The organism is Allobosea sp. 05T433 (genome assembly GCF_056396065.1).
The window spans coordinates 338,644-394,724 of the sequence record NZ_JBFTKS010000001.1; the positions used below are offsets into that span (position 1 = coordinate 338,644).

Consider the following 56,081-nt stretch of genomic DNA (forward strand, 5'->3'; position numbering starts at 1 on the left):
AATGCAACTCCTCCGCCACCGCGATGAAGCATCGCAGTTGCCGAACATCCATGACGATCGTCTGCTCCCCTCTGGCGTATCGCTTTTTGCGATATCTTCCAGCCTTCGCGGTTATGGCCTTTAGCGGCTGGTGCCGTGAAAGCGACCGTAGAGCAATTCATAATTTTTTGGCAACAAAGCCGTGGACCTAGCCGAGGCTTTCCTTGGGATGAGGGCCCTTGCGGCGCCGGAAGAGCCGTCCGTCGATCAGGGCGAGGCCGAGGAAGATCGCTGCCATGCCGAGGAAATGCCGTGGCAGCAGCGCTTCCCCGAGCAGCCCGACGCCAAGCAGGATGGCGCTGACCGGCACGAGGAAGGTCACCAGCATGGCGTTGCTGCCGCCGGCGCGCCGCATGATCTGGAAGAAGATGACATAGGCGAGCGCGGTCGAGAGCAGGGCGAGTCCGACCAACGCACCGATCGCGGCCTTGGATGGGAACGGGAGGAGCCATGGCGGGGCGAGGAGCAGGACCAGTGGCAGGGTCATGACCGTCGTGGCGCTGAGCTGGCCCGTTGCCGTCACCAATGGCGGGAGCTCGCGGAACCGGCGGCCATAGAGACCGGCAAAGCCATAAGAGAGAGCCGCCGCCAGGCAGGCGAGCTGCGGAAGCAGTGCATTGCCGAGCCCACTGATCACATCCGGGCCCATCAGGATGGCGACGCCGACGACACCGGCCAGCACGCCGGTGATCTTCAGTGGTGTGGCCTTCTCGTTGCTTCCGAAAAGATGAGCGACGACCACGCCGAAGACCGGGGTCGTCGCATTCAGGATCGCGGCGAGGCCAGCGCCGATCTGCGTCTGCCCCCAGAAGATCAGGCCGAAGGGGATGAGGTTGTTCAGCAGGCCCATGCCGAAGAAGGCGAGCCACATCCGGCCGCCCACTGCCATCGTCAGGCCAAGCGCGCGCACGGCGACATGGAGCACGGCTGCCGCAAGCGCGACCCGCGCCAGCACCACGGCGAGCGGCGGCCACTCCGTCACCGCGATCTTGGCGAAGAAGAAAGAGCCGCCCCAGAGCAGCGAAAGCACGAGCAGCAGGAGCCACTCGCGCGTGCCCATCGCGGGAGGCGGGGAGGCGGGAGAGGAGCCCATGGGGTCGGTCCTTGACGCGATCCTGAAACGCAGTTGCAGGATCGCTAGGGTGAAGTCAGGCGGGCCGCCACCCGCTTTCTGATCAGGCGGCTTCGGCGTCCCGTGCCTCCCACATCGCCTTGAAGGCAGGGCGGCCCTGGCAGACTTCGAGCCAGGCCTTCACATGCGGGACGGCGGCAAACAGCTCGGGCGCGCCGGTCTGGGCATAGCGAATGACTTCGGAGACATTGATGTCGACGACGGTGAAGCGACCGCCGACGAGATAGCCGTCCCTGGCGAGGGCATCGTTGAGCACCGCCAGAGGCGCGCGCAGGGCCTCTGCCGCGGCGTCGGCCAGTTTGGCGTCGCGCTCCGCCGGCGGCTTGGCAATGCGGTGATAGAGCGTGTTGAGCGCGTTGATCTCGCATTCGGTCGCGGCCCAGAGCGTCCACATCGCAGCAAGTCCCTCTTCCTGGACGTCTTTCGGCGCCAGCGGCCCGCCATGCTTGCGGGCGAGATAGAGGTTGATCGCGAGCGATTCGTGCAGGACGAAGCCGTCATCGTCGATCGACGGAATATGCCCGTTGGGGTTCACCTTCAGGAATTCGGCGCTGCGGGTATGAACCGGTGCGTCAGCCGCTTTGGGATCAGGCACCCGGCCGGCCTGGATCACAGGCACGTGCCTGAAGGAGAGGCCAAGCTCGTTGGCGAGCCAGATATTGCGCGTCGCGCGCGAACGATAGCACCCGTAGATCGTCAGGGTCATGAGGCAGGCTTTCAGGTTGGGGGTGGTCAGACGGTCTGGCGCAAGGTCTCGCGGGCGATGATCAGGCGCTGGATCTCGGAGGTGCCCTCATAGATGCGGGTGATGCGGGCATCGCGGGCATAGCGTTCGACGGGGAAGTCGCGGCAATAGCCGGCGCCGCCATGAATCTGGATTGCCGTGTCGGTGCAGCGATGCGCCGCTTCCGAGGCGAAGAGCTTGGCCATCGAGGCTTCCCGGGCGAAAGGCTCGCCGCGATCCTTCCGGGCGGCGGCGTCGAGGATCAGCAGCCGCGAAGCATGCAGGTCGAGCTCGCGGTCGGCGATCATCCATTGCAGGCCCTGGAAGTCGCTGAGCGCCTGGCCGAATTGCTGCCGCTCCTTGGCGTAGGATTTCGCGGCCTCCATGGCCGCGCGGGCGATGCCGAGCGAAACGGCGGCGACGCCGATGCGCCCGCCGGCCAGCTCGCCGACCGCAACCCGGAAGCCGTCATTCTCCCGACCCATCAGGTTCGAGGCCGGGATGCGTGCGCCCTCGAAATGGATGGTATTCGTGGCCGAGCCGGTCTGCCCCATCTTCTTCTCGGCCTTGCCGACGCTGACGCCCGGCGTGTCGGCCGGAACCAGGAAGACCGAGATGCCCTTGCCTTTCGGTGCGTCGGGGTCGGTCACGGCCCAAACGACGAAGAGGCCGGCATATTCGCCGCTGGTGATGAAGATCTTCTGGCCGTCGAGCACATAGCTGTCGCCGTCGCGGCGCGCCCGCATCCGCATGCCCGCGGGGTCCGAGCCCGCTCCGGCTTCGGTCAGGCAGAAGGCGCCGGCCGCATAGGTGCCGTCAGCGAGCTTCGGCAGATAGGCGGTCTTGTGCGCGGCCGAGCCGACCGCCTGGATGACCTCTCCGACCATATTGGTCACCGAGGTCGTGACCGCGGTCGAGGCGCAGGCGGCCGCGAGTTCCTCCAGTGTCAGCGCGAAGGCGACCGTGCCGGCCTCGCTGCCGCCGAACTCGCCGCGGACATTGAGCGCCATGAAGCCGTTTTCGGCGAGGGTCTTCAGATTGGCCAGGAATTCGCTGCGACCCTCGCCGCGATCGAGAGCCTCGGCCAGCGGCGCCAGCCGGTCGGACGCGATTTTCCGGGCGGCTTCGCGGATCAGTCCTTCCTCGTCGCTCAGCGCGAATTCCATGCTGCCCTCGTCGTTTCGTGCACCGACCTTAGAGGGCCGGCACTGAACCGCCAACCGGCGTGATCGGCTCGTTCCTGCGAAGATGGACGCGCGTTCCCGCACATGCGCTCCGGTCACGGAGATGGGGGTTGACGCGATGAGCCTTCGGGTGCATCTCGGCCTCGCTGCAAGCCTTCCGGCGGCAGTTTCACAGGAACCCCGACCCAATGCCAACCGACAGTCCCAGTCGACAGTCGATGCCGTCTGACGCCGCTTCGCGCGCCTGACCGGGGAAACCGGCTCGCCTGCGATCGGCCATGACGGCCGATCAAAGGATACGAGCTATGAATGCCGTTGCCACCGCACCGGAGCGGGATCTTCTCGCTGCAACCCTCGCCCAGACGCTGGCGCGGGACCATATCGCCGACATTGTCGAAACCCTGAACGACCAGGACGTCGAAACGGTTGCCGCCGTGCTCCTTGCCTTGCCGTTCGAACGGGCCGTCGAGGTCCTGGACCAGCATGAACTGACGGCGGCCTCCGAAGCGCTCGGCTTGATGCCGGAAGCGCGCGCGGCGCAGTTCCTGTCCGCCATGTCGGCGGACCGCGTCGCCGACGTGGTCCCGGAATTCGACGAGCCGTTGCGCCTGCGCCTGCTCGGCCGTGTCGACCACGACACGCGCGCGACGCTGAATCGCCTGCTCGCCTATCCCGAGCAAAGCGCGGGCTCGATCATGACGACGGAATTCGTCAGCGTCCCGGCCGACTGGACCGTCGCGCGCACGCTCGATTACATCCGGCATGTCGAGCGTACGCGCGAAACGATCTATGCGATCTATGTCCTCGATCCCGCGACCGGGAAGCTGGTCCGCGCCGTTTCGCTGCGCCGGCTGATCAGCGGCGATCCGCAGGCGCTCGTCGCCTCTGTCGTGCCCGAGATGAAGCCGATCAGCGTGACGCCGGAGGTCGACCGGGAAGATGTCGCGCGGCTGTTCACGAAATACGACCTCCTTGCCGTTCCCGTCATCGATGCTGGCGAGCGCGTCATCGGCATCGTCACGGTCGACGACGTCATCGATGCGATGATCGCGGAGACGACGGAGGACGTGCAGAAACTGGGCGGCATGGAGGCGCTCGACGAGCCCTACAACGAGATCAGCTTCGGCCGGATGATCCGCAAGCGCGCCGGCTGGCTCAGCATCCTGCTCATCGGCGAGATGCTGACTGCCTCGGTGATGCAGCACTATGAAGGTCAACTCGAGAAGGCGATCGTGCTGACCCTGTTCATCCCGCTCATCATGAGCTCGGGTGGCAATTCCGGGTCGCAGGCCACCTCGCTGCTGATCCGGGCGCTGGCGTTGCGCGAGATCAAGCTGAGCGACTGGTGGCGGGTGGCGCTGCGTGAGATTCCGACCGGCCTCACGCTTGGCGCCATCCTCGGCGCCATCGGTGTCGTGCGCGTCATCGCCTGGCAGAAGCTCGGTCTGTACGATTATGGCGAGCACTGGGCCCTGATCGCGGCAACCGTCGGCGTGGCTCTGCTCGGTATCGTCACCTTCGGTTCGCTCACCGGCTCGATGCTGCCCTTCATCCTCAAGCGCCTGGGTTTCGACCCGGCGAGTGCTTCGGCTCCCTTTGTCGCGACCCTGGTCGATGTCACCGGCCTGATGATCTATTTCGGGGTGGCCGCGATGATCTTGAGCGGCACCTTGCTTTGAACGCCCGCTGCAGGACGGGCACGGCTCCATCATCGGACCGGATCTCGTATCCGCTCCGATGATGTAAGCCTTCCGTGCTCGCATCGGCCTTCCCCGAAAACCGCAATCCCCGTCCCGGGGCGATGCCTTAGCCGGCGCGTCCGTTCTGCACCGCGACCGTGGTGGCGGGCCCGGGCTGCCTGAGCTTCTCGATCTGGCGTTGGTGGTCCTTGAACTCGCTCAGTGCCGTGCCGCCCAGGCTGTGATTGCTCGGCAGCTTGACCTTCATCGGATCGACGAAGTGGCTGTTGATCGTCACCTCATAATGGACGTGAGGTCCGGTCGAGAGGCCCGTCGTGCCGACGGTGCCGATGATCTCGCCCATGCGGACAGTGGCTCCGGGTTTGATCTGCGAGCCGATATTGGCCATGTGGTTGTAAGCGGTGGCGTAGCCGTTCGCGTGCTCGATCTCGACGCGGTTGCCGTAGCCGGCATGCGGGCCGGCGGCGACCACCTTCCCGTCACCTGCAGCCATGATCGGCGTGCCGCGGGGCGAGGCCCAGTCGACGCCGCTGTGAAGGCGTGAATAGCGCAGGATCGGGTGACGGCGCATACCGAACGGTGAGCTGATGCGTCCGATCTGGACCGGCCGGCGCAGCAGGAGCTTTCGCAGCGAAAGCCCTTCTTCGTCGAGATAGTCGACATCCCCGGTCTCGGGCGAAGCGTAGCGATAGACGCGGTGGGTCTCTCCCTCCGCCGTCAGGGCGGCATAGAGCAGCTCACGGCGGCCGGTCGAGGCGGCCTCGTCGTCGCTGAAGATCATCTCGAGGCGATCGCCGACATTCGTTCGCTGCTTGAGATCGAGATTCGATGCGAAGATGCCGACGAACTCGTCGATGAGTTCACGCGGTACCTGACTCTTGACCGCGCTGGCATAGACGCTCTGGAAGAGGGTGGCGCGCTCGCCGCTTTCCTCGTCGTCGTCATCGCTGCTGTCGTCAGCTGGATTGTGGTGCGCGTCATTCTTGGCCACCGCGACGAACCGGCCGCCATCATCTGCCGCAGCGATCTCTTCCGGGCCGGTTTCGTCGAAGAGAATGACGCGCTGGATGGTTTGGCCGCTGCCCTCCGGTGCGATCAGGAGGCGCAGATGCTGGCCTTCCGGGAGCTCCGCCTTCGCGCGCTTTCCGAGTGCGGCGACGATGGCCGCGACCCGCCGGTCGTCTGCGCCATTGTTCTGGAGGATGGAGGCCAGGGTGTCGCCATGGCCGAGCATGATGTCGCGCTCTTCGAACGGTCCCGGAGAGCCGGTGCGCACAGGAATATTGGTGACGTTCTCCGGGATGATTCTGACATCCAGAGAGCCGAATGCCGGTGAGCCGAGGGGAGCCGCCTGCTCCGTTTCGGTTTCCCCGGCCAAGCGAAGGGTGCGCGAGAGAATGCGCTGGTTCGAATACTCCAGCGGCAGTTGCGGTTCCGATCCGGAGAGGCGGAGCAACTCGGCAACCTGCTCGGCGGCGGCAGTATCGGAGAGGCCGGGCTCGGTGCCTGTCGCCGCCTGATCGGATAGATCGCGCCTCACGACCGACACATCGGCATCAGCGGGATCGACTGCCGCCTGCGGAGCAGCCTCTCGACCGGCGCTGGGCGGAGAGCTGAGCGATTCGAGGTCGGGCATGTTGGGAGCAGCTATCGCGAGCGGCGAGAGTTCCGCGGCGACATGGACGAGCGCATGGACCTTGGTGATTTCGCGCGCGCCGACCGTTTCGGTGAGCGGCGCACGGAAATGACGCGCCGTGCCGATCGAGAACCCGCGCTGCACAAGCAGGTCGCCCTTGCGGGCCGAACCGTTTGCACTGGTGCCGCGCGGCAAGGCCGTGACGGCCCGTTCCGGGCTTCGCGTGGCGGGGCTATCGGCCTCGGAAACCAGCAATGACGAGGTCAGCAATCCGGCTCCGACCAGCCCCAGAAGCAGGCTGGCCGAAAGCCACCGTCCCGAGAAGGCGGCGTGATCGCGCAGCGGCATGGGGCTCGGGCGAGGCGCAAAGGGATCGGTCAGCGCATCGGCGTTTTCGTCGTAGAACGGGCGCAACACCACTCCGTCGGTCGGAACTCTTCGCGACTCTGCCTGCGAGAACGGGGTGCCTCCCTATGTGCGGCGGGAAGGGGCGAAACTATGACGGCAGAAACTTTTCACCCGCGGCCCGTCAGCGCATGCGCGTTCGAGGCTGTTCGAGGATCGTCGTGAACCGGTGACGTTCCGCTGGTCGTCATCCCCGGCCGGGATGGCGATGAGCCCGAATCAGGACGTCTCTCGGTCTTCCTCGACACGGTTGCGCCCCGCGGCCTTGGCGACATAAAGCGCGCGATCGGCGGCTGTGACGAGCGCAGGCCAGCCTCCGTCCTGGTTTTCTCTTCGGGCGACGCCGAAACTCGCGGTCACCTCGATGCTTTGCCCCGTTTCCAGCGTGAAGGGGGAGGCCTGCAGAATCGTCCGGAGCCGCTCTGCGACGTCGACCGGCGATTCGACGTGTGGATCCATCAGGAGGATGGCGAACTCCTCGCCGCCAAAGCGGGCAATGACGTCGTCGCGCCGCAGCGCCGAGCGCAGGCGCTGGGCGGCTTCCTTGAGGATCGCGTCTCCCGCGGCATGGCCGAATCGGTCGTTGACGTCCTTGAAGTAGTCGATGTCGAGCAGGATCAGACCGATACCCGTCGGGTCGGCTTCCCCGTCATGGAGGTGAGCGACCAGCCGCTCCAGGGCGCCCCGGTTCAGCACGCCGGTCAAGCCATCGGTGTCGGCCCGTTTCCTCAGCTTTTCCGTCAGTGCCGCGCGTTCGTTGTCCAACGTGTTGCGCTCGATCAGCCGCCGGCGAAGCGTATCGAGCGCCAGGAAGAGGCTGCGCATCTCGCCCCGCATGCCCCGACCGTCGATGGGCTCCTGCACGGCTCCGTCGGCGAGGGCAAGGACGTGGCTGCGGGCGCGCAGCAAGGGCCGGAACAGCAGGTTCTGGCTGGCGACGAGCAGCGCGAGTTCGATGATGAGCGCAAGGCAGGTCGCGGCCACGACGGCGATGAGGGACCGCAGAGCGACGTTGCGCTCCATCTGCAGATGCTCGACGGTGACATCGAGATAGGCGTCGCGAAGCTGCTCCAGCGGTGCGAATGTCGGCACGATCAGATGGGTGAAGCTGGTCGGGGTGACGCCAAAATCGCCGGATTGGCCTGCTTTGAGCGTTCGCTCGAGCAGCGCCATCCCGTTCCCAAAGAAGCGCTCGACGACCGCCTGGTGCGCAGCGGCGACTCGCGCATCGTCGCTCGCCCCGGTCTGTTGCCCGGCGAGATCCCACAAGGCGAGCACCCGCCCCCGGCTCAGCTCGAACGCGCCCCTGCGGTCGAGATCGATCTGCAGGCCGCTGGCCATCGGGATGACCAGATGGGAGCCGAGCCGCCCGGCATATTCGCGCAGCTCGCTCAGCATGCGCGCGACCATGGCGTGGCCGACGAGATCGGTCTCGCCAGCCAGGAGGCCGGTCATGACCATGGACAGCATCGGCTGGGCCGCATCGAAGACGCCGAACATGGTCTCGACCGCCTGCTCGATCTCGGCATTGCTGCGCCCTGACAGCGGGCGGCTGGCGAGAGCGTCGACTTGCTGCCGGGCCGAGGCGAGCGTCTGGACCAGGGCATCCAGCGATGGCTTGAGTTGCGCGGTCTCGGAAATCCGCGCCAGCGCGGCGTCGGTCTCGGCGCGAAACGCGATCAGCCGCTGGCGGGAAGGGCTGTCGAGCGACGGCTCCTCGCCCAAGACGCTGTTCGTCGGCCCCCGTTCAGCAGTCAGCCGATTGGCCGCGTCCAGGGCGAACCGGAAGGCCTGCAGCTTGGAGAGATTGTCGCGACTGGCGTCCAGATCGCTGTAATAGCTGGCGATGAGTGTCAGGCCGAGGGCCAGTGAACAGGCCATGACCAGGATGATCGCGGCCCAGAACCGGTAGCTCAGATTGGGATGCTCTGAGCCAGGGCGGTCTGCGGCATTTCTTCCAGCGGGAACCATGGCAGACAGAATTTACTCGCATCACCCATGGGAAACTGCCCAGGGGGCGGATATTCCGCTCAGAATATCGCCGCAAGAGGAAAGTCCAGGCGGACCGATCCGGGGCCGGTGCCTTCGGAGGCAGAGTTGCTCCGAACGTCAGAGCTTAGGCGCGCAAGACGACATCAAAGTAAAGGGCATGCGGGGCAGCTTCCGCTGCGACAAGGCGGCGCGCCCCGAGATGTAAACCGAAGGCGCGCGGGCCTCAGCCCGCCAGGACGCGCTGCGGCGGGAAGGTGATCTCGACCAGCGTGCCTTCCTTCTTGACGCTGGTGATGGTCATCGCCGCGCGGTTGGCTTCGACCAGCGCCTTGGTCAGCGGCAGGCCCAGGCCCGTGCCTCCGGCGCGTCGCGTCGTTGGCACCTGGCGGAACGGCTCCAGCGCCATTGCGATTTCGCTGTCGTCCATGCCGATGCCGGTATCGCGGACCCGCAGGATCGCCTCGCCCTGATCGCCGAGGGCCGTCGAGACGATGACCTGCCCGCCGGCATCGGTGAACTTCACCGCATTGGAGAGCAGGTTGATCACGATCTGACGGATCGAACGCTGATCGGCCACGACCGGCGGCAGCTTGGGCGAGAGCCCGGAGCGCAGCACCACGCGCCCACGTTGAGCCTCCGGCTGCAGCAGATTGACGACGGACAGCGCGATCTCGTTCAGATTGACGCTGACGAAGTCGAGATCGAGCTTGCCCGCCTCGATCTTGGCGAGGTCAAGCAAGTCATTGACCAGGCTGATGACGTAGCCGCCCGACTGGTGGATGTCGCGCAGGTATTCCTTGTAGCGTTCATTGGCGATGGGCCCGAAGCGCTCCTCGGCCATGACCTCGGCGAAGCCGATGATCGCGTTCAGCGGCGTGCGGATCTCATGGCTGATCTTGGCAAGCACGTCCGATTTCTGGGCGCTGGCCTTCTCGGCCGCCTTGCGGGCCTCGACCAATTCGCCTTCGGTCTTCTTCCAGGCGGTGATGTCGCGCAGCACGGCACAGAAGCGTCGCTCTGCGCCGTCGGCGATCTGGCCCATGGTCATGAACAGCGGAATGCGGCCGCCCTGACGCACGCGCGCCATGACCTCGCGCCCGTCATTCATCACCGAGGCGACGCCGCCGCCCTTGAGGCCTTCGAGGTAATCGAGGGCAGGAGCGTGGCTCTCCGGAGCGAAGAGCAACGTGAACAATTCGCCTGAGACCTCCCGCTGGTCGTAACCGAACAGGGCCTCCGCGGTCTTGTTGAGCGAGAGAATGCGGCCGCGCTCGTCGACGGTGACGACGCCGTCGGTCGCGGTATCAAGCACCGCGATCATCTCGCTGATCCGGGCTTCACGGGCGTCGATGTCGAGCCGCAACGCGTCGACGCGCGCCGCAATCTCGGCCTCCTCGGCCTCGAACTCGGCTGCGAGTTCCGCTTCCTCAGTCTCTTCCTCGGTCAGGACCTTGACCTCGCCGCCGCCATCGGGATGACGGAAGGCCATCAGCGTCGCGGGCTCGCCTTGCCATGAGACGCTCGACAGGCGGGCATCGACACTGACGAGATGGCCCGTCCGATCGACCAGGATCATGGTGCCGCCATCGGAGCGGGCCGCTCCCTTGATCATGCGGCTGATGCCGCCGCCGGACGTCAGGTCGGCGAGATCGGCGTAGTCGAGCAGATCGAGAAGCGTGCGATTGGCATAGAGCGGTTCGTCACCGCGGTTGACCAGGACTGCAACGGGCAGGCGGTCGAGCACATCGGCATGCGAATTCGGCAGGCGTTGCCGCGCCGCAGCTGCGGAGGGGGCGTCGACCGACGGCACCGGCTCGGAAACGAAGGACGCTTCCGCCGCAGCGGGCTTCGATTCCGCTGCCGCCGTGTCGACCGGCTCCGTCGGCTCGGGTGCCGGCTGGCCAGGGCGGTCGGCTTCTTCGTTCAGGCGCAACGGGACCGCCGGTGGCAGCCGGGGCTCGCCTTCGTCGTCTCCGGCGATGCGGGCGCCGAGCGCCTTGGCGATCTCGCGGAAAGCATTGCGCTCAGCGGAGGTCAGCAGCGCCTTCGAAGGTTCGAGCAGCGGTCTGACCGTCGTGAGATGACCGTTGCGAAGCGGCACGACATTGGCGCCGGCCTCGTTCGGAGGCGGAGTTTCGGTGCGAGCCGCCGGTGTCGGCTCCGTGGCCGGAACGTCGATGCTCATCTCCGGGGCTTTGCCTTCGTCGGCGCTGTCGGCGGACACCGCGACGAGCGGCGCGGGACCAGGCTCATCGGAGGCTGGGGCAGGGGGGGGCGGCGCTGAAGCGGGCACGGGGCTGTCCGACGCATCGGTGGGCAGCGGGAATGGTTCGCGCTCGATCATGCGGGCGAGACCAAAACCACGGAAACCTGCAAGATCACGCTTCGCATCGAGGACGGGCACACCGGAAAGCTCGACCCGAACCCCTTCGGCGAGGCCGGCAGTCCGCCACAGGACCGGGTGTCCGCTCCAGGTGGTGGCGGAGGCCAGCCGCTGGATCAGACTGCCCTCGCGGTCGAGCAGATCGCGGTCGATCAGCTCGAGCCAGCTACGACCGATCAGGCCTGCGGCGGCATCGGTCCCGACGATCTCGGCAATATCGGGCGAAAGACTCGTGAAGCGGCCGTCAACGTCGCTTTGCCAGACGAAACGCACGGTCGCGCGCTTCGGTGCAGCAATTGCCGGCGCCGGAGCGGGAGAAGCGACGGTTGCGCCCGGGGCAGATGGCGCCACGACACGTGGAGCCGGCGGAACCGTAATGCCGAGTCGGCGCAGCTCCGACGGAGCGATGGCGATCACGAGGATCTGTTGACCCTCTGGTCCCGTCAGCAACTTGCAGCCGCATGTCACCAGCGTGGCAGTGAAGCCGGGCGTCAGCCGGAGGCGTTCAAGGCGCAAATGATCCCGCGGAGCGAGCCCGCCGGCGAGCAGTGCCAGCCTGTTGCGCGTTGGTGTGGGCAATGATGTGCCATCGGCGTGCTGGCCGAGCAGTGCTTCGGCGCCCGCGTTGACAAAGCCGACCCGGGAAGTCTTCTGGTCCCAGAGCATCAAGGCGCCGTCCGCAATGAAGGGCGCCAGCGCTGCGTCTTTCGCTGCGTCTGTTCCCTGCATCGCCCAATCCTGCCCGGGTTCGCTCATTCCCATCCGCTCGTTCGGTCTGCGCCGATATGGCTAACAAAGCCTTAATAGCGGGCAAATGACTGCAAATCCATGGAACTGATGAAGGCTCTCCCGCGTCTGATCGAAACAGCGTTAACGTAGCGGGGTCACGCGATTGTCATTGCGCCGCAATAATGATATTGCAGTGCACAATCGAGTGGTAAACCAAGCCATCCACAGCCAGGAGGATAACCCATGACCGGCAAGACGCCTTATGAAGTGCCGACCGAGATGCGCGAGTTCGCCGAGCGCAGTGTCGAGCAGGCCCGCAAGGCCTTCGATGGCTTCATCGGCGCGGCCCACAAGGCAGTGGACGGTGCGCATGGTTCGGCCGAATCCGCACGCGTCAACGCTCAGGACGTGACCCGCAAGGCCATGACCTATGCCGAGAGCAACGTCGCCGCCGCCTTCGATCTCGCCCAGAAGCTGGTCAAGTCGAAGGACCTGACAGAGGTCCTGCAGCATCAGTCCGAATTCTTGAAGTCGCAGGTTGCGGCTCTCCAGGGCCAGCTCAAGGATCTGGGCGTTGCCGCCCAGGAGGTTGCGGCCAAGGCCGCCGAGACCGCCGCCAAGGCGACCAAGATGAAGTGAGTCGCCAGCGGCGCAGTACTGCGCCGCTCCACGCGACAAGGTCATTGGCGCCGGGCCAGGGCTCGGCGCCACCCGTTCGCTCGCTGAAGGAGGAATGACGATGGCTAAGCCTGCTCCGCCAAAGATCGGATCAAAGGCTCCGATCAGTCTCGCTTCCGTCAAGGCCCTCTCGGGCGACGCGCCGACTGAGTCGAAGGCCGCGCCAGCAATCCCGGCCGCGACCGGTCCGGTCGTCGGTGCGCCGCCTGCTGCTTTCGCTGCTGCAGTGGCCCCAACTCCAGTTTCCGCCCCTGCCAATCCTGCTCCAGCGCCTGCGGAGCCCGTCGCGGTTGCGCCGGTCAAGCCGGCTCCCGCGCCCGTCGTCGCCAAGCCGGCAGGTCCCTTTGCCGCCGTATCGCCGGCAGCTGCTGTCGTGGCCAAGCCGGTTGAGCCGCTGAAGGACGCCACCAAGCCTCCGGTCGCGCCGGTCCAGGCCGCGAGCGCTGTGCCGCCCGCCAAGGTCGCCGCTGTCCCGGCCTCCGCCGCGCCGTCTGCGGCCGTGAGCAAGCCGGTCGAGCCGCTGAAGAGCGCCGTCAAGCCTCCGGTTGCGCCAGTCCAGGCCGCCAGCGCTGTGCCGCCCGCCAAGGTCGCCGCTGTCCCGGCCTCCGCCGTGCCGTCTGCGGCCGTGAGCAAGCCGGTTGAGCCGCTGAAGAGCGCCGTCAAGCCTCCGGTTGCGCCAGTCCAGGCCGCCAGCGCTGTGCCGCCCGCCAAGGTCGCCGCTGCCCCCGTCTCGGCGCCAGTCGCGCCCGCTGCCAAGTCCGGGGTTGCGCGCCAGCCCGTAGCGGCTGCGGCCAAGGCCAAGCCGTCGACCAAGGTTCGTGTCGCAAAGCAGGTGACCAGAAAGCCGGCTGCCGCTGCCAAGGCAGTTTCGACTGCGGCCACCAGCCAGCCGGCCGCTATCCTCAAATCGGCCGCAGAAGTCGGTGCCGCCGCCGTAAAGACCGGCACGGAAGTCGTGAAGAAGGCGACGGCGACCGTCTCCGCAGACGTTCGGAAGCTTGCCAGCGCGGCCCCACCGGTTGCGGCCGCTGTATCGCCGCTTTCGCGCCCACCGGAATTTGCGACGCTGTCAGCTTCGACCTGGCTGGCTCAGATGCTCGCCGCTGCACGCGTGGTCGGCGCGCTGCAGGCAAAGGTTCTCGACCATGCCTGTACCGAGCTGAAAGCAGCATTGAGCGAGGCGGAGACGCTCGCCAGGACGGACAATCCCGCCGATGCGGTGGTGATTCACGCCAAGGCGTTGCGCCGTGGCTACGAGGCCTATTCCGCCCATGTGACGGATCTGGCACGCACCGCGCAGGCCGTTTTGCGGCGGGATTGAAGGGGCAAACGACGGCGCGCTGGATTTCGTGTGGTGCGGTGCATTTCGGCGGTTGCAATCGCGCCGCGACGGCACTAGGTTCCGCGCCGCCGGCCAGTTCGCATCCTTGCGCGGTCTGGCAGGGCGCCCGAAGGGCGCCGAGAGTGCCGTGCAGCCATAGCTCAGTTGGTTAGAGCGCTAGATTGTGGATCTAGAGGTCCCCCGTTCAAGCCGGGGTGGCTGTACCATTCCCCCCCGTTGAAAATCATCGATCGTGTCGGAGGCGTGTCCGGTTGGACTGGCCTCGCCTGTCGGGGCTCCGCGCGGATTTGAGCGACCCGACGCGTGGGCTCCCGGGCTCCCTTTCGAAGTCGCCGCGATTCGGGGCAGTGCCGTCCAGATGAAGCGGCCATGTGCGGCACATCCATCGCGGGATGGGATGTCAGCGCCCCAGTGGCCCTGATCAGCGGCCGGTGCGGGCCTTCAGGCGTTTTGGTGCTATCAACGTCCGCGCGCTTGTGGTGGGGCTCGGCACGGGCGCGTGGCGGGGCAGGGTGTCGGTGTCTGCCAAAGGCGTCGACATGCTGCGGCATCGGGCGAGGCCGATCCGCCGTCAACGCCCCCGCGTGATCTGCGCCGCAGCCGCCGTCAGCATCGGCTATCCCCCTGGTGCGCCGCGCGTCAAATAGACCGGCGACGCGCATTTCGATGGTGGCTCACAGGCGCCACATTCCGGACGCGCGAATCCCATTTTCGAATCGGGTGTCGGTGGTGTCGGTGATGTCATCGGTCCTTCCGTCGAAGTAGATGTGATGTTATCCTCCCCAGCGCTTGTTATCTTCAAAGTCCCGGGGACCTGAAATGACAAAAGTTAAACTTGCGATTTTCACAATGGCGACGGTCGGAATCGCCTTCACCGGTCTTGCCGCGACAACGGCTCCCGCAAATGCTGTCATTTATTGCAGCTATATCGGTTATCCCGCCGGGTGCGTCGCGCGGCCCGGCGTTCGTCTCGTAGCTCGGCCCGTTGGGGTCGGTGCCGTGACAGCGCCTCGTCCGGGGAATCGCAATGGTGGGGTCAACAGGGTCGGCGTCCGTCGCTAGCGCCTGATTCTGTTATCACGAGCCATCAGAGCCTTCGCTGATCGTTCAGCAACCGCCGGGCGTTTTTGAACGTCCTCCGGTTCCTCAACGATCGGCAGAGGGCGTGTTCGTGCGCCGCCGCGGCAGACCCCCGAGCGGCGCGTCATTCGTGGCGACGTCCGGAGCTCCGCTTAGAGTTTCTCCCTCGATTCCAGATTGAAATGGCATAGCCCGAGATTGGATGTCCGGCTCTCGGATAGCGGACTTGAAGTTCGCTTCGCTCCGAATACAACTTGTGCAGCCGAAGTGGATCAGTCCAATGTTGTGGCGTCGCTCGTAACTGCCAAAAATGAGCGACGTCCCAGCCTCGCGCGCAGGCACGACAACAAGCCGCTTTTTCCGTCATCTGAGCTGAGAAAGAATAACGACTGGCGGATACTGAACTCGAGAAAACCTGCTGACGAGCTTTCGACGGTCTAGTCTGGCATCGCCTCCCATTCTCAATCTTTGGATAATGAAGGAACGAACCATGCGCAGCCTCGCCTTTGCCACCGCAGCTTTCATCGCCTTCGCCACATCCGGTGCGAATGCACAGGTTGAGCTGAAAACCTACGCCGACGCGAACGGTTACATCGATGTCCAGAAACTGACCTGTGCCCAGCTGGCCGGTACTTTCCAGCAAGACGCCGATCTCCTGACGACGTGGTATAGCGGCTGGTACAATGGCCTTGGCAAAAAACACTTCATCAACGTCGCGYGGGCCAGGGAGGCCGAGCACGAGACCATTGTCTACTGCAAGGCCAACCCAAAGGTGACAGTCATCAAGGCGATGGGCCTGGTGTTCGACAAGATGCGCAAGGAGCGTGGCATCGTCCTCGCCAAATGATGCGGGGCGCGAACCGGCGCCGCTGATCGCCCTCGCGCGGCGTCGCGATTTGGCCGAGTGACGGCCTGTCGACGTTGCGCTTGTGGGCTGAGCTTTCGACGGTCTTGAACCCGTTGCTGGCGATTGCCATATCACCATCAAGCGGAAGGGCTTCGCCTTCCGCCTGCGGAGTGCTGCGCCAGCGGGCTCCGATCGATAGATGAGGCGCCTTTCGAGGGCTTCTGCATGACGCGTACGCCTAGCCTGTCCCATCCTTTCCTGCTTGGGTTCGATGATATCGAACGCGCGCTGGACCGGGTCGCGAAAGGCGCAAGCGAGGGATATCCTCCCTACAATATCGAGCGCATGCCGCGCACGGAGGATGAGCCGGATCGTCTCCGGATCACTCTTGCCGTGGCGGGGTTCTCGCGAGACCAGCTTGAGATCACGCTGGAAGAGAACCAGCTCACCATTCGTGGCCGACAGAGCGACGACAAGAGCAGGCAGTTCCTGCATCGCGGCATCGCGGCGCGTCAGTTCCAACGCTCCTTTCTGCTGGCTGACGGAATGCAGGTACTCGGGGCGGATTTGTCGAATGGCCTGCTAGCCATTGATTTGGTCAGGCCGGAACCGGAGCGGCTCATCAGGCGTATTGATATTATCAGTCGCGATTGAGCCCAAGGTCGGAACGAAGGCTTCGCGGTTGTGCTTTCGTTCATGATCTGGTGATCAACATAGGAACCGCCATTCGCACTGCTCAAAGGAGGGCGCGATGACTGAAGAGACCAATGTTATTCGCACGCCACCACTGACCCAGGCAGAATTCGCTGCACTTGGCACGGGCGAAGTGGCCTATCTCAAGCCGATGAGTTCCGAGGAATTGCTGAGGATCTTTCCGCAGGCTCCGGAAATCGAGCCGGGCCTCAAGCTTTTCGCGCTGCTCTCCGCCGATGGTGCGCCGATCCTGGTAACCGATTCCCGGGAAGCTGCGACCGCCAATGCCTGGGAACACGACCTGCGGATGGTCAGCGTGCATTGAACTGCGAGCGTCAGGCGGTGGCGATTTCCGCCACCGCAGCCTGCAGTTTCGCAATGTCGAGCGGCGTCGAGAGCCGGTGATCGCCGTCCTTGATCAAGGTCAGCGTCACGGGATCGCCGCTCAGGTGTTCCACCAGCTTGATCGCATGCTGCCAGGGAACGTCGGGGTCCTGCATTCCCTGGAGGATATGGATGGGGCAACCCGTCTTGATCTCGCCGCCGAAGAGGAGATGGCTGCGGCCATCCTCGATCAGCGCCCGCGTGATCGGCGTCGGCTCCGGCGAATAGGCGGATGGGCGCTGCCAGACTCCGTCACGCAGGATCGTCTCGCGAATCGCTGTCGGCATCTGAGCCCACATCAGCTCTTCGGAGAAATCCACCGCGGGCGCGATCAGCACCATGCCGGCGGGAGCAAGAGCGGTGCCCCGCAGTCTCCGGGCCGCGAGCAGCGCAATCCAGCCTCCCATCGACGAGCCGACCAGAACCGGGGGCGCCGCGCAGCGCGCGGCAATGACGGCGAGCGTGTCCTCCAGCCAATGCGACAAGGTCCAGCGACCGAAATCGCCACCTGTCTCGCCATGTCCGGAATAGTCGAAGCGCAGGAAGGCGCGTCCGCTGCAGCTTGCCCACTGCGCGAGTGCGTCAGCCTTGGTCGCCCGCATGTCGGAGCGAAAGCCGCCGAGCCAGACGACGGGATGTCCCGTTCCCGGCTGCTCCAGAAAGGCGATGCGGCGGCCGTCCGCGCCGTTGCCGACATCAAGCCATTGCGGGGCAGGCTGCTCCACCTGAAATCTCCTGTGACGAATCTGTCCTGTCAGGGCATTATAGGCTGGGATCGGCCCTGTGCGCTGTCATACTGTCCGCCTCCGATCCGAGAGATTTTTTGAAACGGTGAACATGTCCTTGCGGTCAGGCGCGCATCCGTCGCTGCCTTCGACGGATAATCATCCCCTGAGCGGGCGGACCATCCTGCAGATCATCCCCGATCTCGAGGCAGGTGGAGCCGAGCGTACGACGGTCGATATCGCCCAGGGGCTGACCGAAGCCGGCGCGCGCGCGCTCGTCGCGACCGAGGGCGGCCGCCTTGTCGCCGAGCTGCAGGCGAAGGGCGGCGTCTGGCTGCCGTTCCCGGCTGCTTCGAAGAACCCGGTCACGATGGCGCTCAATGTGCGCAAGCTCGTGCTGCTCTGCCGACGGGAGCGCGTTGAATTGATTCACGCCCGTTCGCGGGCGCCGGCCTGGGTTGCGCTTGCCGCGGCGCGTGCGCTCAAGCTGCCCTTCGTCACCACCTATCATGGCTCCTATGCCAGCCGCTCGGCGGTGAAGACGCAGTATAATTCGGTCATGGCGCGCGGCGACGTGGTCATCGCCAATTCCCGCTACACGGCCGACCTGATTCTGGCGAAGCACGGCTTTGCGCGTGACCGCATCCGTGTCGTCCATCGCGGCACCAATTTCTCGGCCTTCGCGCCATCCGCGGTCGGGCCGGAACGAGTCCAGGCCTTGCGTCGTGCCTGGGGCGTCGAGCCACATCAGCGCATCGTGCTCTTGCCGGGACGACTGACCGGCTGGAAGGGCCATCGTGTGCTGATCGAGGCGGCTCGCCTTCTGCGCGAGGGCGGCGACAACGATACCGCCTTCATCTTCGCAGGCGACCATCAGGGCCGCGATGGCTATGTCAGGGAGCTCGACCAGGCCATCGCCAAGGCCGGGCTCGAAGAACAGGTCAAGCGCGTCGGCCATTGCACCGACATGCCGGCGGCCTTGCTCGCGGCGGCGGTCGTCACCGTGCCCTCGACCGAGCCGGAGGCCTTCGGCCGTGTTGCGGTCGAGGCGCAAGCCATGGGCATTCCGGTTGTGGTCTCCGATCTCGGAGCAGTTCCCGAAACCGTACTCGCGCCGCCGCAGACGGCTCCCGGCGAGCGCACGGGCTGGCGCGTGCCGCCGGGCGATGCGTCTGCACTGGCCGCGGGCCTCAAGGAGGCGCTGGCGCTGCGCCCCTCGGCGCGCGATGCGCTGGCCCGCCGGGCCCGCCTCCATGTCGAGCAGCACTTTTCGCTCGAGAACATGGTCAGCGAAACCCTCGACGTCTATTGCGCCTTGCTTGGGCGCTAGGCTCTGTACTTGAGCGGGTGTTGCCGTGTTTGCATTGACAATGCCCGACTTTATGCAATGTGTCTGATCAACGGTGCCGACAGCACCATTCATAGGAGAATACAGCCATTCGCCGTCCGTTCCGCGCTGCCCCAACCCCGACCAAAGACGGTCCGCGTTCTAACCGCGACATCCGCGGTGTCCGTGAGGTTCAGCTCATTGACGATACCGGCGCCAACCGTGGCGTTGTGTCGTTCTTCGAGGCCCTGAAGATTGCCGAGGATGCCGGTCTCGACCTGGTCGAGATCGCCCCCAATTCAGTGCCTCCGGTCTGCAAGATTCTCGACTACGGCCGCTTCCGCTTTCTGGAGCAGAAGAAGGCCGCCGAGGCGCGCAAGAAGCAGCGCACCATCGAGATCAAGGAGATCAAGCTCCGGCCGGGCATCGACAAGCACGACTACGACGTCAAGATGAAGGCCATGCACGGCTTCTTCGAGGAGGGCGACAAGGTCAAGGTGACCCTGCGCTTCCGCGGCCGCGAAATGGCGCACCAGGACCTCGGCGTGAAGGTGCTCGAGCGGGTCAAGGCTGATCTTGTCGATGTTGCCAAGGTCGAGAGCGACTGGCAGCTTGAGGGTCGCCAGATGGTGATGGTCCTGGCGCCAAAATAGGTCGCCTGGAGCGCCCTGCCTCGGAATCAGGTTGAGACAAGGCCCGGCCGCTTCGGCTGGGCCTTGTCTCATTTGATCCCTGCTGGGTCGTCCTAAGGCATCGGCCCGAAAAGTGGATTGCGGTTTTCCGAAAGGCCGATGCAAACACAGAAGACCAGATCATCGGACCGGTTATGAATCCGGTCCGATGATCTAGCTGACGGAGCGAATGATCTCGCGATAGGCGGCTTCCGGAAATGCCTTGAGCGTTTGCGTTCTCACATTGCCGTGCATTGCCAGTTGCAGGCAGAAGCGCGCCAGAACGGCATCGTCTGGTGCCTCGCAGACGATGACCATGTCGTATTTCCCCATCGTCATGAAGAAGGCCTTGAAGTCGCCGCCCATGTCGCGCAGCAGCTTCCTGGCCGTGTCGAGGCGGGTCGGCGAGTCCTTTACGTTGCGCGCGCCCTGGTCGGTCCAGTTGGTCAGCAGGATATAGGTCGTCATCACGCTTCTCCCTGGCTGGGCCCGGCCCATGCGTCGGAAGTGTCGTGTGCGGCGGCCCGATCGTCGCCGCTCGGTCTAGGACGGGATGTTTCGCCATCCGCCGGGCCTCTGGCGCCAGTGTAAAGCATCGACCCGAAAAGTGGATTGCGGTTTTCGGGACAGCCGATGCTCCAACGTGACCGTCAGCGGCGCTGCCGGCCGTCGCCGCCGACTATGGCGCGTCCCGGGCGAGGCTCCGGCGGGCGACCCCTCAACCACTCCCGGCAGGGTGAAGCAGCAATCCGTCCAGCATGGCATTAAAGGCCGCGATCGCCCGGTGAGAGGCGGCTTGCGGGTTCTCGGCATGGGCGATCCATTGTGCCGCATGTTGCGTCGCACCGGAGATCAGGCGGGCGGCCGCCTCGGGGTCGATCGCGAGCAGGATCCTGTCCGCGACAAGCGTCTCGAGGCTCGCCGTCATCGAACGGATGCAGGCGCTCTGCGTTGGCCAGTTCCAGGGATCGCCGAGGACGGCTGGCCCATCGCGTAGGACGATGCGCTGGATCTCCGGCTCCAGCGCCATCTCGATATAGGCGGTGCACTCGTCGCGGAAGCCGGCCCATTTATCTGCCGCACTGGCGGAGACGATGCGAAGGCGCTCGTTCATTTCGTCATCGATTTCGGAGATCACGGCCCTGAGCAGGCCCTTCTTGTCACCGAAGTGATGGTAGAGCGCCCCGCGTGTCAGTCCGACGGCGGCGGTCAGTTCATCCATCGAGGCGTCGGCATAGCCCACGGTGCCGAAGGCATGGCGCGCCGCACCGAGGAGCTTGGCCCGCGTCTCGGCGATCATCTCCGTGCGTGGTCTGCGAGCCATCCATGTTCCTTTCGCATACGCGGCGTATGTCAATTGACACGGGCCGGGTCGGCTCCTACTTCACTTTCATACGCTCCGTATGTAAGTGGTACAGAAACTTCTGGAAAGAGGCCCGTCATGGCCAACCCCTATCGCGAGATCTTCAGGGCTCCAGGCGCTATCGCGTTCTCGGCGACGGGCTTCATCGCGCGCATGCCGGTCTCGATGGTAACGCTCGGCGTCGTCACCATGCTGTCCCAGGCGCGCGGCGAATACTGGCTGGCAGGGGCGGTCGCGGCGACCTTCGCCTTGTCCAACGCACTGATCGCGCCTCAGCTCTCCAGGCTGGTCGATCGCTACGGGCAGCGTCGGCTGCTCATTCCCGCAACACTCGCAGCGATTGCGGCGCTATCGGGCCTGATGCTGTCGACCCGCTACGAAGCGCCCGTCTGGGCTCTTTTCGTCTTCGCCATGCTGTCAGGAACGATGCCGAGCATATCGGCGATGGTCAGGGCGCGCTGGACCGAGCTTTATCGCGATACGCCGAAGCTGCGGACCGCCTTCGCCTTCGAGTCGGTGGTCGACGAGGTCATCTACATGACCGGGCCGGTCATCGCGATCGGGCTGAGCGTATCCTTCTTTCCAGAGGCAGGGCCGCTCGCCGCGACGCTGCTGCTGACCGTCGGAACTGCGCTGTTCGTCGCGCAGCGGGCATCCGAACCGCCCGTGCATCCGCAGGGGGCGAGTGGCGGTGACTCGGTCATTCGCCTCGCGTCGGTGCGGATCATCGCCTTCATCCTGATTGCGATCGGCACGATCTTCGGAACGGCCGAGGTCACCGCCGTTGCCTTCGCCGAGGCGCAAGGGAACAAGGCTGCCGCCAGTTTCGTCCTGGCGAGCTATGCCGCGGGATCGCTGATCACGGGGATCGTGTTCGGCGCGCTCAAGCTGCGCATGTCGCTGGCCAGCCAGTTGCTGATTGCGATTGCGCTTGCAGCGGTGACCACGCTGCCTCTGCTCGCCGTCAACAGCATCGGCAGCCTTGCCGTCGTGGTGTTCCTGGCCGGCGCTGCCGTTTCGCCGACGATCATCGTCTCGATCGGCCTGATCGAGCGCCTCGTCCCGGCTGCGAAACTGACCGAGGGCATCACCTGGGCCATGACCGGCATCGGTATCGGCATGGCGGTGGGCTCTTCCGCCTCAGGCTGGGTCATCGACGGGTTTGGCGCGCGCAGTGGTTTCTGGATTTCGGTTGCCGCAGGCGGCGTTGCCCTCGCGACGGCCTTGCTTGGTTATCGCCGCCTGCATGGTGAGAAGCCGCAGCCCGTCCTGCGTGAGGCCGCAGCCTGTATCGGCCCTTAGGGGCAGAACGCCGAAAGGGGCAGAGCCTTCGCATCATTGTAGCCGCGCCGGAGCATCCGATCCGTGGGGCCTGCCATCATTGGCCTGCGTGAGCGCTCGTCGAAGAAGGAGGCGCGCAGAGCGCGCCTCCTGAACGATGCCCGACAGGGCTAGCCGTCGACGAGGGCGAGCGCGGCGTCGGTGTAGCGTTTGCCCGCCACGTCGGCCGGCGTGAGCGCTTCGCCTATGGCTGCTGTTTCGTCGGTGGTCAGGACGATGTCGGCCGCCGCCCTGTTCTGCTCCAGATGGGTCATCTTGCGCGCACCGGGGATCGGCGCGATGAAGTCCCCCTGATGCAGCACCCAGGCCAGCGCAAGCTGCGCGGCGGTGACGTTCTTGCTCGCGGCCAGGCGTTCCAGCCGTTCGACGAGCGCCGCGTTGGCTTCCAACGCTTCGGCCTGGAAGCGTGGCAGGGTCCGGCGCCAGTCCTCGCTGCCCAACTCGTCGAGCGTCCGGATCGTGCCGGTGAGCAGGCCGCGGCCGAGCGGGCTGTAGGGCACGAACCCGATTCCGAGCTCACGGCAGACGGCGAGCACGCCGTCTTCAGGCTCGCGGCTCCACAACGAATATTCGCTCTGGACGGCCGCGATCGGATGCACCGCGTGCGCCCGGCGGATCGTCGAGGCATTGGCCTCGGACAGGCCGAGCGCTCGGACTTTGCCCTCGCGCACGAGATCGGCCATGGCGCCGACCGTATCCTCGATCGGCACATTCGGGTCGACGCGGTGCTGGTAATAGAGATCGATCACGTCGATCCCGAGCCGCTTGAGCGAGGCTTCCGCCACGGCCCTCACATGTTCCGGCCGGCTGTCGAGCCCCGCCATGCGCTCCGGTCCCTTGCCCTCTTCGAGGATCCTGAACCCGAACTTCGTGGCGATCACCACCTGGTCGCGCACAGGCCTGAGCGCCTTGCCCAGCAGGACCTCGTTCTCGAATGGGCCATAGACTTCGGCGGTGTCGAAGAGGGTCACTCCGATATCGACGGCGCGCCGCAAGGTGGCGATCGCGGCGCTCTCTTCCTGGCCACCATAGGCGAAGGTCATCCCCATGCAGCCGAGGCCGACGGGGAAGACTTCGAGTTCTTGACCAAGCTTGCGAATTTGCATCACGGGCTCCTCTTTTGTGATCCGATACAGATGAGGCTTGCGCCACTGATCGATAATCACCTGGAGAAAGCACGGCCTGTTCGATAAAACAGATCAATGAACCGCGCTGATCTCCCGCATCTCGCCGTCCTGGCGGCCGTCGCCCGCAATCGGGGTTTCCGTGGCGCGGCACGCGAGCTCGGCATTGCGCCGTCCGCCGTCAGCCATGCCGTGTCGCTGCTGGAGGCCCGGCTCGGCGTGCGCTTGCTGGCGCGCAGTACGCGCAGCGTCGCTCCCACCGAGGCCGGGGCGCAGCTTCTGGAACGGCTGCTGCCGGCGATGTCGGAGATCGCCCTGGCGCTGGAAGTGGCAGCTGCCTCGCGCGACGAGCCCGCCGGCAATCTTCGCCTCACCGTGCCGCGCACCGCCGCTCATCTGGTACTGGCGCCGAAGCTCGGCGCCTTTGCCGCGGCCTATCCGGAAATCGTGATCGAGATCGTCATTGACGACAGATTCGCTGATGTCGTCGCGGGCGGGTTCGATGCCGGGATCCGGCTCGGCGAGAGCCTGCAGCGCGACATGATCGCCGTTCGCATCGGGCCGCGCATGCGTGGCGTCGCGGTTGCGGCCCCGGCCTATTTCGCCGGGCGTGACATGCCGCTGACGCCGCACGAACTGCCCGGGCATCGCTGCATCCGCTTCCGCTTCGAAAGTGGCGTGATCTATCGCTGGGAGTTCGAGAAGGACGGTCTCGTCGTCGAACCCGAAGTCACGGGGCCGCTGATCCTGGGCGATGACCGGCTCGTCCTCCAGGCCGCGCTTGATGGTGCCGGCATCGCATTCCTCTTCGATGACTATGTCCGCGATGGGCTCGGGCAGGGCAGGCTGGTGTCTGTTCTGGAGGATTGGTGTCCACCCTTCGACGGGTTCTACGTGTATTATCCGAGCCGCCGGCAGATGCGCCCGGCGCTGCGGGCTTTCATCGACTTCTTCCGCGCTGATAAGGGGTAGCGCTGCCGCACGCTTCCGGGCCCGTTGGGCTCCCTTCCGATCATGACCACGAGGATTTCCGTGACGGGTTCTATTTCGGCCGTTCTGGTTCACGTCTCGGACGTGGTCGCGGGGCTCGCTTGGTATCGCAGCGCATTTCCCCGCGCCGTTCCGGCGACGAGCCAGCCTTCGGGATTCGCCTTTCTGCAGATTGGCGAGACGCAACTTGAAATCGTTCCGGGTGACACGAAGGTGGCCAGCGGCGCTACCGGCTCGATTGTCTATTGGCGGGTGGAGGATTTCGAGCGATCGCTTGCCCATTTGCAGGCGGTCGGCGCGGTTCTCTATCGCGGGCCGCTGGCCATCGACGGTGATCTGTGGATGTGCCAGGTTCGCGATCCTTGGGGCAATTGCATCGGGATCAGAGGGCCTCGCGCCGAAAAGCTGGGCTGATCGGGATAAACCCGTTCCGGTTCGCCATGCGGCCTTTTAGGCATGAGTGGCGCCTGCACTTGCCAGCCCCGGGCTTTTCTGTCATATGCGCGCCCTTCGATCGCCCGGCTGATAAGGGCTGCCGTGGCGGTCGTTCTTTGCTTCCAGCAAGCAAAATCGAAGCGGCGCATCTCGCGCGTCCGCGACCATTGAGGAGCTGAAATGCCCAAGATCAAGACGAAGTCGAGCGCCAAAAAGCGCTTCAAGATCACCGGAACCGGCAAGGTGCTCTACGCCCAGGCCGGCAAGCGTCACGGCATGATCAAGCGGACCAACAAGCAGATCCGCAATCACCGCGGCACGGCAACCCTCTTCGAGGGCGATGCCGCCAACGTGAAAAAATACTTCCTGCCGAACGGCTGACGCCCTCTAACCTTTCCGGAGATCACACATGGCTCGCGTGAAACGGGGCGTAACGTCCCACGCCAAGCACAAGAAGACACTTAAGGCCGCCAAGGGTTTTTATGGCCGCCGCAAGAATACGATCCGCGCTGCCAAGGCGGCCGTCGATCGTTCGATGCAGTATGCCTATCGCGACCGCAAGAACCGGAAGCGCTCGTTCCGCGCGCTCTGGATCCAGCGCCTCAACGCTGCGGTGCGTGAGCATGACTTGACGTACTCGGTCTTCATTGGCGGTCTCGCCAAGGCCGGTATCGAGCTCGATCGCAAGACGCTGTCGGCGCTGGCCATCGACGACGCAGCCGCCTTCGCGGCCGTGGTCGAGACGGTGAAGGGTGCCCTCGGCGCGGAAGCCAAGGCCGCCTGAGTTTCGCCTCGGCGAAGTGAATTGGAAAAGGCCGGCAGCGATGCCGGCCTTTTTCGTTGTCAGCTCTGCATGCTGTCGTTTGCGGGAAGGACCCAGTTCTGGCCCGCACCGTCGACGACACGCTGGTAGGCTTCCTCCGGCGTATCGGCGTAGCAGAACAGCGAAAGATCTTCGGGGCGGATGAATTTTGCCGCGGCCATGGCATCGAGATTGAGCAGGTCACGCCAGAAGGCGCTGTCATAGAGCACGATCGGTACGGCCGGCATCTTGCCCGTCTGCTTCAGCGTCATGATCTCGAAGAGTTCGTCGAGCGTGCCGAATCCGCCGGGAAACACGACGAGCGCCGCGGCGCGCATTGCCAGGTGCATCTTCCGCATCGCGAAATAGTGGAAGCGGAAAGTCAGGTCCGGCGTTGACCACGGATTCGGCTCCTGCTCGTGCGGCAGGGTGATGTTGAAGCCGATCGAGAGCGCCCCCGCTTCCGTCGCACCGCGATTGGCTGCTTCCATGATGCCCGGCCCGCCGCCAGTGGCGATGACATGATGGCGCCCGCTCTCGCCGTCGATGAGCGCGCCGCCCCGCTCGGAGGCAATGCGGGCGAATTGCCGCGCCGCCTCGTACCAGCGGTCACCTTCCCGGACGCGGGCCGAGCCGAAGACGACAACGGTCGAGATGATGCCGCGCGCGCGTAAATGGTCCTCGGCCTTCTGGTATTCGAGCATGAAGCGCACGCCGCGTGTCGAATCGCCAAGGATGAAATCGGGGTCGAGCGCCGCCAGGCGGTACGAGGGGGAATTCTTCTGGGCCTGGCTGTCGGGCATGATGTCTGTCTCCATGATGCCACCTGCATAGCCGCATCCCGGCGGCACTGTCGCCTGCATCGCTGGCAGGGCTGCTCCGCCAGGCCCGGGACTTGTTCGGGCCAAGCACTTGTTCGGGCCAAGCAGGTGTTGAGGCCAAGCACGTGTTCAGCCGAGGTACTTGTTCAGGATCTCGGCGAGACGTGGCGCGCCGGAATTGTGCGGCAGCAGGGTCAGAAAGCGCCCCTCGCGGTCCATCAGATAGGTGAGGGAGCCGTGATCGACGGCGTACTCCGCGGCGCCATGATGCGGCAGCGTGAGCTTGCGGCGATGCACCTTGTAGGCGCGGGCGATCGCGGCAATCTCCGATTCGCTGCCGGTCAGTCCGATCAGGCGCGGATGGAGGGCTGTGACATAGGCTGCCATCGTGGCGGGCGTGTCATGGGCCGGATCGACCGTGACGAAGAGCGGCGCGAGCCGCTCGGCCTGCGGGCCGATGGCGTCGAGCGCTTGCGCGATGATCGCAAGATCGACCGGGCAGGTATCGGTGCAACGGGTGAAGCCGAAATAGACCAGCATGAACCGCCCGCGGAAATCCGTGTCGTTCACGCGCTTGCCGGTGTGGTCGATGAGCGTGAAAGGGCCGCCGAACCGGGTGGCGAGCGGGTCGATAGGGCTGGCGCCAGATGCAGGCGGTTGCTGCGAGAACGCGCCTGCGGCTGGCAGGATGGCGCCAAGGGCCAGCAGCACCCGCCGCGAGATCATTTCGGCCGAAGTCCCTTGATTCCGTAAGGGCCGTCTTCGGCGATGCTGCGGTTCGCTTCAGGATCGGCCCGCCACCATTCGGAGGCCTTGCCGTTGCGGGCCTCCCAGTCGGACTTGAAGCGTTCGGCCGGAATCCAGGGCTGCGAGGGGCCTTCGCGGACCGCCTGCACGAAGAATACTGTCACTGCCGGGTTGGCGATCAGCAGGCCATCGGCCTCGATCTCGCGGCCGCAATAACCGATCAGGTCCCGGACCGAGCCGGCAAAGTCGACGTTCGATTTCGCGACAAGCCGGAAGGTGCCGTCGGCCAGGACAAGGCCGAGCTGGCGCTTGCCGCTGCCGCAACCGGGCGTGCAACGGCCTGTGAGATGGCAGAGCGCATCGACGACCCGCCCCTTGAGGATTGTCGCAGTCTCGTACGGGATGTTCCAGGCTTCGGCCGCGCGCGCGGTTGTCACGGGGATGCCGGCGAGAAGCGCGGCCACACCCAGCATGTGCCGCAGCATTCGCATCGCTCAGTTCCCGAACGGCTGGATGCCGTGTTCTTCATGCGTCATGCTGATCACGCCCTTGTCGTCGGCGATCCTGTCGACGAGCAGGTACTTCACGCCGTCGCGCTCGAGCAGCTCGCCATCGACTGTGACCTCGTGTGTGGCCATTCGCGCAACACGCGGATTGGCGGCGCTCTCATCGTCGTCGCCGATCTTGAGAATGAGATAGAGATTGCCGGCCGGGTCGCGGATGTTGACCGGGATGCCGCCAAGCGCACACCAGATTGCGCATTGGTGGTGGGCTGTGCCCCTGGCGAACATCAGCCCGCTGATCGTGCACCAGGTATCGCTGATTTCCCCGGTGATCGTGACGCGCTGCCCGTCCTGTGCCCCTGCCGGAGCGGCGCTCAGCGTGACGATCAGGAATGCCAATGCGCGCCAGTGAGACAGGATTGTCATGGTGCTGCGCTCATTTCGGCCAAACAGGGTCTCTGCCGTCGCACCTGCGATGCTTTGCCAGCACGATTGCCCCTAGCATCGCTCAAGATGACACCCTAGAAGATGCCTCGCAATCGGACCAGATCAGGCATGAATGAGATCGATACCCTCAGCGATTCACTTCTTGGTGAGATCGCCGCTGCGCAGGACGAAGCCGCGCTCGAGCAGTTGCGCATCGCTGCGCTCGGCAAGTCGGGCTCGGTGTCCGCGCTGCTGAAGACGCTGGGCACGATGACGCCGGACGAGCGCAAGGAAAAGGGCCCGCTGATCAACGGCCTGCGCGACAAGGTCCAGGGCGCCATCACCGAGCGCAAGGAGGCGTTGGGGCAGGCTGCGCTCGACGCGCGCCTTGCTGCCGAGCGGATCGATGTCTCCCTCCCGGTGCGCGAGGGGCCGGAGGCGCGCGGGCGCATCCACCCGATCAGCCAGGTCATCGACGAGATCACTACGATCTTTGGCGACATGGGCTTTTCGATCGCGGAAGGTCCCGATGTCGAAACCGACGATCTCAACTTCACCAAGCTGAACTTCCCCGTCGGCCACCCGGCGCGGGAGATGCACGACACCTTCTTCTTCGCGCCTGACGCCAATGGCGAGCGCAAGCTGCTGCGCACGCACACCTCCCCGGTGCAGGTGCGCACAATGATCTCGCAGGAGCCGCCGATCCGCGTCGTCTGCCCGGGCCGGACCTATCGTATGGATTCCGACCAGACCCACACCCCGATGTTCCATCAGGTCGAAGGTCTGGTGATCGACAAGAAGGCCAATTTTGGCCACATGAAATGGGTGCTCGAGGAGTTCTGCAAGGCGTTCTTCGAGGTCGATAGCGTCAAGATGCGCTTCCGCCCCTCCTTCTTCCCCTTCACCGAACCGTCGGCCGAAGTGGACATCCAGTGTTCGCGCAAGGGCGGCGAGATCCGCTTCGGCGAAGGCGACGACTGGCTGGAGATTCTCGGCTGCGGCATGGTGCACCCGAACGTGCTGCGTAATTGCGGCCTCGATCCCGATGTCTATCAGGGCTTCGCCTGGGGCATGGGCATCGACCGTATCGCCATGCTGAAATACGGCATGCCGGACCTGCGCCCCTTCTTCGAGGCCGATATTCGCTGGCTCTCCCATTACGGCTTCCGCCCACTCGACCTGCCGACCCTGACTGGCGGCCTGACGTCGTGAGGGAGCCGGTCGTGCAGGGGAGGGCGGGATGACAGTCGCAGCAGGAGCAGGATTGTTCGCGGTGCTTGCCGTCGCGCTCAACCTGCTGTGCCTCGCGATCGCCTATTTCCGCCTGCGCCACCGCGCTTTGGGCTCGGCCTTGCTCGACCAGTGCCCGGCCGTCACGATCGTGCGGCCGGTGCGCGGTCTCGAGGCGTTCAGCCGCGAGACGTTGAGCTCGGGGCTGGTGCTCGACTACCCCCGCTACAGGACGATCTTCTGCGTTGCCGATGGCGACGACCCTATCGTGCCGCTGATCGAGGATCTGATCAGGCGCTTCGGCGACGACCGCGTGCGGCTGATCGTCGGCGATGTCRCCGTCAGCGCCAATCCGAAGCTCAATAACTGCGTCAAGGGCTGGGACGCGGCGGACACGGACTGGGTCATTCTCGCCGATTCCAACGTGCTGATGCCGAAGGACTATATCCAGCGGATGCTGACGGCGTGGCGGCCCACGACCGGGCTCGTCTGCTCGACACCGGCCGGTTCGCGCCCGCAGGGCTTCTGCGCCGAACTCGAATGCGCCTTCCTGAATACCTTCCAGGCGCGCTGGCAATATGCCGGCGAGGCTCTCGGCTTCGGCTTCGCGCAGGGCAAGTCGATGCTCTGGAACAAGCCCTTTCTCGACTCCAATGGCGGCATTGCAGCGTTGGGGGCGGAGATCGCCGAAGATGCAGCGGCGACGAAGCTGGTGCGCCGGGCCGGCAAGCATGTCCATCTCGTCGGCCAGCCCTTCGAGCAGCCCCTGGGCGAGCGCAGCCTGCGCGATGTGGTGCAGCGCCAGTTCCGCTGGGCCAGGCTGCGCCGGGTGACGTTCCTGCCATTCTTTGCACCGGAGATCCTGTCGGGACCGCTGCTGCCAGTGCTGGCGGCCGTTGTTGCGGCGCCAGATTTTGGGCTGCCGGCCTGGGCCGCGCTATGCGTCGTGCTGCTGCCCTGGTACGCGGGCGAGATGCTTCTGGCCTATGGCGTCGGCTGGTACCTGTCGTGGCGGCTGCCTTTCGCCTTCCTGGTGCGCGATATCGTCTTCCCGGGGATCTGGGCCTATGCCTTCGTCGCGGGCGAGGTGACGTGGCGCGGCAACGCGATGAAGATCAGGACCGATGGCGAGGACCGGTTGAACGATGGCCAGTCCCAGCTGTCGCCGGTTTCGGCGCGACGGGACGGGGCGACGTGACCATGGGCACGACCACGATCCCCGAGCGCTACCGGGGCTGCCCGAGCTTCTCCTTTGGCGACAGCCCGGAGCTGGCCTCCGAACTGGCCGCGCTCGTCGTCAGCGGCCGCAAGCGGGCGACGGTGAACACGCCCGATGATCCCGACTGCCCGGAGGTCGGCCAGATGTGGATCGTCCTCGACGGCGGCAAGCGACCTGTCTGCGTCATCGAGACGCTCGAACTGACGACGCGGCGGTTCGACGAGATCGATGCCGAATTCGCCTTCGAGGAAGGCGAGGACGACCGTACTCTGGCCTCATGGCGCCAAGCCCATGAAGCCTATTTCCGACGCCTCGGCGTCTTCAGTCCCGACATGACCTTGATTTGCGAACGCTTCCGTCTGGTGGAAGTGCTCGCTCCGATGGACCCACACGCATGAAATTCACGCTCTCCTGGCTCAAAGACCATCTCGACACCACCGATACGGTCGACACCATCACCGAGACCCTGACGCGTGTCGGGCTCGAGGTCGAAGGCGTCGAGGACAGGGCGAAGGCGCTCCAGGCCTTCACCATCGCCTATGTGATCGAGGCCAAGCAGCACCCGAATGCCGACCGGCTGCGCGTCTGCCAGGTCGACATCGGCACCGGCGAGCCCGTGCAGGTCGTCTGCGGCGCGCCCAATGCCCGCACCGGCATGAAGGGGGTGTTCTCGCCGCCGGGCAGCTACATTCCCGGCAAGGACATCACCCTCGGCAAGGGCGTCATTCGTGGCGTCGAGTCGAACGGCATGCTGGTCTCGGAGGCCGAGCTCCAGCTCTCCGAGGATCATGACGGCATTATCGAATTGCCGGAGGATGCTCCGGTCGGAATGCCCTACGCGACCTATGCCAAGCTCGACGACGCCACGATCGAGATCGCGGTCACGCCAAACCGGGCCGACGCGCTCGGCGTCAGCGGTGTCGCGCGCGATCTTGCCGCCGCGGGTCTCGGGACGCTGAGGATACCGTCGATCCAGCCGGTGCGCGGCTCGTTCCCGTGCCCGGTCAAGGTCACGCTCGACTTCGCGCCGCAGGACAAGAAGCTCTGCCCGGCCTTCGCCTTGCGCCTGATCCGCGGCGTGAAGAACGGTCCGTCACCGGAGTGGTTGCAGGCCCGCCTGCGCGCCATCGGCTTGCGGCCGATCAATACGCTCGTCGACATCACCAATTTCATGACCTTCGACCGCAACCGGCCGCTTCACGTCTTCGACGCGGCCAAGGTCAGGGGAGATCTCACGGTGCGCCGGGCCAAGGCGGGCGAGGAGATTCTCGCGCTCGACGGACGCATCTACAAGCTGAGCGACGAACAGGTGGTGATCTGCGATGCGCATGGCGTCGAATCGCTCGCCGGCATTATGGGTGGCGAGGCTTCGGGCTGCGACGAGAACACGGTCGATGTCCTGGTCGAGAGCGCGCTCTGGGACCCGCTCAACATCGCCCGTTCGGGCCGAGCACTCGGCATCAACTCGGATGCGCGCTATCGTTTCGAGCGCGGTGTCGATCCGGATTTCTGCAGGCCGGGCCTCGATCTCGCGACAGTGATGATCATCGACCTCTGCGGCGGCGAAGCTTCCGAAATGGTGTTCGAGGGCGAGCTTCCGGAGTCGCGCCCCGCGATCGATTTCCCGTGGTCGGAAGTGAAGCGTCTGACTGGGCTCGATCTGCCGCAGGTCGAGATGAAGCTCGCGCTGACCTCGCTCGGTTTCCATGTCTCGGGTGCGGGCGAGCGGGTGAAGGTCGCGGCGCCGTCCTGGCGCGGCGATGTCGAGGGCAAGGCCGATCTGGTCGAGGAGATCCTGCGCATTGCCGGGCTCTACCGCGTGGCCTCCACGCCGCTGCCGCGCATCAAGGCAGAGGTGGTGAAGCCGGTTCTCACCGTGCTGCAGAAGCGCACCCGCGCCGCCAAGCGTCTGCTTGCCAGCCGTGGCCTGGTCGAGGCCGTGACCTGGTCCTTCATCTCGCATGAAGCGGCCACGCTCTTCGGCGGCGGCTCGCCCAAGCTGGTTCTGGCCAATCCGATCGCCGCCGATCTCTCCGACATGCGGCCCTCGCTGCTGCCGGGGCTGATCCGTTCGGCCCAGGCCAATGCGGCGCGCGGCTTCGGCGATGTCGCATTGTTCGAGGTCGGGCAGGTCTTCTTCAGCGATGAGCCCGAAGGCCAGGTGATCGCGGCCGCCGGCTTGCGCCGCGGCACGGCCCGGCTCGAGGGTGTCGGCCGTCATTGGGACGGTGCGGCCGAGCCTGTCGATGCCTTCGATGCCAAGGCCGACGTCATGGCCCTGCTCTCCGGTCTCGGAATCCCCGTCGGCGGCTTGCAGGTCGTGGCCGGTGGCCCTGCCTGGGCTCATCCGGGGCGGTCGGCGACATTGCAGTTCGGGCCGAAGGGCGTCATCGGCGCCTTCGGGGAAGTCCATCCCAAGATCCTCAAGGCACTGGACGTGAAGGGGCCGCTCGTGGCCTTCGAGATCCATCTCGACGCCCTGCCTTTGCCGAAGGCCAGGCCGACCAAGGTCAAGCCGAAATTGAGCCTCTCCGGCTTCCAGCCGCTGACGCGCGATTTCGCCTTCATCGTCGATGCCAAGGTTGCGGCGGGTGACATGATGCGCACGGCGCAGAATGCCGAGCGCAGCCTGATCTCCGATGTCACGGTGTTCGATCTCTATGAGGGGCCGGGCGTCGAGGCAGGCAAGAAATCCGTGGCGCTTGCCGTCACGCTCCAGCCTGCCGAGAAGACGCTGACCGATGTCGAGATCGATGCCGTCGGCAGCAAGATCGTCGCCGAGATGACCAAGCGCTACGGCGCGACTCTGCGGAGCTGATCCTCAGGCCGGGAGCACGGTTCCTCGGAGCCGACATGCGGGAAGGCGGGAGCGACACTGGGCGCGCCCGCCTTTTGCCTATCTGGCAGGCCTGTCATCGGGCTGTCTCGGGGCAGAGCGTTGGTGCACCTGTGGGGCGATCGGCCAGTGCCGCGTTATTGATCCAGATTGTGTAATAATCCGCCCGCGCAATCCGTGAACAATCGCGCTATCGGCTGCGGATCGTTTCAACGCGCCCTGGCTGTATGACCATCTCCGAATGTCCCGTTGCGGACAGCCTTTTCCCTGGCTTTCGCCTGCTCGACGTTCAGACGTCGGGTGCGCGAATTCGCGTGCGGACGGGCGGGGAGGGGCCAGCCTTGCTGCTGCTGCACGGTTATCCGCAGACGCATGCGCTTTGGCACAAGGTCGCGGACCGGCTGAAGCGGCGTTTTACCCTAGTGTGTGCAGATCTGCGTGGCTATGGCGACAGCGAGAAGCCTGTCTCCGATGCCGCTCATCTTGTCTATTCCAAGCGTGCGATGGCGCAGGACATGGTCGAGGTCATGGCTGCGCTTGGACATGATCGGTTTGCCGTTGGGGCGCATGATCGCGGCGCGCGCGTGGCCCATCGCTTGGCGCTCGACCACGCAGGCCGTGTGACGAGGCTCGCCACGCTCGACATCGCGCCCACGCGCGAGATGTATGCCAATACCACCGACGCCTTCGCGCGTGCCTATTGGCACTGGTTCTTCCTGATCCAGCCCGCGCCCTTTCCCGAGCGCATGATCGGTGCTGATTCCAAGGCCTATTGGCTGAAGAAATGCGGCTCGGGCTCCGCCGGTCTGACCCCTTTCGCGCCTGAGGCGCTTGAACACTACCTGCGCTGCTTCGCCGATCCGGCGACGATTCACGCGAGCTGCGAGGATTATCGCGCGGCTGCGACCATCGACCTCCGTCATGACGACGAGGATGGTGGCCAGCTTGAGCAGCCCCTGCTGGCGCTTTGGGGCGAGCAGGGCGTGATCGGGCGCTGCTTCGATCCCCTAGCGCTCTGGCGCCAGCGTGCACAGAATGTCCAAGGCCGGCCCTTGCCCGGTGGCCATTATTTGGCGGAGGAGATCCCCGATCTCGTCGCCGCCGAATTCACGGCTTTCTTCGGAGAAGACACATGACCGGAACCAATCGCGTCTACCGCATCGCTGTGATCGCCGGCGACGGCATCGGCAAGGAGGTCATGCCCGAAGGTCTGCGGGTGCTCGAAGCGGCGTCGAAGAAGTTCGGCTTCGAGCTGCGCTGCGACAGCTTCGATTTCTCCTCCTGCGACTACTACGCAAAGCACGGCAAGATGCTGCCCGACGACTGGAAGGACCAGATCGGTGGGCATGACGCGATCTATTTCGGTGCTGTCGGCATGCCGGCGCAGGTGCCGGACCACATCTCGCTCTGGGGCTCGCTGCTGCTGTTCCGGCGTGAATTCGACCAGTATGTCAATCTCCGCCCCGTGCGGCTGATGCCCGGCGTGCCTGGCCCGCTGGCCAACCGCAAGCCGGGCGATATCGATTTCTTTGTCGTGCGCGAGAACACCGAGGGCGAGTACTCCTCTGTCGGGGGGCGCATGTATGCCGGCACCGAGCGCGAGATCGTGCTACAGGAGACGGTGATGAGCCGCGTCGGCGTCGACCGCGTGCTGAAATACGCCTTCGAGCTCGCCCAGCGCCGGCCGCGCAAGAAGCTGACTTCGGCCACCAAGTCGAACGGCATCTCGATCACCATGCCCTATTGGGACGAGCGGGTGAAGGAGATGGCCAAGAACTATCCGGATATCGCGGTCGATCAGTACCATATCGACATCCTCACCGCGCATTTCGTGCTGAATCCCGACCGTTTCGACGTCGTGGTCGCCTCCAACCTGTTCGGTGACATCCTGTCCGATCTCGGGCCGGCCTGCACCGGCACGATCGGCATCGCGCCGTCGGGGAACATCAACCCGACCCGTGAATTCCCTTCGCTGTTCGAACCCGTTCACGGCTCGGCGCCCGACATTGCCGGCCAGGGCATCGCGAATCCCGTCGGCCAGATCTGGTCAGGCGCGATGATGCTCGACCATCTCGGCGAGCGTGAGGCCGCAAAGGCCATCGAGGCCGCGATCGAGCGTGCCCTTGGAGACGCCCGGACCCGCACGCGCGATCTCGGCGGAACCTTGAGCACCGAGGCTGCGGGCAGAGCAGTCGAGCAGGCACTGGGCTGAGCAAGAAGGGCGCGACTCCAGCCAGGGTATTGGCTAGAAAGCGATCATATTCCGCGAGAGGCTGCTTCATCCATGGATTTCACCGCTGCTTCGCTGGCCGATCCCCTCCTCTGGGGCAAGCTCTTCGAAATCATCGTGCTGAACATCGTGCTGTCGGGCGACAACGCGGTTGTGATCGCGCTCGCCTGTCGGGCGCTGGCACCGGCGCAACGCACCAAGGGCATTGCGCTTGGTGCCATTGTCGCCGTGCTGCTGCGGGTCGTGTTCACGGTCGTGGTGGCCTCGCTCCTGAGCGCGCCTTTCCTGCGCATCGCCGGGGCGGTGCTGCTGTTCTGGATCGCCGTGAAGCTGGTTCTGGAGGATGGCGAGGGTGACGACGACGCCATCGCCGCCAGCAGCAAGCTCTGGAAGGCCGTTCAGACGGTTGCGATCGCCGATATCGTCATGAGCCTCGACAATGTCCTGGCGATCGCTGCGGTCGCCAAGGACTCGATTCCGCTCCTGGTGGCGGGGCTGGTGATCTCTATCCCGTTGATCGTCGTCGGGGCCTCTCTCATCACCCGCCTGCTGGCCCAGTTCCCGCTCCTGGTTTGGGCGGGGGCGGGGCTGCTCGGCTGGGTCGCGGGCGAGATGCTCGATAGCGACCCCTGGTTCGCATCGCAATTTGGTGCAGCAGTGATGCACCAGATTGAATATCCGGCGGCGATCCTTGGAGCGCTGCTGGTTCTCGGCCTTGGCTATTGGCTGAAATCACGCCGGCCCGACCCGGCAACTTGATAGAGGACTGACCGTAAAATGGATTTTTCGTCGAGCCAATTCTGGATCTCGCTGCTGCAGATCATCTGGATCGATCTGCTCTTGTCCGGCGACAACGCGGTGGTGATCGCGCTTGCCGTCCGCTCCCTTCCGGAGAATCAGCGCAAGGTCGGCATCTGGCTCGGCGCGGGTGCGGCGGTCGGCCTGCGTATCGCCTTCGCTCTGGTGGTCACCTATCTGCTGGCCGTGCCCTATCTGAAGGTCGTCGGCGGCCTCTTGCTGTTCTGGATCKCGGTCAAGCTCGCCAAGGGTGAAGAGGAAGCGCATACCGACATCAAGGCAGCGGACAATCTCTGGAAGGCCGTGCGCACCATCGCCATCGCCGATGCTGTGATGAGCCTCGACAACGTCATCGCGATCGCCGGCGCCGCCAAGGGCCACCCTGAGCTCTTCATCTTCGGCTTGCTGCTCTCGATCCCGCTGATCATCATGGGCGCGCAGCTCCTGACCTCGATCATCGAGCGTTTCCCGATCCTGATCTGGATTGGCGCTGCACTGCTCGGCTGGATCGCGGCAGAGATGATTCTGGGTGATATCGCCGTGCTGCAATGGCTGCAGGTGAACATGCCGACCTGGGTCAAGGCGGTCTCGACGGACGTCAACCCGCTCGGCGTCGGGCCTGCGAACCTGCCCCATTATGTCAGCGCGGCTCTCGGCGCGGCGCTTGTCTGCATCATCGGCTACGTCCTGAAGCGCAAGCCGGTGAACCAGCCCGGCTAAGGCGCCCTTCAGGCAAGTACGACAATCGCGGCGGCCAGGTCTTCCTGGTCGCCGTTTTTCATGAGGCGGGCCGCTCCGAGACCGATGGAGCGAACGCCCGCGTCCTCGACCGTGAAGAATCCTTCCGCCAGGAATCTCACGCAGAAGCGTTCGGGCGCGTGCGCAAAGCCCGTGCCCAGTGCCTTCACATAGGCCTCCTTCGCGCTCCAGAGTTGCGCGAAGGCGAGCGGTCTTTCAGCCGCAGGCAGGGCAAGCAGAATGTCCCTTTCGGTGGGGTGCAGAACGGCCAGCGGCGGCTCTGTTTGCTGTTCCACCCGCTCGACATCGACGCCGATCGGCCGCTCGGCAAGGCCCACGGCAACGATGCCTGAGCGCGTCGCGAGAGAAAGATGCAGGTCGCGGCCAGCGGGGCCGACGAGCAGCGGTCGGCCCCGCTCGTCATGGCCGATCTCACTGGTGGCGGCTGGCTGGCCGAGCTGGTGGTCCAGCACGAGCCCAGCCACGCTATGTCTGAGCCGCGCGCGCTCCATCAGATTGGCCGGTCGCTCGCTGGTCGGGATCAGCCAGACCGCGGGGAGTGTGGAGGCCTTTGTATCGATCGAGGTCAGCCAGAGCATGGCAGAATGCTAGCGGGCTCGGGGCGTTCCGTCGCCTCTGTTGATCCGCGTTGCGCCGCCCTGCATGGAATTCATGCAACGGCGCCGCCTGGACCCGTTGACGCGGGGCCTGCTTGGTCCATGGAAGAAGCATGACGTCGTCACCCGACCCACTCCCGAAGGAAGCGCGCGCGCCCGTGACCTGGCGCGGCATGATTCTGGGAGTCCGCAAGATTTCCGTGGTGCTCCCGGGCATCATCGTTTTCGCGGTTGCCTTCGGTGCAGCCGCCGCGGCGAAGGGCCTGAGCCTGCTGGAAACCGTGATGATGAGCGCGATTGTCTATGCCGGGGTCGCGCAGCTCGTGGCGATGGAACTCTGGCGGCCGGAATGGACCTGGGGGGCGATCGCCGGCCTTGCAGCCGTCACCGCGACGGTGAATGCGCGGATGGTGCTGCAAGGTGCGTCGCTTCAGCCCTGGTTCTCGCGTTTTCCGCGGGCCCTCAACGCCTTGCATCTGTTCTTCTTCACCGATGCGAACTGGCTGGTCGGAACGCGCTATCACGCCGAGGGTGGGCGCGATCTCGGCGTGCTGATCGGCGGCGGACTCCTGCTCTGGGTTGTCTGGGTTCTTGCCACCGTGCCGGGATATCTGCTCGGCTCGCTGGTGAGTGATCCGCGACGCTATGGCATCGATCTCGTGATGCCGATCTTCTTCGCAGCGATGATCGTGCCGCTCTGGCGTGGCCGGAAGGCGGCGCGGCCCTGGCTGGTTGCGGGCATCGTGGCGCTTGTCACGGCCAAGCTGGTCGATGGCTATGCCTTCATCATCGTCGGAGCGCTCTCTGGCGCGGTCGCTGGAGCTTTCCTCGATGACGCTGCCTGATCTCGCCGGCTGGGGAGCCTGGGCAGCGATCGCCGCCATGGCGATCGCCACCTATCTCTGTCGCATCTCGGGCGTGGTGTTGATGGGGTTCATCCCTCTCACGCCGCATGTCCGGCGCGGGCTGGCCGCATTGCCGGGCTCGATCGTCGTCGCAACCGTGCTGCCATTGGTCGAGCGTCTGGGGCTTGCTGCGGCGCTGGCGCTGCTGGCCGCTGTCGGCAGCATGGTACTGCGCCGAAGCGAGCTTCTGGCACTTGTCGTCGGCATGGCGGTGGTTTCGCTCGCCCGCGCCTTTGGCTTGTGATCCATCACCCGGCTGCATTGCTTCCATCACATGACGTCATTGCCGGAGGGCCTTCGGCATGTTGACGCGCGCGGCGGGGCGGCAGACGGTGTCGGTCAATAACACTGACAAAATCGAGGATGGTTATGGCTTGGTATTCGCAAACCTGGAGCTGGTTCGAAGGTGAATGGCATGAGGGAAATCCGGGCATCATGGGCCCGCGGACCCATGCCAGCTGGCTGGCTTCGACCGTCTTCGACGGGGCTCGCTATTTCGAGGACAAGGCGCCCGATCTCGACAAGCATGCGGCTCGCGTAAACCGCTCGGCCCATGCGCTCGGCCTGAAGGCGACGATGTCGGCTGAGGAGATCATCGCCAAGACCTATGAAGGCGCGAAGAAATTCGCCCCGGGCACGGCGCTTTATGTCAAGCCGATGTACTGGGGCGAGGCAGACGGTCTCTCGACCATCATGGCCGACCCTGAGTCGACCAAGTTCTGCCTCTGCCTCTTCGAGGCTCCGATGCCGGTGCCGTCGAACGGCTTCTCGGTGACGCAGGGCGCCTATCGCCGCCCGACGCTCGAGACCATGCCGACGGACTCGAAGGCCGGCTGCCTCTACCCCAACAATGCCCGTGTCCTGCGCGCCGCCAAGGCGGCCGGTTTCGACAACGCGCTGGTGCTCGACATGCTTGGCAATGTCGCGGAGACGGCGACGTCCAACATCTTCATGGCCAAGGACGGCGTGGTGAAGACCCCGGTCGCGAACGGCACCTTCCTGAACGGCATCACCCGCCAGCGCGTCATTTCGCTGCTGCGCCAGGACGGTATCACGGTCGAGGAGACCAGCCTGCGCTACAGCGATTTCGAGCAGGCCGACGAGATCTTCATCTCCGGCAACTACTCGAAGGTCATGCCGGTTTCCCGGATCGACAACACCGCGCTCCAGCCCGGCCCGCTGTTCCGCAAGGCGCGCGAACTCTACATGGACTTCGCGCACTCCAAGACCGCCTAGTCACTGTGGCGTGCCTCGCCACCCGGCTCACCGAGCGCTTCGGGATCGATCATCCGATCCTGTCCGCGCCGATGGCTCTGGCCGGGGGCGGGGCGTTGGCCGCCGCTGTGACGCGCGCCGGCGGGCTGGGCTTGATCGGCGGCGGTTACGGCGATGATGCCTGGCTGGACCAGCAATTCGCCGCAGCCGGCAATACCCGGACCGGCTGCGGCTTCATCACCTGGTCGCTTGCGAGGCAGCCGCATTTGCTTGGCAAGGTTCTCGAGCATCAGCCTGCGGCGCTGATGCTCTCCTTTGGCGATCCTGCACCCTTTGCGGGCGAGATCGCGGCGGCTGGCGTGCCGATGATCTGCCAGTGCCAGTCGATTGTTCATGTCCGGCAGGCGCTGCGGGCCGGCGCAGCCGTCATCGTCGCGCAGGGCGCCGAAGCCGGTGGTCACGGTCAAGCGCGCGGGACCCTGCCTTTCGTGCCGGAAGTGGCCGATCTGCTCGCACGCGAAAGCCCTGATACTTTGCTGCTGGCGGCGGGCGGCATCGCCGATGGCCGTGGACTCGCGGCGGCCCTGATGCTGGGGGCAGACGGCGTTCTGGTCGGTACGCGTTTCTGGGCGAGCCGTGAGGCCTTGGTTCACGCCAATCACCATGCGGTCGCCGTCGCCGCGACGGGGGACGAGACCGTGCGCTCGTCGCTCCCCGATATCGTCCGCCAGCTCGACTGGCCAAGACCGTTCGATATCCGGGTCAGCGCCAACGCCTTCATTGCGAAATGGGTTGGCCGGGACCATGAACTCAAGGACGTGATCGAAGCGGAGGCCCCGGCCTACAAGGCGGCTTTCATGGCCGGCGATCCGCAGGGCGCCGCAGTGATCTTCGGCGAGGCTGCCGGGTTGATTTCGGATATCCCGACGGCAGCCGAGATCGTCGAGCGCATGGTTGCGGAGGCCGCCGCGCGCATTCGCTCCGGAGCAGCCCAGCTCAGGGCCTGACGAATCTGCTGGTCAGCGCAGGAGCCGGAACAGGCCTGCTGCCTTCAACCCGCCAGCAACGATCACGAGATAGAGGCTCGCGGCCACCAGCCCGATCGCGGTGAGTGCCAGAAGGCGCGGCTCGACCGGGACATGCGCCAGTGCGGCCAGGACACCGGGCGCGAGCACACGGGCGACCAGCCCGGCAATCACACCACCTGCGAGGGTGATGACGATCAGCCCGGGAAGCTGCCGGTCCGGTTTCGTCCAGCCGCGGCGCAGCGCCAGGACGAACAAGGCACCGACATTGATCCAGGCTCCGGTTGCCGTCGCCAACGCAAGCCCGGGCGCGCCGAAATCGCGCCAGAGCAGCAGCTTGAGTGCGACATTGGCGGCGATGGCGGCAAGCGAAACCAGCATTGGCGTCGTGGTGTCGCCACGAGCCTGGAAGGCGGAGACCTGCGAGCGGATCAGCACGATGGCCGGGAGCCCGATTGCATAGGCAAACAGCACTGCGCCCGCCGCCTGGCTTGCTGCCGCATCGAAACGGCCGCGTTCGAACAGGGCCGAGACGATCAGCTCCGGGATGGCGAGGAAGGCTGCGGCGAAGGGGGCGGCCATGACCAGCGTCAGCGCCACGGCCCGGTTCTGCGCCTTGTCCGCGCCGTGGATATCGCCGGCCGCGATCAGGCGGCTCATGGTCGGCAACAGCACCGTACCCACCCCGATCGCGATCACGCCGATCGGCAGCTGGTAGAGCCGTTCGGCATAGTAGAGCGAGGCATAGGCGCCACGCGGCAGCAGGGAGGCGATGATCGTGTCGGCGAAGAGCGCGATCTGCACGCCGGCGGAGCCGATGACGGCCGGGCCGAAAGCCTTGAGAAAGCTCTTCACATCGGCATCGACACGCGGGCGCGTCAGCGCCGTCGACACGCCGGCCTGCCGGGCCGCAAGCACCAGCAGCAGCCATTCGAGCAGGCCCGCGACGGCGACGCCCCAGGCGGCGGCATAGGCTGCGCTCGGAAACAGGAAGGCGATGAACAGTGCCGCGATCAGGCAGATGTTGAGCAGGACCGGCGCTGCCGCTGCGGCTGCGAAACGGTCGACGGCGTTCAGGTTCGCGGCGAGCAACGTCACCAGCGTGATGAAGAGCAGATAGGGGAAGGTGATCCTCGTCAGCGCGACCGCAAGCTCGAAGCGCTGAGGATCGTTGGCAAAGCCGGGCGCGAGCAGGCGCACGACCTCGGGCATCAGGGGCAGGGCGAGTGCGAGCAGAACGACCTGCACGATCAGGTTCAGCGTGAAGACGCGGTTGGCGAAGAGCGCCGCCGCGGCGTCTCCGGTCTGCTGCCTGATGCGCGCATAGGCCGGGATATAGGCCTGGTTGAAGGCGCCCTCGCCGAAGATCGCGCGGAAATGATTGGGCAGCCGCAACGCGACGGAAAAAGCATCCATCATCGCGCCGGCGCCGAGCACGGCGGCGAGAGCGATGTCGCGCAGGAAACCGCTCAGGCGGGAGAGCAGCGTGAAGCCGCCAACGGACAGGATCTTCCTGAACATCAGCGCATGAGGCCGGGATGTGGTTTCCGGCGTGCGGACGGCGTCATGCTCGAACTCCAGGCCTCGCTCTTGCCCCAAGGCGCGCTCGCCTGCGCCGGAACAAGCCGAATCGTCTGCACCATTCTTAGCGGATCAATGGCGGCAATGCGTCGCCGCGCGGATGATCGACGGCGCGCGCGTTGAAACCGACCCGCTCGCCGATCAGGTAGAGTGGCCGGCGCTTCACTTCCGCGAAGATGCGTCCGACATACTCGCCGATCAGCCCGAGCGAAATCAGCTGGATGCCCGAGAAGAACATGATCGACACGATCAGCGAAGGGAAGCCAGGCAGGTCGGTGCCGTAGAGCAGCGTCCGCAACAGGAAGAACAAGGCGCTGAAGGTCGAGATCAGGGCGATGATCACCCCCGTCCAGGTCGCTATCTTGAGCGGCACGGTCGAGAACGAGGACAACCCGTCGAAGGCGAAGCTGAACAGCTTGCGGAAGCTGAACTTGGTGACGCCGTGCTGGCGCTCGGCGACTTCGAAGGTCACGCCGGTCGAGGGGAAGCCGACCCAGGCATAGAGACCCTTGGAAAACCGTGCCCGCTCCGGCAGGGCGCGCAATGCGTCCACAACACGGCGGTCAAGCAGGCGGAAATCGCCCGCGCCCTCCGGCAACTCCGTCTCGCCGAAACTGGCGAAGACCCGATAGAAAGCCTTGGCGAAGCCGCGTTTCAGCCGGCTCTCGCCCGAGCGGTCGGCGCGCTGGCCGTAGATGTTGAGATATCCTTCCCGCCACTTGGCGAGGAAGGTCAGGATGGTTTCCGGCGGATGCTGCAGATCGGCGTCCATGATCACCACCGCATCGCCCGAAGCATGGTCGAGCCCGGCGGCGATGGCGATCTCCTTGCCGAAATTGCGGCTGAACGACACGGCATTGATGCGCGGGTCGCTGGCGTTCAGCAGGCGCAGCACGGAGAGCGAGCCGTCGCGGCTGCCGTCATCGATGCAGATCATTTCCCAGGACGAAACCACGCCTGTCAGCACGGATTTCAGGCGCTCGACGAGAAGCGGCAGATTATCGGCCTCGTTGTGAACGGGGACGACGATGGAGAGCTCCGGCCGGGCAGGCGCGGGGCGCTGCACTGCGAGGCTGGGAGCGGGCGAAGTTTCCGACACGACTGACCTCTTGATCCGGCCAGGACGGGCCGGCCCCGCCTTCCGGCGAAGCCGGGCTCGACACGGGTGACGCGATGGGCACAGAACCGTAAAGCTGTTGTGCTCACAAGTCCTACGACGGGCCCCTTACACCATCGCGGATGAACCCTGGACAACGAAATCGATGACGATCCGTTTCGTTCTTTGTGCCGATGATTTTGCCATGACCGAAGGCGTCAGCCGTTCGATCCTGGAATTGCTTGCGCTTGGAAAGCTCTCGGCGACGGGCGCAATGACAAACCGGCCGCATTGGCAGCGCCTTGCCTCCGAACTGGGCAGCTTTTCCGGCAGGGCTGATCTCGGGCTGCATCTCAATCTGACCTGCGCTGCCCCGCTTGGGCCGATGCAGCGGGTCGCGCCAGCGGGCATGTTCCCAAGGCTCGGCGATCTCGCGCGGGCGGCGGCGACCTCGGCCGCAGCCCGCGCCGAGATCGCGGGCGAGATCGGCCGTCAGCTCGAAGCCTTCGAGGACGCGCTGGGCCGCGCCCCGGATTTTGTCGACGGCCATCAGCACGTCCACGTGCTGCCGGGCGTCCGCGGAGCGGTGCTGCGGGCGATCCAGCGCCACTACCCGGAAGGGACGGTCTATCTGCGCGATCCGGCCGACTCGGCCCGGGCGATCCGCCAGCGCGGGGTGGCGGTAGGCAAGGCACTGGTGATCGCTGGTCTGGCCGTGGGCCTGCGCTCGCAGGCTTTGCGGCGCGGGATCCCGGTCAACCGGGGCTTCTCTGGCGTTTCGCCATTCGATTCCGAACGCGACTTCGGCGCGGATCTGCGCCATTTCCTGATCGCGCCCGGAGCGGCACATCTTGTGATGTGTCATCCCGGACATATCGATGACGAACTGGCGCGGCTCGATCCGGTGATCGCCACGCGCGCGCTCGAACACGCTGCCCTTGCCGCGTTCGTGCCTCCGCCGGGCTTCAGAATTGCGCGCTTCTCGGAGCTGTTTTGACCACAGGTCGGTGCCGGCCAAAAACTTTGCCGCGAAGCTAACCCTACGCAATCGAAAATTTACCGTGATCGCTCAGTTTGTAAGCACCGGTCCGTTCGGATCCTACCCTTGCAGCCTCCGGCGGAGATCTCGGCGCTATGGCATGGTTGAAGCGATCTGGGGCGATCGCGATGGTTGCATCGAAGCGCTCGGCTGGAACACGCGGTTCGCTCTCGCTCGGCAGCAGGATCGCTGGGGCGGCGATTGCCATCGTCGCGGCGGCCATCCTCATCCTCGTGATCGTGGCATCACGCTATAATCAGGCCCAGACCCGCGACGATCTCGAGCACAAGATCGCTGCGCTGACCAGCATGGTCACGAATGCCGCTCCGGCGCTAATTCTGTCCCGTGACACCACGACACTGGGATACATCCTCGAATCGCTGCGTCAGGACCCCGATTTCAATGCCGGCTTCGTCGCCGATGACATCGTTGCCCTGGCGAGCGCCGGCGAATCGACCGAGAGCAGGCTTTCGCTCACCCCACGCTCATTGGCGGCGGCACTTGGGCGCGAGCCCTGGGATGCCTTGAAGGAGCGCGATACTCTTCAGCTTGAGGATAATGTCTACCTCGTCCAGCTTCGTTCGGTGCGGATTGGGCCGAACCAGAAGCAGGTCGGCTATGTAGCCGTCCGGTTCGACAAGACGCGCCTCAATGCGCGGGCCTCCTTTGAGCAGTTCGTCACGATCGGCATCGGCGTTCTGATCCTGCTCATTCTCGGACCGCTGCTCTGGGTTTCCCTGTCGCGCACGATGCGGCCGCTGAAGAGCATGACCCAGGCCATCGTCAGCATCTCCGACGGCAAGCTCGATACACCGATCGACGCGGCAGACCGGAGGGACGAGATCGGCGCGATCGCGCAGGCGCTCAGCGTGCTCAAGGTCCGGTTGGGAGAGCGTGCGGCCCTCCAGGAGGCCCAGCACGTCACCGAGGCCGAACGCCGCTACCAGCAGCGCCGCGTCGACGAATCGATTGCCCTGTTCCGGGGCGAGGTTGGTGCCGCGCTGGAGGCATTCAAGAACAACGCCGAACGGATGAGCGAAGCGTCGGATGGCCTGGCGCGTGTTGCGGCAGAGTCGTCGGGACGTGCGGCCCGCGCCGCCCAGAACTCGCACGGGGCCTCGGCCAATGTCGAGAACGCCGCACAGGCCGCCGAAGAGATGGGCGCGGCCATCCGCGAGGTCGAGTTTCAGATCCGGCATGTCCGCACCGAGATCGTCGAGGCAGCCTCAGCCTCGCGCGACACCGCGGGTTCGGTACAAGCGCTGGACGAAACGGCTCGCGCGATCGGCGAGGTGGTGAATCTGATCCGGGATATCGCCGCACAGACGAATCTGCTGGCGCTCAACGCGACGATCGAGGCTGCGCGCGCCGGCGACGCTGGGCGTGGCTTCGCGGTCGTTGCGTCGGAGGTGAAGAGTCTTGCGGCGCAGACGGCGGATGCAACAGATCGGATCGTGACACAGGTTGGCGCCATCCAGGGGGCGACCGGTGAGGTCGTCGGCGCCATTTTGAACATCGCCAACCGAATGGGCGCGATCGAGAACTTCACGAACGCGGTCGCAACGTCGATCGAGCAGCAGGCGATCGCGACCGGCGAGATTGCCAGCGGCGTTGCGATGGCAAGCTCTTCAGCGCTGTCGGTGTCGAGCGATCTCAGCGTGCTCGCGGACAGCGTCGAGGAGACCGGACAATCTGCGGGGCAGGTTCGGGATGCCGCTGGCGAGGTTGCGGCCCAGGCATTGCGACTGCGCGCGACGGTCGACCAATTCCTGCACAGCGTGGCGGCCTGACCGTCACCCTACCAAGAATGCAAAACGGGGCCCGAAAGGGCCCCGTCGCATAGGGTCACGACTGCGCTGCCGTCAGGCCTTGGCGCCGTCGTAGAGTTCAGCAACGTAGTCCCAGTTCACCAGGCTCTCGAGGAAGGCCTTGAGGTAGTCGGGACGGCGGTTGCGATAGTCGATGTAGTAGGAGTGCTCCCAGACATCGACGCCGAGGATCGGCGTGCCGCCGTGAACCAGCGGGCTCTCGCCATTCGGGGTCTTGCTGATCGCGAGCTTGCCGCCCTTGACCTCGAGCCAGGCCCAGCCGGAGCCGAACTGGCCAACGCCAGCCGCAACGAAGTCTTCCTTGAACTTGTCGACGGAGCCGAACGAATCGACGACGGCTTTCTCCAGCGCGCCCGGCAGCTTGCCGCCGCCATTGGGCTTCATCCACTTCCAGAAATGGAGGTGGTTGTAGTGCTGGCCGGCATTGTTGAAGACAGCCGGGTTCTTGCCGTAGGAGCCCTTGACTATCTCTTCGAGCGATTTGCCCTCGAATTCGGTGCCCTTGATCGCGTTGTTGCCGTTGGTGACATAGGCTTGGTGGTGCTTGTCGTGGTGATATTCCAGCGTCTCCCGCGACATGAACGGCTGGAGCGCGTCATGGGCGTAGGGCAGATCGGGAAGGGTAAAGGTCATTTGGCCTCTCCTTAGGCTGTCAAATCACACTGCTGAGAATGGCTTCGTCATGAACGGCTTGGGACTTGCCAGCCCGGCGGATCAGCCGCCATTCCACGCGATAGTTAAGCCTCCCGCTTCCGGCCGGCAACCGGCTTGGCGCGCCGTGGGCCATGATATTGCGTCGGAGCAAACGGCCCGAAACATGCGGGACGGGGCACAATGAACAGGCCATTTGCAGGCATAGTTCAGTGCGAATTGTGAAACAGTCTCTTATTCAATAAGTTAGAAGATGATCGGAGAGGCGATGAAGCCGCCTGCCTCCGGTGGATACTGAGGGTACTGCGTTGATAACGATCTTCGTTCTGTTGGGCCTGGGGTTCTTTGCCGGTGGCATCGCTGCCATCGTTAATGGCTGGCCCTACCTCGTGCTCGAGCGGGGCTTCACCCTGGTCATAGCCGGCAGCGTGGCTGTCGCTGCTGGGATCATCCTGCTTGCCCTGTCGTGGGTCCTGGTGGAACTGCGCCGCGTCAGGGTGGCGATTGCCGGTGCGCTGACGGTGGCCTCAGCCGGGCCTTCCGCCGCTGACGCGGCGCGGGCATCGGTGGAGATGGATGACGATGTACGGACGATCCCGGGCGAAGCCCGGTCGACGCTTCCGGGCCTTGGCACCGTGGCAGCAGGGGCCGGGCTTGTCGCCGCCGGCGGGGCCCTGGCTGCTTCAATGCGCGGTGGCGCTGAGGATGCTCCCGCTGCCGCCCAGGACTTGCCTGAGCCTGTGATCAGCGATCTGTTCGATGAGATCACGCACCCCTCGGAGCTGCCCGCTGACCGGCGTGAGGAGGCCATTGACGCGGTCGAGGAGCCCGAAAAGGGCAGGGCGGATGCCCCCACGGCCGAGCTGCATGAGCCGCATGAAACGGAAGCGGTGCTGCCCGAGCTTGCGCCGGACGTTGGCACCCCGTCGATTGCCGCTTCCTTCGTGACGCAGCATGAGGACGAAGCCGCCGGAGAGGTCGAGGACGCCGACACGGGCGCTGTGGCGGGTGACGAAGACCTGCGTTCGCCTCAAGCGCCAGCCTGGTGGCCGCAGGTCGAGAGGCCGCGCCCGGAGGAGGCCAAGCGCCCCGTGGAAGCCGATGATTTCGGCGCCTTGCGCCAGCATCTCTCGTTCGGTCCGCAGCGCCCGGAACCCGATTTCGAGCCCGAACCGGAGCCCGATCTGCCGGTGGGAGAAACATCGTTCGATCAGCGCGATCGCGAGATCGACGAGGCCGCCGCCTGGATGGCACCGGCCTTCGGCCGGCGTGAGCCGACTTTTGGCGAGCCCGAGCAAGTGGCGGATGAGCCTACGATACCGCGCTGGCCGCCGCTGACCAGCGGAGCGCCACGGCTGGAGCCGGATGTCGAGAGTGCGGATGCGCCGGAGGTCCAACCGGACACGACTGAGGCGGAATCTCGGATCGAGCCGGTCTTCGAGGAGACCGAGGCTGAGGGCGAGCCGCTGGATGAAGCCGAGGAGGCAATCTCCGGCGAAGAGACGGAAACGGTTCCCGAGCCGCCCGGCCCGGCGACCTCCGACGAGGGCGTCGTCGGAGCTTATCAGGTCGGCGACACGCATTTCACGATGTATGCTGATGGTTCCATCCAGGCTCGTACGCCCGATGGCGAGTACAAGTTCGCCTCGATGGACGAGCTCAAGACCTATCTCGCCAGCGAGAAGAGCAGGCTTGGCGGCTGATCAGCTCTTGGCGGCCGCTTGCTCCGGCCATCCCTCGCGGATCGTGTGGATGGCGAAGGCATAGGCCAGCGCCACCTCCCTCAGCGAGTCGAAGCGCCCGGCCGAGCCGCCATGGCCGGCCTCCATATTGGTGTGCAGCAGGACCGGCCCGCCGCCGGTCATGGTCGCGCGCAGTTGCGCGACCCATTTTGCCGGTTCCCAATAGGTCACACGAGGGTCGGTGAGCCCGCCCATCGCGAGCAGCGGCGGGTAAGCCTGCGCCTGGACGTTGTCATAGGGCGAATAGCTCTTGATCATGTGGAAGGCTTCGACGTCCCGGATCGGGTTCCCCCATTCCGGCCATTCCGGCGGGGTGAGCGGCAGCGTGTCGTCAAGGATCGTGTTGAGCACATCGACGAAGGGGACCTCGGCGATGATGCCGGCGAACAGCTCCGGGGCCATGTTTGCGATTGCGCCCATCAGCATGCCGCCGGCGCTGCCACCCTGCGCGACGATGCGGCCGCGTGCAGTAAAGCCGGTATCGGCCAGCATCTCGGCCGCCGCGATGAAGTCCGTGAAGGTGTTGGTCTTTTTCTCGCGCTTGCCGTCGAGATACCAGCGCCAGCCCTTGTCGGTGCCGCCGCGGATATGGGCAATGGCATAGACGAAGCCGCGATCGACCAAGCTGAGCGGATTGGTCCGGAACGAGGCCGACATGGCCGCGCCGTAGGAGCCGTAGCCATAGAGCAGACAGGGCGCTGAACCATCGAGGGCAAGGTCGGCCCGGTGCAGAAGCGAGACAGGGACCCTGGCTCCGTCCTTCGCCGTCGCGAAGACGCGTCGCACCCGATAGGCCGCCGGATCGTGGCCGGACGGAACCTCCTGGCGCTTCAGCAGCGTCCGCTCTCCCGTCGCCATGTTGTAGTCGTAGGTTTCGGCCGGGCGCGCCATCGAGGCATAGAGGAAGCGCAGCGTGTCGGTTTCGAATTCGTAGCCGGCATCGAGGCCGAGACCATAGGCCTCCTCGTCGAAGGAGATGCTGCTCTCGGCGCCGCTGGCGAGGTCGCGGATGACGATGCGCGGCAGGCCATCCTCGCGTTCGAGCCGGATGAGCCGATCCTTCAGGCAGAGATGGCTGAGGATCAGGCGGCCTGATCGGTGCGGTATCAGGTCCTGCCAATTCTCCGGCGATGGGGATGCGAGCGGGGCCGAGACGATCTTGAAGTCCTCGGCATCGGCATTGGTCAGGATCAGGAAGTCGTCGCCGTGATGCTCGACGCTGTACTGGCGGCCCGTCTCGCGCGGCGCGATCAGGACCGGCTCAGCCTGCGGTGCGGCAAGATCGACGAAGCGGGTCTCCGAGGTTTCATGATCGCTGATCGAGATCAGCAGGAAGCGGCCGGACTGGGTCTCGTCGATATCGACGAACATGCCTGCATCCTGCTCGTCATGCAGGAGTTCGTCCTCGTCCATCCCGGTGCCAAGTCGATGGCGGAAGACCTGCGACGGGCGGTGATCGGCGTCGAGACGGACATAGGCGAAGGAGCGTGAATCGGGCGCCCAGACGATGTCGCCGGTGGTGTCGGTGATCCGGTCGTCCAGATCCGCTCCGGTGGCAAGGTCGCGGACCTTGATGTCGTGGAGCTCCGAGCCCGCCTCGTCCGCACTCCAGGCAAGCAAGCTGTGATCGGGGCTGTGGGCCGCGTCGCCGAGCTCGAAGAAGTCCTTGCCCTTTGCCAGGGCGTCGGCATCGAGCAGGAGCTGCTCGCGGGCTTCGCCCTTTTCGGGCCTGATGCGCGGCTTGCGGCAGATCAGAGGATGTTCGCCGCCGCGCCGATAGCGCGAATAATAGAGGAAGGCGCCGTCCGGCTGTGGGACGGCTGCATCGTCTTCCTTGATCCGGCCGCGCATTTCCTTGACCAGATCGCGCTGCAGAGCACGCGTCGGTGCCATCAATGCTGCGCAATAGGTGTTCTCAGCTTCAAGATAGGCGCGAATATCTGCAGGCAGTTTGCCGGGGTCCCGGAGAACATCCTTCCAGTTCTCGGCCCTGAGCCAGCCATAGGCGTCGCTCAGCGCAACTCCGTGAACGGTACGGGTCTCCGGCCGCTTCTCGGCACGGGGAGGCAAGGGGAGGCGTTTGGTCACGGCAGGGCTCGCACTGTCTTAAGATGGCGTTAAGGATTGAGGGCGATGTGGGTATCGTTGCGTAGTCAACGTCGTTTGTTGCGATGTTCACGAAGGTTCGGAGTTCAAATCCGGGTAGGCATAGGACACTTGGGTACTTCGCGCGCGCAATGAACAGGTAAGGCCGGTGTGTGGCGCGAGCAAGACAACCAGACCGAGCATGATCATGGCCGCGACACAATACGGACGCTATGAACAATGTTCGTGGGTGCAGTAAGTCGGGCGTTTGAATGTATTCATGCGATCGATTATTGTCTTGCGAGAGTGTTTTCTATGCATTAAACCGTTTCCTCGTCGTCTCGCTTTTTGTGATTCTGGCTTGGGCAGCTCTTGACCAGCTGCTGGGCTGGAAGAACGAAGGCTTCAGTCGCGGGACGTTCAGGCCGATCCGACGATTTTTTTGTCCAAGAACACATAAGGAGTATTTTCGCCATGACCGACAACGACGGCTCGGATTTCATCGAGCTGACCGCGGACATCGTGTCCGCTTATGTGTCGAACAATTCTGTTCCTACGTCCGAACTGCCCGCTTTGATCAGCGATGTGCATGCCGCCCTGAGCCGCGTTGTTGGTGGTGTTGCGCCGGTTGTGCCTGCCGAGGCGCCCAAGCCGGCCATTCCGGTCAAGAAATCCATCACGGCCGACTATCTGATCTGCCTTGAGGACGGGAAGAAGTTCAAGTCGCTGAAGCGTCATCTTCGTACGCAGTACAATATGTCGCCCGAGCAGTATCGCGAAAAGTGGGGTCTGCCGCCCGACTACCCGATGGTGGCTCCCAACTACGCCGAGGCGCGCTCGCAGCTGGCGAAGAAAATGGGCTTGGGTCAGCAGCGCCGCAAGCGCCGCTGATTGCTTGTCGCGGAGGACGGCGCTGCCAATGTGGGCAGCGCTTGCGACCAAACAGTTCGTCTGGCCGCCGGGTTCCCGGCGGCCTTTTTCATGGCGCTGCCGCTTGCCGGCGTGCTCGGCGGGGATCGCGTCGTGCCTCGGCTCATCGGTCCCAGCCGTCGCCTGGGGGCGCCGACATCCCCCAGCGAAGCAAATGAGGAAGCGGCAGGAGGCGAGGCTTAACCGGCCGCGCGACAGCTTTCACTGCGCCCGCCGCATTCGGTCTTGAGCAGTCTTAGGCGACCGCCCTGCGGGCATCCGTCTTGATGCGTTCGATCATCGCGCGCACGCCGTTCGAGCGTTGCGGCGTCAGATGGGCTGCGAGCCCGAGGGATTGGTAGATCGTGAATGCGTCCGTCGCGAGGATCTCCTGGGCGGTGCGGCCCGAATAGATCGCGAGTGCCAGCGCAACGAGGCCACGTACGATATGGGCATCGCTGTCCCCCAGGAAATGCAGGCGCGTCCCTGCGCCGGGGCCGCCTTCCCTGCGTGCCGCCAGCCAGACCTGACTGGCGCAGCCGCGGACCTTGTTGTCGTCGTTATGCGCTTCTTCCGGCAGCGGGGCGAGGCTGCGGCCGAGCTCGATGAGATACCGGTAGCGGTCGTCCCACTCTTCGAGCAGCTCGAAATTGGCGATGATCTCGTCGAGGCTTGCGCTCATGTCCTGTCCGCTCGGAGCCGCGCCATGGGCGGGGCGGCAACGGCGAGCGTCTTCGGCCGACCGGCGCCCCCCGTCAAGCGCTCGCCCTTCAAGATATAGGTGCGAGTCTGCTAGCGGGTAGTGGCCAGAGGTTTCTGGTTTGCTGCACTGAGCGTGAGCGCCAGGAAGCGGGAGCGCGTTTCCGGATCGAGACCAGCCAGGATCTCTGCGGCCTCACGGGCGGCCATGGCGCCATTCGCCACTGTCCTGACATCGACCTGGCTCGCAGCCTTCGCCACGTTGCGCAGGGTATCAGCCGCGCCGCCATCTTCGGCTTTGCCGCCATGGACGGGTGAGTTGAGGGCGATGACCCCGATCACCGCCAGGCTGCGCAGAAGATAGGCCATCGCTCGTTTCCCCGGTTGCCGGCAATGCCGGCTCGCCCCTGATCCCGAAGACATCCTAGATCCGGATCTCAAACGATCGCGTCATTTGTAAGCAATGCATTTGAATCGAAGGCGCAGCTCTATCTTCAGCTTCCGTTCACCCTGCTGCGAACATCGAAATGGATGAAATTCGTCGGCCGAACTGCTCTAACTATCTGTACAATTTGTCGAATTTCTCTCCGCGGAACAGGTTCGGCGCGTTCGGTCGGCAATCGCCTTAAACCCCGCTTAAACCCGGCTCGGCAAGGATCGGGATGTTACAGGCAAGTCGGCCTGCCGAGGTGAGCGTTGCGTTTTCCCATCACGATGACGGCGATCAGGACACAGGTAGCGGCGATGGTTCATCCATCGGTGCTGCCGAATTCCGTTGAGCGCATCCGCCACGAGCGCTTCATGCTGACGCGGCTGACGCTCGGCGCGGTGGCCCTGAGCCTGGCTCCGGCCTATCTCGCCTGGCGGGGTACGATGGGCGCGCTTGAACTGCTTGTGTTGATTGCGGTGACGCTTCCGTTGCTGGCTGTCTTCATTCTCTCGCGCAGCGGGCGGCTCGAACTCGCCCATTGCATTTCGGCCGCAGCGCTGGCGCTCCTGATCGTCGCGCTTTCCGGCATGACCGGCGGGATCGCGTCGCCACTCCTGCTGTGGCTCGCCGCCATTCCGGCGGAGGCCATGTTCTTCGGCTCGCGGGCTTATGTTGCCCGCGCCGGCGCCATCGCTGCCGGCGCCCTGGCTTCGGTCGCAATCGTGCATGCATTCGGCCTGTCCGCGGAGCCGGCTCCCTGGGTCTCCGCTGCCATGCCGCTATTGGCTGCTGCCGCAATCCTGCATGTCTCGGTGGTTGCCTTCGGCTTCCTGTGGCGGCGTGACGACGAGATGCGCGAACATCGCGCCTCCGGCGTGCGTGCGCAGCTCCTGCTCGACCATGTTGGAGACCTCGTGACCTGGCATGATGCGACCGGCGCCGTTGTCTTCGCCAATGCGGCTTCGGCCTCCTTGACGGGCGCAGAGCCGCGCGAGCTGATCGGGCGAGGGCTGCTCGAGCGTGTCCATGTCGCCGACCGCCCCCTTTTCCTCAAGGCGCTCAGCGATGCCGCGCACGGTGACGGGACAGCGAGCGCCTGCTTCCGCACGCTGTTCGTGCCGCGCCAGGACGAGCCGGGAACGCCGTCCTCTCCGGTGGCCCTCTGGCTCGAGATGCAGGCGCATCGCGTCGCGAATGCCGGGCCGCGGGACGGGGCTGCGGTCGTTTGCGTCATGCGCGACGTCACCGCGCGTCGTGCGCTCGACGAAGAGCGGGCGCGCGGCCATGCCGAGGCCGTCCGTGCGAGCGACGAGAAGGGACAGTTTCTCGCCACGGTGAGCCATGAGCTGCGCACACCGCTGAACGCGATCATCGGCTTCTCGGAAATGCTGGGAACCGACAGTTACGGCCTGCTCGATGCTGGCAAGCGCCTCGAATACGCCAATATCATTCATGCTTCCGGCCATCACCTGCTCGATGTCGTCAATACCTTGCTCGATGTCTCCAAGATCGAGAGCGGAGTCATGGCGATCGAGCAGGAGCCGCTCGATCTTGCGGAACTTGCCCAGGACGGCTGCAGGCTGATGGCGCTACGTGCCGAAGCGGAGAAGGTTGCCCTGGAACGCGTCATCGGCCCGGATCTGCCGTTGCTGCGTGGCGACCGTCGTGCGCTGAAGCAGGTCCTGCTGAATCTGCTTTCGAACGCGATCAAGTTCACGCCGGCTGGCGGCCGGGTCACGCTGGCCGTGGTGCGTGACGGCGATATGCTCGATCTTTCGGTGTCCGATACCGGCATCGGCATTGCGGCCGCGGATCTGCCACGGTTGGGCGACCCCTTCTTCCAGGCCAAGGGCTCCTATGACCGCGCCTATGAGGGCACCGGTCTCGGCCTGTCGGTGGTGCGTGGCCTCGTCGGCCTGCATGGTGGCCGCCTGACGGTGGAGAGCGCTCCAGGTGTCGGCACGCGCGTCTCGGTGAGGTTACCGGTTGGCGGCGTCGCCCAGGCCTCCGAGCCCGCAAAGATCGTTACCTTCGCCCGAGCGCCGCGCCGCGGCTTCGAAACCAAAGAACCCTATCGTCTGACTGCCTGATCGAGAGCCGACCATGTCCGTCACACTCGCAGCCCGCGCTCACTCGAACGCGACCCTGTCCGCTCCGGCGAGACGCGCCCCGCCGGCTCGCCGCAAGGCGTCCTTCCTGATGCGGATCTGGCGCGCAACCTTGCGTCGCCCGGGTCGTAGCCTGATCCTGACCCTGTTCTCGGCTGCCGCCGCGGCCATCCTGATGAACGCGCTCCTGTTTCAGAAGGCGCGTCATCCCTCGCCAATCCTCTCACAATCCACGACGGCCACCCCGTCGCCGCGCAACGCGGAGCGGCGCACCGAGCAGGCCCCTGCCGCTCCCGCTCCGGCCGCATCCGTTCCGGCGGAGCCCGCGCAATTGCCCCCTTCGCGCCCGGGCGGCTTGACGCAGGCGGCTCGTGAAGCGGCGCCGCGTCCACCGGCATCCGTCAATGCGGCCCCGCGCCCTGCGCCGGCCCAGGCGGCCGCACAGCGTGCTCCCGCCCCGGTGCGTGACCGGGATCCGATCGCCGATCTGATCAACGGTGTCGACATGCGGCCTCCGGCGGAAATCCGGGGCGTGGCTTCGGCCAAGCCGGCTTCGCCGCGCCGCACCGTGGAAAACTGAGGCAGATCGCGTACCTTCCGACGATGGCGCGTCTTACCAGCGATTTTTGGGTCTCAGCCTATTTGCGGCAGGCGGCACTCGACGGCTTCGATGCCGTCCTGCGCCGCCGCGGTGCCAGCGAGGCCGGGGCGATCTTCGTCAAACTCGACCGGCTTGACGGCACCGCCGCGCTCTACGGGCCTGCGCCGCAGGCGCTGGCGGACGAGAGCGGCGCACGCCGCTTTCAGCTGATCCTCGATTCCGACCCGCTAAGCGTTGAGGAACGGGTGGAGCGCGAACGTCGTTTCGATCCGGAC

General features: G+C 65.2%; 54 protein-coding genes and 1 tRNA gene (2 of these 55 only partly in view). 33 read left to right on the forward strand and 22 right to left on the reverse strand.

All coding sequences use genetic code 11. The features are described 5' to 3' along the window. The 4 genes from AC1DGP_RS01535 to AC1DGP_RS01550 form a co-directional block, all read right to left on the reverse strand. On the reverse strand, positions 1-52 hold the 5' portion of the coding sequence (locus tag AC1DGP_RS01535) for a LysR family transcriptional regulator (RefSeq protein ID WP_069877455.1). The gene continues 938 nt to the left of window position 1, outside the view; 52 of the gene's 990 nt are visible here — the first part of the coding sequence; the start codon lies at positions 50-52; its stop codon lies off the left edge, out of view. Positions 53-187: 135 nt separating this feature from the next. After that, positions 188-1,132, reverse strand: coding sequence for a DMT family transporter (locus AC1DGP_RS01540; protein ID WP_441506473.1), 945 nt, complete (start codon positions 1,130-1,132; stop codon positions 188-190). 82 nt (positions 1,133-1,214) lie between these two features. Beyond that, positions 1,215-1,877: a glutathione S-transferase family protein gene (locus AC1DGP_RS01545; RefSeq protein ID WP_476768159.1), complete on the reverse strand. Its 663-nt coding sequence runs from the start codon at positions 1,875-1,877 to the stop codon at positions 1,215-1,217. A gap of 26 nt (positions 1,878-1,903) precedes the next feature. Next, the gene (locus tag AC1DGP_RS01550) at positions 1,904-3,061 is read right to left on the reverse strand and encodes an acyl-CoA dehydrogenase family protein (RefSeq protein ID WP_441506475.1); all 1,158 of its coding nucleotides are present in this window, start codon (positions 3,059-3,061) and stop codon (positions 1,904-1,906) included. Between the two features lie 323 nt (positions 3,062-3,384). On the opposite strand from AC1DGP_RS01550, the gene mgtE reads away from it, so the two are divergent. Further along, positions 3,385-4,758 (forward strand): magnesium transporter, encoded by a 1,374-nt coding sequence (gene mgtE, locus AC1DGP_RS01555; RefSeq protein ID WP_441488951.1) that lies wholly within the window; start codon positions 3,385-3,387, stop codon positions 4,756-4,758. 127 nt (positions 4,759-4,885) lie between these two features. Here mgtE and AC1DGP_RS01560 read toward each other — a convergent pair whose 3' ends face one another. The 3 genes from AC1DGP_RS01560 to AC1DGP_RS01570 all read right to left on the reverse strand — a co-directional run bounded on the left by AC1DGP_RS01560 (position 4,886) and on the right by AC1DGP_RS01570 (position 11,951). After that, positions 4,886-6,829, reverse strand: a complete 1,944-nt coding sequence (locus tag AC1DGP_RS01560) for a M23 family metallopeptidase (RefSeq protein ID WP_476831664.1) — start codon at positions 6,827-6,829, stop codon at positions 4,886-4,888. A gap of 210 nt (positions 6,830-7,039) precedes the next feature. Next, entirely contained in the window at positions 7,040-8,701 is a 1,662-nt protein-coding gene (locus tag AC1DGP_RS01565) for a GGDEF domain-containing protein (RefSeq protein ID WP_476776305.1), read from the reverse strand. 334 nt (positions 8,702-9,035) lie between these two features. Next, on the reverse strand, positions 9,036-11,951 hold the full coding sequence (locus tag AC1DGP_RS01570) for a sensor histidine kinase (protein ID WP_476831665.1): 2,916 nt from the start codon (positions 11,949-11,951) through the stop codon (positions 9,036-9,038). 216 nt (positions 11,952-12,167) lie between these two features. On the opposite strand from AC1DGP_RS01570, the gene AC1DGP_RS01575 reads away from it, so the two are divergent. The 6 genes from AC1DGP_RS01575 (at position 12,168) to AC1DGP_RS01600 (ending at position 16,889) form a co-directional block, all read left to right on the forward strand. Continuing rightward, positions 12,168-12,563 carry a phasin gene (locus AC1DGP_RS01575; RefSeq protein ID WP_069877448.1) on the forward strand — a complete coding sequence of 132 codons (396 nt, stop codon included), beginning with the start codon at positions 12,168-12,170 and terminating at the stop codon, positions 12,561-12,563. Positions 12,564-12,663: 100 nt separating this feature from the next. Beyond that, positions 12,664-13,923 carry a hypothetical protein gene (locus tag AC1DGP_RS01580; RefSeq protein WP_476831666.1) on the forward strand — a complete coding sequence of 420 codons (1,260 nt, stop codon included), beginning with the start codon at positions 12,664-12,666 and terminating at the stop codon, positions 13,921-13,923. A 150-nt stretch (positions 13,924-14,073) separates the two neighbouring features. Continuing rightward, positions 14,074-14,150, forward strand: a tRNA-His gene (locus tag AC1DGP_RS01585). A 1,364-nt stretch (positions 14,151-15,514) separates the two neighbouring features. Next, positions 15,515-15,871 carry an HdeA/HdeB family chaperone gene (locus tag AC1DGP_RS01590; RefSeq protein ID WP_476831667.1) on the forward strand — a complete coding sequence of 119 codons (357 nt, stop codon included), beginning with the start codon at positions 15,515-15,517 and terminating at the stop codon, positions 15,869-15,871. Positions 15,872-16,096: 225 nt separating this feature from the next. Further along, on the forward strand, positions 16,097-16,525 hold the full coding sequence (locus tag AC1DGP_RS01595) for an Hsp20 family protein (RefSeq protein WP_043233104.1): 429 nt from the start codon (positions 16,097-16,099) through the stop codon (positions 16,523-16,525). A gap of 97 nt (positions 16,526-16,622) precedes the next feature. Next, complete coding sequence (locus AC1DGP_RS01600) at positions 16,623-16,889, forward strand: BQ00720 family protein (RefSeq protein WP_441488957.1); 267 nt, start codon at positions 16,623-16,625, stop codon at positions 16,887-16,889. 10 nt (positions 16,890-16,899) lie between these two features. Here the strand turns inward: AC1DGP_RS01600 and AC1DGP_RS01605 are convergent, their stop codons facing one another. Continuing rightward, the gene (locus AC1DGP_RS01605) at positions 16,900-17,673 is read right to left on the reverse strand and encodes an alpha/beta hydrolase (protein ID WP_476831668.1); all 774 of its coding nucleotides are present in this window, start codon (positions 17,671-17,673) and stop codon (positions 16,900-16,902) included. Positions 17,674-17,785: 112 nt separating this feature from the next. Here AC1DGP_RS01605 and AC1DGP_RS01610 point away from each other — a divergent pair, with 112 nt between their 5' ends. Then, on the forward strand, positions 17,786-19,003 hold the full coding sequence (locus AC1DGP_RS01610; protein WP_069877444.1) for a glycosyltransferase family 4 protein: 1,218 nt from the start codon (positions 17,786-17,788) through the stop codon (positions 19,001-19,003). A 107-nt stretch (positions 19,004-19,110) separates the two neighbouring features. Next, a complete protein-coding gene (gene infC, locus AC1DGP_RS01615; protein ID WP_069877443.1) occupies positions 19,111-19,653 on the forward strand; it encodes a translation initiation factor IF-3 in 543 nt (180 codons plus the stop codon). A 192-nt stretch (positions 19,654-19,845) separates the two neighbouring features. Here the strand turns inward: infC and AC1DGP_RS01620 are convergent, their stop codons facing one another. Beyond that, entirely contained in the window at positions 19,846-20,139 is a 294-nt protein-coding gene (locus AC1DGP_RS01620) for a GYD domain-containing protein (protein ID WP_441488959.1), read from the reverse strand. 250 nt (positions 20,140-20,389) lie between these two features. Continuing rightward, positions 20,390-20,995 (reverse strand): TetR/AcrR family transcriptional regulator, encoded by a 606-nt coding sequence (locus tag AC1DGP_RS01625; RefSeq protein ID WP_441506482.1) that lies wholly within the window; start codon positions 20,993-20,995, stop codon positions 20,390-20,392. 117 nt (positions 20,996-21,112) lie between these two features. On the opposite strand from AC1DGP_RS01625, the gene AC1DGP_RS01630 reads away from it, so the two are divergent. Then, positions 21,113-22,336 (forward strand): MFS transporter, encoded by a 1,224-nt coding sequence (locus AC1DGP_RS01630; protein WP_476831669.1) that lies wholly within the window; start codon positions 21,113-21,115, stop codon positions 22,334-22,336. Between the two features lie 149 nt (positions 22,337-22,485). On the opposite strand, the gene AC1DGP_RS01635 is transcribed toward AC1DGP_RS01630, so the two are convergent. After that, a complete protein-coding gene (locus AC1DGP_RS01635; RefSeq protein WP_476831670.1) occupies positions 22,486-23,481 on the reverse strand; it encodes an aldo/keto reductase in 996 nt (331 codons plus the stop codon). Positions 23,482-23,577: 96 nt separating this feature from the next. On the opposite strand from AC1DGP_RS01635, the gene AC1DGP_RS01640 reads away from it, so the two are divergent. The 4 genes from AC1DGP_RS01640 (at position 23,578) to rplT (ending at position 25,708) form a co-directional block, all read left to right on the forward strand. Next, the gene (locus AC1DGP_RS01640) at positions 23,578-24,471 is read left to right on the forward strand and encodes a LysR family transcriptional regulator (RefSeq protein WP_476831671.1); all 894 of its coding nucleotides are present in this window, start codon (positions 23,578-23,580) and stop codon (positions 24,469-24,471) included. A gap of 42 nt (positions 24,472-24,513) precedes the next feature. Continuing rightward, on the forward strand, positions 24,514-24,903 hold the full coding sequence (locus AC1DGP_RS01645) for a VOC family protein (RefSeq protein ID WP_476831672.1): 390 nt from the start codon (positions 24,514-24,516) through the stop codon (positions 24,901-24,903). A gap of 201 nt (positions 24,904-25,104) precedes the next feature. Further along, positions 25,105-25,305 (forward strand): 50S ribosomal protein L35, encoded by a 201-nt coding sequence (gene rpmI / locus AC1DGP_RS01650; RefSeq protein ID WP_043233081.1) that lies wholly within the window; start codon positions 25,105-25,107, stop codon positions 25,303-25,305. 28 nt (positions 25,306-25,333) lie between these two features. Beyond that, positions 25,334-25,708: a 50S ribosomal protein L20 gene (gene rplT / locus AC1DGP_RS01655; protein WP_043233082.1), complete on the forward strand. Its 375-nt coding sequence runs from the start codon at positions 25,334-25,336 to the stop codon at positions 25,706-25,708. A 59-nt stretch (positions 25,709-25,767) separates the two neighbouring features. On the opposite strand, the gene AC1DGP_RS01660 is transcribed toward rplT, so the two are convergent. From AC1DGP_RS01660 to AC1DGP_RS01675, 4 genes are all read right to left on the reverse strand, one after another. Next, a complete protein-coding gene (locus tag AC1DGP_RS01660) occupies positions 25,768-26,529 on the reverse strand; it encodes an LOG family protein (protein ID WP_441506487.1) in 762 nt (253 codons plus the stop codon). Positions 26,530-26,676: 147 nt separating this feature from the next. Next, the gene (locus tag AC1DGP_RS01665) at positions 26,677-27,273 is read right to left on the reverse strand and encodes an SCO family protein (RefSeq protein ID WP_476831673.1); all 597 of its coding nucleotides are present in this window, start codon (positions 27,271-27,273) and stop codon (positions 26,677-26,679) included. Further along, positions 27,270-27,785 (reverse strand): hypothetical protein, encoded by a 516-nt coding sequence (locus AC1DGP_RS01670; RefSeq protein ID WP_441506489.1) that lies wholly within the window; start codon positions 27,783-27,785, stop codon positions 27,270-27,272. Before AC1DGP_RS01670 ends, AC1DGP_RS01665 begins: the two co-directional genes overlap by 4 nt. A gap of 3 nt (positions 27,786-27,788) precedes the next feature. Further along, a complete protein-coding gene (locus AC1DGP_RS01675) occupies positions 27,789-28,223 on the reverse strand; it encodes a hypothetical protein (RefSeq protein WP_441506490.1) in 435 nt (144 codons plus the stop codon). A 129-nt stretch (positions 28,224-28,352) separates the two neighbouring features. Between AC1DGP_RS01675 and pheS the strand changes: the two genes are divergently transcribed. The 8 genes from pheS to AC1DGP_RS01715 all read left to right on the forward strand — a co-directional run bounded on the left by pheS (position 28,353) and on the right by AC1DGP_RS01715 (position 37,256). Next, positions 28,353-29,435: a phenylalanine--tRNA ligase subunit alpha gene (gene pheS / locus AC1DGP_RS01680; RefSeq protein WP_476831674.1), complete on the forward strand. Its 1,083-nt coding sequence runs from the start codon at positions 28,353-28,355 to the stop codon at positions 29,433-29,435. A gap of 28 nt (positions 29,436-29,463) precedes the next feature. Beyond that, a complete protein-coding gene (locus tag AC1DGP_RS01685; RefSeq protein WP_476831675.1) occupies positions 29,464-30,651 on the forward strand; it encodes a ceramide glucosyltransferase in 1,188 nt (395 codons plus the stop codon). A 2-nt stretch (positions 30,652-30,653) separates the two neighbouring features. Beyond that, positions 30,654-31,070 carry an ASCH domain-containing protein gene (locus AC1DGP_RS01690; RefSeq protein WP_441506556.1) on the forward strand — a complete coding sequence of 139 codons (417 nt, stop codon included), beginning with the start codon at positions 30,654-30,656 and terminating at the stop codon, positions 31,068-31,070. After that, on the forward strand, positions 31,067-33,490 hold the full coding sequence (gene pheT, locus AC1DGP_RS01695; RefSeq protein WP_476831676.1) for a phenylalanine--tRNA ligase subunit beta: 2,424 nt from the start codon (positions 31,067-31,069) through the stop codon (positions 33,488-33,490). Before AC1DGP_RS01690 ends, pheT begins: the two co-directional genes overlap by 4 nt. Before the next feature lie 359 nt (positions 33,491-33,849). Further along, complete coding sequence (locus AC1DGP_RS01700) at positions 33,850-34,644, forward strand: alpha/beta fold hydrolase (RefSeq protein ID WP_476831677.1); 795 nt, start codon at positions 33,850-33,852, stop codon at positions 34,642-34,644. After that, a complete protein-coding gene (locus AC1DGP_RS01705) occupies positions 34,641-35,720 on the forward strand; it encodes a tartrate dehydrogenase (RefSeq protein WP_069877427.1) in 1,080 nt (359 codons plus the stop codon). Before AC1DGP_RS01700 ends, AC1DGP_RS01705 begins: the two co-directional genes overlap by 4 nt. A gap of 72 nt (positions 35,721-35,792) precedes the next feature. Then, entirely contained in the window at positions 35,793-36,497 is a 705-nt protein-coding gene (locus tag AC1DGP_RS01710; RefSeq protein ID WP_476831678.1) for a TerC family protein, read from the forward strand. A gap of 18 nt (positions 36,498-36,515) precedes the next feature. Beyond that, on the forward strand, positions 36,516-37,256 hold the full coding sequence (locus AC1DGP_RS01715; RefSeq protein WP_476831679.1) for a TerC family protein: 741 nt from the start codon (positions 36,516-36,518) through the stop codon (positions 37,254-37,256). Between the two features lie 8 nt (positions 37,257-37,264). On the opposite strand, the gene AC1DGP_RS01720 is transcribed toward AC1DGP_RS01715, so the two are convergent. Beyond that, positions 37,265-37,873 (reverse strand): 4'-phosphopantetheinyl transferase family protein, encoded by a 609-nt coding sequence (locus AC1DGP_RS01720; protein WP_441506495.1) that lies wholly within the window; start codon positions 37,871-37,873, stop codon positions 37,265-37,267. A 131-nt stretch (positions 37,874-38,004) separates the two neighbouring features. Here AC1DGP_RS01720 and AC1DGP_RS01725 point away from each other — a divergent pair, with 131 nt between their 5' ends. The 4 genes from AC1DGP_RS01725 to AC1DGP_RS01740 all read left to right on the forward strand — a co-directional run bounded on the left by AC1DGP_RS01725 (position 38,005) and on the right by AC1DGP_RS01740 (position 41,018). Continuing rightward, entirely contained in the window at positions 38,005-38,736 is a 732-nt protein-coding gene (locus tag AC1DGP_RS01725; RefSeq protein ID WP_441488976.1) for an AzlC family ABC transporter permease, read from the forward strand. Next, positions 38,723-39,040, forward strand: coding sequence for an AzlD family protein (locus AC1DGP_RS01730; protein ID WP_113515472.1), 318 nt, complete (start codon positions 38,723-38,725; stop codon positions 39,038-39,040). Before AC1DGP_RS01725 ends, AC1DGP_RS01730 begins: the two co-directional genes overlap by 14 nt. Before the next feature lie 125 nt (positions 39,041-39,165). Then, entirely contained in the window at positions 39,166-40,032 is an 867-nt protein-coding gene (locus AC1DGP_RS01735) for a branched-chain amino acid aminotransferase (RefSeq protein WP_441488977.1), read from the forward strand. A 5-nt stretch (positions 40,033-40,037) separates the two neighbouring features. After that, positions 40,038-41,018 (forward strand): NAD(P)H-dependent flavin oxidoreductase, encoded by a 981-nt coding sequence (locus AC1DGP_RS01740; protein ID WP_476831680.1) that lies wholly within the window; start codon positions 40,038-40,040, stop codon positions 41,016-41,018. 12 nt (positions 41,019-41,030) lie between these two features. On the opposite strand, the gene murJ is transcribed toward AC1DGP_RS01740, so the two are convergent. Further along, the gene (murJ, locus tag AC1DGP_RS01745; protein WP_441489227.1) at positions 41,031-42,557 is read right to left on the reverse strand and encodes a murein biosynthesis integral membrane protein MurJ; all 1,527 of its coding nucleotides are present in this window, start codon (positions 42,555-42,557) and stop codon (positions 41,031-41,033) included. 124 nt (positions 42,558-42,681) lie between these two features. Then, complete coding sequence (locus AC1DGP_RS01750) at positions 42,682-43,716, reverse strand: glycosyltransferase family 2 protein (RefSeq protein ID WP_441488979.1); 1,035 nt, start codon at positions 43,714-43,716, stop codon at positions 42,682-42,684. A 163-nt stretch (positions 43,717-43,879) separates the two neighbouring features. On the opposite strand from AC1DGP_RS01750, the gene AC1DGP_RS01755 reads away from it, so the two are divergent. Continuing rightward, the gene (locus AC1DGP_RS01755; RefSeq protein ID WP_476831681.1) at positions 43,880-44,710 is read left to right on the forward strand and encodes a ChbG/HpnK family deacetylase; all 831 of its coding nucleotides are present in this window, start codon (positions 43,880-43,882) and stop codon (positions 44,708-44,710) included. A 170-nt stretch (positions 44,711-44,880) separates the two neighbouring features. Further along, positions 44,881-46,542, forward strand: coding sequence for a methyl-accepting chemotaxis protein (locus AC1DGP_RS01760; protein ID WP_441506497.1), 1,662 nt, complete (start codon positions 44,881-44,883; stop codon positions 46,540-46,542). A 72-nt stretch (positions 46,543-46,614) separates the two neighbouring features. On the opposite strand, the gene AC1DGP_RS01765 is transcribed toward AC1DGP_RS01760, so the two are convergent. Then, positions 46,615-47,214, reverse strand: coding sequence for a superoxide dismutase (locus AC1DGP_RS01765; protein WP_069877416.1), 600 nt, complete (start codon positions 47,212-47,214; stop codon positions 46,615-46,617). Between the two features lie 326 nt (positions 47,215-47,540). Here AC1DGP_RS01765 and AC1DGP_RS01770 point away from each other — a divergent pair, with 326 nt between their 5' ends. Further along, entirely contained in the window at positions 47,541-48,935 is a 1,395-nt protein-coding gene (locus tag AC1DGP_RS01770) for a hypothetical protein (RefSeq protein WP_476831682.1), read from the forward strand. Here AC1DGP_RS01770 and AC1DGP_RS01775 read toward each other — a convergent pair whose 3' ends face one another. Beyond that, entirely contained in the window at positions 48,936-51,062 is a 2,127-nt protein-coding gene (locus AC1DGP_RS01775; protein WP_476831683.1) for a S9 family peptidase, read from the reverse strand. A 471-nt stretch (positions 51,063-51,533) separates the two neighbouring features. On the opposite strand from AC1DGP_RS01775, the gene AC1DGP_RS01780 reads away from it, so the two are divergent. Further along, positions 51,534-51,950: a Ros/MucR family transcriptional regulator gene (locus AC1DGP_RS01780; protein WP_043233741.1), complete on the forward strand. Its 417-nt coding sequence runs from the start codon at positions 51,534-51,536 to the stop codon at positions 51,948-51,950. A gap of 274 nt (positions 51,951-52,224) precedes the next feature. Here AC1DGP_RS01780 and AC1DGP_RS01785 read toward each other — a convergent pair whose 3' ends face one another. Further along, the gene (locus tag AC1DGP_RS01785; protein ID WP_441506500.1) at positions 52,225-52,650 is read right to left on the reverse strand and encodes a SufE family protein; all 426 of its coding nucleotides are present in this window, start codon (positions 52,648-52,650) and stop codon (positions 52,225-52,227) included. A gap of 110 nt (positions 52,651-52,760) precedes the next feature. Continuing rightward, on the reverse strand, positions 52,761-53,036 hold the full coding sequence (locus AC1DGP_RS01790) for a hypothetical protein (protein WP_441488986.1): 276 nt from the start codon (positions 53,034-53,036) through the stop codon (positions 52,761-52,763). 327 nt (positions 53,037-53,363) lie between these two features. On the opposite strand from AC1DGP_RS01790, the gene AC1DGP_RS01795 reads away from it, so the two are divergent. The 3 genes in view from AC1DGP_RS01795 to AC1DGP_RS01805 are tightly spaced (at most 23 nt apart) and all read left to right on the forward strand, a layout consistent with a single transcriptional unit that may run on beyond the window. Then, complete coding sequence (locus tag AC1DGP_RS01795; protein WP_441506501.1) at positions 53,364-55,187, forward strand: PAS domain-containing sensor histidine kinase; 1,824 nt, start codon at positions 53,364-53,366, stop codon at positions 55,185-55,187. A gap of 13 nt (positions 55,188-55,200) precedes the next feature. Continuing rightward, on the forward strand, positions 55,201-55,785 hold the full coding sequence (locus AC1DGP_RS01800; RefSeq protein ID WP_441506502.1) for a hypothetical protein: 585 nt from the start codon (positions 55,201-55,203) through the stop codon (positions 55,783-55,785). Positions 55,786-55,808: 23 nt separating this feature from the next. Next, a protein-coding gene (locus tag AC1DGP_RS01805) for a DUF1491 family protein (RefSeq protein ID WP_069877409.1) crosses the window boundary here: on the forward strand, positions 55,809-56,081 show its 5' portion. It continues 63 nt past the right edge of the window; 273 of the gene's 336 nt are visible here — the first part of the coding sequence; it begins with the start codon at positions 55,809-55,811; its stop codon lies off the right edge, out of view.

Coding starts and splice junctions, on each gene's coding strand:
- AC1DGP_RS01690 (WP_441506556.1), top strand. CDS start 30,654: ATGGGCACGACCACGATCCCCGAGCGCTACCGGGGCTGCCCGAGCTTC.
- AC1DGP_RS01630 (WP_476831669.1), top strand. CDS start 21,113: ATGGCCAACCCCTATCGCGAGATCTTCAGGGCTCCAGGCGCTATCGCG.
- AC1DGP_RS01725 (WP_441488976.1), top strand. CDS start 38,005: ATGACGTCGTCACCCGACCCACTCCCGAAGGAAGCGCGCGCGCCCGTG.
- AC1DGP_RS01595 (WP_043233104.1), top strand. CDS start 16,097: ATGACGCGTACGCCTAGCCTGTCCCATCCTTTCCTGCTTGGGTTCGAT.
- rplT (WP_043233082.1), top strand. CDS start 25,334: ATGGCTCGCGTGAAACGGGGCGTAACGTCCCACGCCAAGCACAAGAAG.
- AC1DGP_RS01665 (WP_476831673.1), bottom strand. CDS start 27,273: ATGATCTCGCGGCGGGTGCTGCTGGCCCTTGGCGCCATCCTGCCAGCC.
- AC1DGP_RS01705 (WP_069877427.1), top strand. CDS start 34,641: ATGACCGGAACCAATCGCGTCTACCGCATCGCTGTGATCGCCGGCGAC.
- AC1DGP_RS01540 (WP_441506473.1), bottom strand. CDS start 1,132: ATGGGCTCCTCTCCCGCCTCCCCGCCTCCCGCGATGGGCACGCGCGAG.
- AC1DGP_RS01575 (WP_069877448.1), top strand. CDS start 12,168: ATGACCGGCAAGACGCCTTATGAAGTGCCGACCGAGATGCGCGAGTTC.
- AC1DGP_RS01785 (WP_441506500.1), bottom strand. CDS start 52,650: ATGAGCGCAAGCCTCGACGAGATCATCGCCAATTTCGAGCTGCTCGAA.
- AC1DGP_RS01765 (WP_069877416.1), bottom strand. CDS start 47,214: ATGACCTTTACCCTTCCCGATCTGCCCTACGCCCATGACGCGCTCCAG.
- AC1DGP_RS01710 (WP_476831678.1), top strand. CDS start 35,793: ATGGATTTCACCGCTGCTTCGCTGGCCGATCCCCTCCTCTGGGGCAAG.
- pheT (WP_476831676.1), top strand. CDS start 31,067: ATGAAATTCACGCTCTCCTGGCTCAAAGACCATCTCGACACCACCGAT.
- AC1DGP_RS01720 (WP_441506495.1), bottom strand. CDS start 37,873: ATGCTCTGGCTGACCTCGATCGATACAAAGGCCTCCACACTCCCCGCG.
- AC1DGP_RS01580 (WP_476831666.1), top strand. CDS start 12,664: ATGGCTAAGCCTGCTCCGCCAAAGATCGGATCAAAGGCTCCGATCAGT.
- AC1DGP_RS01645 (WP_476831672.1), top strand. CDS start 24,514: ATGACCACGAGGATTTCCGTGACGGGTTCTATTTCGGCCGTTCTGGTT.
- murJ (WP_441489227.1), bottom strand. CDS start 42,557: ATGTTCAGGAAGATCCTGTCCGTTGGCGGCTTCACGCTGCTCTCCCGC.
- AC1DGP_RS01790 (WP_441488986.1), bottom strand. CDS start 53,036: ATGGCCTATCTTCTGCGCAGCCTGGCGGTGATCGGGGTCATCGCCCTC.
- AC1DGP_RS01780 (WP_043233741.1), top strand. CDS start 51,534: ATGACCGACAACGACGGCTCGGATTTCATCGAGCTGACCGCGGACATC.
- AC1DGP_RS01570 (WP_476831665.1), bottom strand. CDS start 11,951: ATGAGCGAACCCGGGCAGGATTGGGCGATGCAGGGAACAGACGCAGCG.
- AC1DGP_RS01565 (WP_476776305.1), bottom strand. CDS start 8,701: ATGGCCTGTTCACTGGCCCTCGGCCTGACACTCATCGCCAGCTATTAC.
- AC1DGP_RS01640 (WP_476831671.1), top strand. CDS start 23,578: ATGAACCGCGCTGATCTCCCGCATCTCGCCGTCCTGGCGGCCGTCGCC.
- AC1DGP_RS01600 (WP_441488957.1), top strand. CDS start 16,623: ATGACTGAAGAGACCAATGTTATTCGCACGCCACCACTGACCCAGGCA.
- AC1DGP_RS01660 (WP_441506487.1), bottom strand. CDS start 26,529: ATGCCCGACAGCCAGGCCCAGAAGAATTCCCCCTCGTACCGCCTGGCG.
- AC1DGP_RS01735 (WP_441488977.1), top strand. CDS start 39,166: ATGGCTTGGTATTCGCAAACCTGGAGCTGGTTCGAAGGTGAATGGCAT.
- AC1DGP_RS01670 (WP_441506489.1), bottom strand. CDS start 27,785: ATGCGAATGCTGCGGCACATGCTGGGTGTGGCCGCGCTTCTCGCCGGC.
- AC1DGP_RS01545 (WP_476768159.1), bottom strand. CDS start 1,877: ATGACCCTGACGATCTACGGGTGCTATCGTTCGCGCGCGACGCGCAAT.
- rpmI (WP_043233081.1), top strand. CDS start 25,105: ATGCCCAAGATCAAGACGAAGTCGAGCGCCAAAAAGCGCTTCAAGATC.
- AC1DGP_RS01730 (WP_113515472.1), top strand. CDS start 38,723: ATGACGCTGCCTGATCTCGCCGGCTGGGGAGCCTGGGCAGCGATCGCC.
- AC1DGP_RS01610 (WP_069877444.1), top strand. CDS start 17,786: ATGTCCTTGCGGTCAGGCGCGCATCCGTCGCTGCCTTCGACGGATAAT.
- mgtE (WP_441488951.1), top strand. CDS start 3,385: ATGAATGCCGTTGCCACCGCACCGGAGCGGGATCTTCTCGCTGCAACC.
- AC1DGP_RS01550 (WP_441506475.1), bottom strand. CDS start 3,061: ATGGAATTCGCGCTGAGCGACGAGGAAGGACTGATCCGCGAAGCCGCC.
- AC1DGP_RS01625 (WP_441506482.1), bottom strand. CDS start 20,995: ATGGCTCGCAGACCACGCACGGAGATGATCGCCGAGACGCGGGCCAAG.
- AC1DGP_RS01620 (WP_441488959.1), bottom strand. CDS start 20,139: ATGACGACCTATATCCTGCTGACCAACTGGACCGACCAGGGCGCGCGC.
- AC1DGP_RS01760 (WP_441506497.1), top strand. CDS start 44,881: ATGGTTGCATCGAAGCGCTCGGCTGGAACACGCGGTTCGCTCTCGCTC.
- AC1DGP_RS01635 (WP_476831670.1), bottom strand. CDS start 23,481: ATGCAAATTCGCAAGCTTGGTCAAGAACTCGAAGTCTTCCCCGTCGGC.
- AC1DGP_RS01675 (WP_441506490.1), bottom strand. CDS start 28,223: ATGACAATCCTGTCTCACTGGCGCGCATTGGCATTCCTGATCGTCACG.
- AC1DGP_RS01800 (WP_441506502.1), top strand. CDS start 55,201: ATGTCCGTCACACTCGCAGCCCGCGCTCACTCGAACGCGACCCTGTCC.
- pheS (WP_476831674.1), top strand. CDS start 28,353: ATGAATGAGATCGATACCCTCAGCGATTCACTTCTTGGTGAGATCGCC.
- AC1DGP_RS01755 (WP_476831681.1), top strand. CDS start 43,880: ATGACGATCCGTTTCGTTCTTTGTGCCGATGATTTTGCCATGACCGAA.